The sequence below is a fragment of the Stenotrophomonas sp. YJH_SMC_82 genome (assembly GCF_059368875.1).
Genome location: NZ_JCAFSE010000001.1, coordinates 1,472,785 through 1,529,069 on the forward strand (window position 1 = coordinate 1,472,785; position 56,285 = coordinate 1,529,069).

A 56,285-nucleotide genomic window follows, 5' to 3' on the forward strand; every position below is an offset into this window, starting at 1 on the left:
GGCATGATGTCGCTGCATGCAGCGGTGCCGACGCTGGGTGCGGGCCTGTTCTGCCTGCTGCTGGCGCCGGAGTTCTATGCGCCGCTGCGACGGCTGGCTGCGCACTACCATGATCGCGCCAATGCACTGGCCGCCGCCGCCGAAGTGGAGCGCCTGCTGCAGTCGCTGCCGGACGAGCAGGGCCTGATCGAGAACGAGGTTGCGCCGCTGGCGGTGGAGCCGGCCGAGGCCGCCTTGCCGCCACTGCAGGCGCAAGGACTGGTACTGCGCCCGTTGGGGGCGCCGCAGGATGTGCTGCGGGATCTGGACCTGCTGCTGGAGCCGGGCCAGCGCCTGGCCTTGGTCGGTCCCAGCGGGTCCGGCAAAAGCACGCTGCTGGAGGCGCTGGCCGGTTGGTTGCCGCCGCGTGCCGGCAAGCTGCAGCTGCGCCCCGGCGTGCAGGTGGCCTATGCCAGCCAGCGACCGTACCTGTTCCATGGCAGCATTGCCGACAACCTGCGCCTGGCCGATCCCGGCGCCAGCGATGCGCGCCTGCGCGCGGTGGCCGAGGCCTCGCAGGTACTGCAGTTCGCACAGCGCCTGCCGCAGGGGCTGGATACGGTGATCGGCGAGCGTGGTTTCGGCCTGTCCGGTGGCGAAGCGCGCCGCATTGGCCTGGCCCGCCTGCTGCTGCGTGACCCGCAGGTGCTGCTGCTGGACGAACCCACCGCGTTCCTCGATGCCGATACCGAGGCGGCGCTGCTGCGCAGCCTGGCCGCGTATGCGCGCGGGCGCAGCGTAGTGGTCGCCACCCACAGCCCGGCGGTGATCGCCTGGGCCGATCGTTGCCTGCTGTTGCCGGAAGGCCGCCTGGTCGAGCCGGCACAGGCGGTGCGCGCATGAGCCGTTCGCCTGATTCGCTGCGCGCGATATTCCTGCGGCACCGGCCGCGCCTGTTGCTGACCCTGCTGCTGCTGTGGACCACGATGCTGGCCGGCACGGCGCTGCTGGGCCTGTCCGGTGGTTTCCTCACGGCGGCCGCGCTGGCCGGTGCGGCCGGCCTCGGCCAGGGCTTCAACTTCTTCTCACCCTCGGCCGGCATCCGTGGCCTGACCATGGCGCGCATCGTGTCGCGCTACTTCGAAAAGCTGGTCGGCCACGATGCCACGCTGCGCATCGCCCGCGACCTGCGCGTGTGGTTCTTCCGCCGTGCGCTGCCACTGGCGCCGGCACGATTGGGCGCCACGCGCACCGGCGAGCTGCTGGCGCGGCTGCTGGGGGACATCGGCGAAGTGGATGGGCTGCTGGTGCGTGCGATCGGGCCGCTGGTGGCGCTGGGCGCGCTGTCGCTGGTGGCGGTTGCCTCGGCAGCGCTGATCCTGCCCTCGGCGGCGGTACTGCTGGCGGTGCTGGCGCTGCTGATCGCCTTCGGCGTGCCGTGGCTGGGCGTGCGTGGCCATGACGACGAAGAGGCCGATCGTGCCGCGCACCGCGCGGCGTTGCGCACCGCTGCATTCGAAGGGCTGGAGGGGGCCGGTGACCTGGCTGCGCTGCATGCCGATGCGGCTTGGCAGCTGAAGGTACGCGTGGCCGCCAAGCAGCTGGCCTCGCGTGATCGTCGTCGGCGTTGGCGCCTGATCGCGGCCTCGACCCTGCACGGCCTGGTGGCGGGGCTGGGCCTGGTGGCGATGCTGGCGTTGGCCCTGCACGCCGCCGAACAGCAGCACATCGCGCCGGAAATGGCCGCGGGCCTCGTCTTCCTGACCGTGGCGCTGATCGAACTTTGGGCCGGCATGGGCCTGGCCTGGCAGTCGCTGCAGTCCGGGCGCATTGCTGCTGACCGCCTGCAGGCCATCGTCGAACAACCGCCGACGGTGGAGGATCCGCAGACGCCGCAGCCGGTACCCCAGGCGGCGCGCGTGCATTGGGATGACGTGCACTTCCAGTGGCCAGGTGCCGCGCGGCCGGTGTTGTCCGGCCTGCAGCTGACCCTGGCGCCGGGAGAACGCATCGCGATCCGTGGCGACAGCGGCAGTGGCAAGACCACGCTGTCCAGCCTGCTGCTGCGGTTGTGGGATCCGCAACAGGGGCGAATCACCTATGGCGGACGCGACCTGCGCAACGTCGCCCAGGCCGAGTGGCACCGCCAGCTGGCCTGGCTTCCGCAGAACGCACCGGTGTTTGCCGGTACCGTGGCCGAGAACCTGCGGCTGGGGGATCCCGACGCCCGTGATGCCGCGTTGTGGGCGGTCCTGCGTCGCGTGCGCCTGGGGGACTGGGCCGAGCGCAACGGTGGCCTGCAGGCCTGGGTGGGCGAGAACGGCGCGACGATGTCGGCCGGCCAGGCGCGGCGGTTGGCACTGGCGCGCGCGCTGCTGCGCAATGCGCCGATCCTGCTGCTGGACGAACCCACCGAAGGCCTGGACGTGGATACCGCACGTGCGCTGTTGCAGGACCTTTCCGGGTTGCTGGACGGGCGCAGCCTGCTGATGATCACCCACGACGACCTGCCCGAAGGCGTGGTCGACGCGCAGTACCGGTTGCGCGATGGGGTGTTGGAGCGCGAAGTGCTTCGGTAGATGCCGACCTTGGTCGGCACATCCACGCATGGCGTGGATCTACTGTAGAGCCGAGCCCATGCTCGGCTCCGGAAGCAAGCCAGCCGAGCATGGGCTCGGCTCTACAGGCCGGTCAATGGGAGAACTCGCGCAGCATCACCGCGATCGAGGCCACGTTGGCCAGCACGCACAGCCAGAACACCCACTGGAATGCGGCTTTGCGATGCTTGTGGCGGAACAGCGCCTGGCCCAGCAGCGCGCCGGGCCAGCCTCCGGCGAAGGCCAGCAGCTGCAGGGTGCGCTCGGGAATGCGCCATCGCTTTCGCTGCGCCGCGCGCTTGTCATGGCCATAGAGACCGAACGACACCGCACTGGCCAGCAGGCACCAGCCACCCAGCCACAACGGCAGCACACCGCTGATCATCAAGGCGGTCAGCGCGCCGAAGGCGGCCAGCGCGAGGTTACGCCGCCACGCCACTTACAGCGCGTCGAGGAAGCCGCGCACGGCCGGACCGAAACGCTCGAAATCGACGAGGAAGGCATCATGGCCCTGTGGCGATTCCAGGCCGATGAAGCGCGCATCGGCACCGCCGGCACGCAGGCCGTCGGCGACCTGTTGCTGCTGCTGCACCGGGAACAGGATGTCGGTGTTGGCACCGATGGCCAGTGCCTTCTCCACCCGGATCTTCGCCAGCCCGGCCAGCACGTCGCCGTCGGCGTACTCGGCCAGGTCGAACCAGTCCATCGAACGGCTCAGGTACAGATAGCAGTTGGGATCGAAGAAACGCACGAAGCGCCGTGCGTGGCCTTCCAGATAGCTTTCCACCTGGAATTCCAGCCCGAACGGATCGTCGTCGGCCTGGTCCGAATCCAGCCGCACGCGGCCGAAGCGGCCATCCCATTCCAGTGCCGAGCGGTAGGTAATCACGCCCAGCTTGCGCGCCATGCGCATGCCGGACTCGGGGTACTCGGCATCGTCGTAGTGGCCGCCATTCCAGCGCGGGTCGAGACGGATGGCCTCGCGCTGCAGCGAGCGGATCGCGATCGAGAACGGCAGCGCCTGCGCACTGCCGGAAATGTTGACGTGGCTGCGCGCGATGCCCGGGTGCAGCATCAGCACGGCCAGCGCGGTCATCCCGCCCATGGAATTGCCGACCACGCAGGCCAGCTGCGCGATGCCCAGCGCACGCACGACTTCGATCGCGGCGCGAGCGCCGTCTTCGATCGACAGCTCGGGGAAGTCCAGGCGGTAGGGCTCAGCGCTGGCCGGGTTGATCGAGGCGGGGCCGGTCGATCCCTTGCAGCTGCCCAGCGAATTCACGCAGACCACGAACCAGCGGCGGGTATCGATGGGTTTGCCGGGGCCAACCATCGCTTCCCACCAGCCCGGCGCAGGATTGGCCTCGTTGGCCGCCGCATGCGCATCCGGCGACAGGCCGGTCACGATCAGGATCGCATTGCCGGCGTCGGCGGCCAGCGTGCCCCAAGTTTCGTAGGCCACGCGTGCGCCGTGCAGGGTGCCACCGCGCTTGAACGGGAACGGCGAGGGCAGGGCGTGGAAGCGGGTGCCGGGCGGGATGAATTCGGTCATGCAGTCATTCTAGCGGGGCTGCATGTGGAGCTGGCGACACGCTGGTTTCCATGGATGGATGGACGCGGACCGGACCGTCGCATCCACGCATGGCGTGGATCTACTGTAGAGCCGAGCCCATGCTCGGCTGCGGTTGAGTTGCCGGCGCCGGGCAGCCGAGCATCGGCTCGGCTCTACAGGTCAAGGGAAGCGCAGCTCCACAACACCGTCGTGGGGCAGGCTTACCTTCACCGGAACGCTCTGCAGGTCGTCCTCGCTGCGGTTGGCGCTGCCGCTGCGCGAGATGCGTGCCACCACTTCCACTTCGCGATGGGCCGACAGCGGTGCGGTCGGCATCGGGCTGTCACCGTCGCCCAGCCCGACCGTGTCCGGGAATCCGCTCAGCGGCAGCTTGCGAGCGGCCACCGGCATCGGCGGGCCGCCGACGGCACGGGCCAGCACGAAAACCTGGGTGCTGGCTGGCCACTCGGCGTTCTTCAGTGCCGGCAGCTGCACGCGCACCTGCAGCAGCGCCGGTGGCGCCGCAGCGCCAGCATCGGGCGCCTGGCCAGCGGCCTCGCGCGCGATGGCGATCTGTGCCTGCAGCGCCTGCGCGGCGCCCGGCTCCAGTCGTGGCAGCAGGCCGCTCCACACATCCGCGGCCTCGGCGTTCCTTCCGCGCTGGCGCAGGGCGATGCCCAGCAGCCAGCTGGCGCGCTCGGCATCGGGAGCCTGTGCGCGCGCCTGCTGCAACCAGGCCATTGCGGTGTCATCGAACTGCTTGCCGGCATCAGCCTGCGCGCGCGCCTGCGCGGCTTCCACCAGCACGCCCGGATCTTCCGGTGCCAATGCGGCGGCCCTCGCGAAAGCATCCGCCGCGGCTGCGGCGTTGCCCAGTTCGGCCTGCGAACGGCCGAGCAATGCCCAGCCGTCGGCACGCTGCGGGTCGCGCTCCAGTGCGTCCTGCAGTGCCTGCACGCCATCGCGCAGGGTGGCTGCCGACGGGGTCGGTTGTACCTGTGCCGCCCTTGGGTCACCGACCAGCAGATACAGGCAGGCACCGGCCACGCCCAGCGCGAGCACGCCGACCACGAAACCGCGCCGACCGCGCTGGCGCAGTGGCCACAGCACCAGCGCTGCCATCAGCGCGGCGACCAGCCCGGCCAGCATCGGCAGCCAATGGTTCACCATTCGTCTCCTTCATCGGCCTTGCCGGCCGGCGCCGCGCCGACGGTGCGTCCACGTCGGCGGACGATGCCCAGCACTACCAGTGCACCGGCGCCGAGCACCAGCAGGGGGCCACCCCACAGCAGCCAGGTGCCCGGCTGCAACGGTGGTTGATAGAGCACGAACTCACCGTAGCGCGCGACCAGGAACTGCTTGATCTGTGCGTCGTCGTGGCCCTGCTGCATCAGCTGCAGCACCTCGCGGCGCAGGTCCTGGGCGATCTGCGCGTTCGAATCGGCCAGCGACTGGTTCTGGCACTGCACGCAGCGCAGCTGCGCGGCCAGGTCATGGAAGCGGCGTTCCTCGGCGTCATCGCGGAACTGCAGCGGCTGCGGATCGTGCAGCGGCTGCTGGGCCAGCGCGGCCAGCGGCAGCATCAGGAGCAGCAACGCCAGCAGCCAGCGCATGGGTTCAGGGCGCCGTATGCAGGGTGTTGCCGGCACTGCCCTGCGCTCTCTCGATCTTCTGCAGTGCCGGGATCAGCTTCTCGTCGACCACGCGCTGGGTCATCGCTCCACTGTACTTCCAGCGCACGATGCCACTGCCATCAACCAGGAAGGTTTCCGGTGCGGCGGTCACGCCCCAGTCGATCGCGGTGCGGCCCTCGACGTCGCTGAGCACGACCATGAACGGGTTGCCCAGCTGTTCCAGCCAGTGCAGCGCGTCGGTTGGGTCATCCTTCCAGTTGTAGCCGATCACGCGCACGCGCTTGCTTTCCGCGAAACGGGTCAGCACCGGGTGTTCTTCGCGGCAGGCCGCGCACCAGCTGCCCCACACGTTCAGCAGGTAGGGCGCGCCGCGCAGGTCGTCGCTGTGCACGATCATTTCCGGGTCGTGCAGCACCGGCAGCGCGAATGCCGGCGCCGGTTTGTCGATCAGTGCCGACGGCAGTACGTCGCGCTGCGGATCGCCTGATTTCATCACCCCGTAGATCATCAGCCCGAGCAGGCCGAAGAAGAACAGCACGCCGATCACGATGGCTACCGGCGGCAGCGGGCGGGAGGGACGCGGGGTGGGGGACTCGGACATGGGAACTCCTACGGACGACGGAAACGGCGATCGGCGGCGGAGATGAATCCGCCCAGGGCCATCAACAGCGCGCCCAGCCAGATCCAGCGCACGTACGGCTTGATGTGCACCCGGACCGCCCATGCATTGTTGCCCAGCGGCTCGCCCAATGCCACGTAGACGTCACCATTGAAGCGTGCATCGATGCCGGCCTCGGTCATCACCTGGCCGCCGCTGGCGTACTGGCGCTTCTCCGGGTGCAGCAGGGCCAGCTCGCGGCCGTCGCGGAACACGCGCAGGTGGCCGCGGTCGGCGATGAAGTTGGGGCCTTCGCGATGGTCCACGCCTTCGAAGCGCACTTCGTGGCGACCGACCACCAGCTGCTGGCCTGGTGCCAGCGCCACTTCGCGCTGCACGTTCAGCGCCTCCACCAGCAGCGCGCCGGCCAGGAACACGGCAATGCCGGCGTGGGCGACGATCATGCCGAGCATTTCGGCGGTGAAGCGGCCATTGCCGCGCAGGCGCTGCCAGACGAAGCGTGCGGTGCCGAGCGCGACCCAGGCCGCAGCGGCCACGCCGATGCCGGCCTTCCAGCCGTTCTGCGGCGCCTGCCACCAGGCCAGCGCGCCCAGCAGCAGCGCCAGGCCCAGCCACGGTGCCAGCAGCGCGAAGGCGCGCGAGGGCTGGTCACGCTGCCATTTCACCAGCGGGCCGAACGGCAGCAGCAGGATCATCGGCGCCATCAGCAGCAGGAACAGGCTGCCGAAGTAGGGCGGGCCGACCGAGATCTTGCCCAGCGACAGCGCATCGGCCAGCAGCGGGTACAGCGTGCCGAGCAGTACCATCGCGCAGGCGGTGGCCAGCAGCAGGTTGTTGGCCAGCAGCAGGGTCTCGCGCGAGGTGGCGGTGAAGCCACGGCGTGGGTCCTCGGCGTCCACGCTCAGCTGGCTGGCACGCAGCGCGTACAGCAGCAGGCTGCCACCGACCAGCACCGACAGGAACACCAGGATGAACAAGCCGCGCGAGGGATCGGCGGCGAACGAATGCACGCTGGTCAGCACGCCGGAGCGCACCAGGAACGTGCCCAGCAGCGACAGCGCGAAGGCGGCGATCGCCAGCAGCAGGGTCCAGCTGCCGAAGGTGCCGCGCTTTTCAGTGACGGCCTGCGAATGGATCAATGCCGCACCGACCAGCCACGGCATGAAGCTGGCGTTCTCCACCGGGTCCCAGAACCACCAGCCGCCCCAGCCCAGCTCGTAATAGGCCCACCAGCTGCCCAGCGCGATGCCCAGGGTCAAAAAGCCCCAGGCGACGTTGGTCCATGGCCGCGTCCAGCGCAGCCAGCGTGCGTCCACGCGGCCTTCCAGCAGTGCGGCAACCGCGAAGGCGAACGGCACCGCGAAGCCGACATAGCCCAGGTACAGCATGGGCGGATGGATGATCAGCCCCGGGTCCTGCAGCAGCGGATTGAGGTCGCGGCCTTCCAGCGGTGCCGGGTTCAGGCGCAGGAACGGGTTGGAGGTGAAGATCAGGAAGGCGAGGAAGCCGACGCTGACCACGCCCATCACCGCCAGCACGCGCGCCTGCACCGGTGCCGGCAAGTGCCGCGAGAACAGCGCCACCGCGCCGGTCCACAGCGCCAGCACCAGCGCCCACATCAGCAGCGAGCCCTCGTGCGCGCCCCAGACCGCCGAGTAGCGGTAGACCATCGGCAGCAGCGTATTGGAGTTCTCGGCCACGTAGCGCACCGAGAAGTCCTGCTGCACGAACGCGGCGGTCAGTACCGCGAACGCGCCGGCGACCAGCAGCAGCTGCGCGAACGCGGCAGGTCGTGCCACCGCCATCCACGCCGTATTGTTGCGCTGCGCACCGACCAGCGGCAGGCCGGCCTGCAGCAGCGAGGCCAGCAACGCGCACAGCAGCAGGATCTGACCCAGTTCGGGCAGCACTCAGCGCACCTCGGGTGCCGTCATCGGCACGTCGTGCTTGCGATGGGCGTCGCCCATCTTGTCGGCCACTTCCTTCGGCACGTACTTCTCATCGTGCTTGGCCAGCACCTCGTCGGCGACGAAGGTGCCGTCCTGCAGGCGGCCGCTGGCGACCACCGCCGTGCCTTCGGCGAACATGTCCGGCAGGATCCGCGACGTGGTCACCGCCAGCTGCGCGTCGCCGTCGGTCACCTCGAAGCGCGCCTCCAGCGAGCCGACCGGTCGGTTGAAGGAACCTTTCACCACCATGCCACCGAGGCGGAAGCGCGACTGTGCATCGACATCGCCGCGCAGCACTTCCGAGGGCGTGTACAGGTAGGCGATGTTGCGCTCCAGTGCCATCGCCACCAGTGCGGTGGCCAGGCCGGAGGCGAGCAGGGCCAGCAGCACCCACACCAGGCGGCGGCGCTGTACCGGGGTCATCGTTCCAGCTCCGTCGACAACGGCGCCGCTGCGTCTTGCCTGCCGGCGCGGGTCTGCTGGCGCTGCTGGCGGGCCAGTGCCAGCCGGCGCGCCACGCGCAGGCGCAGCCACGAACCGATGGCATCGGCGCCGAGCACCAGCACGAACACCGCGTAGGCACCGATCACATAGGGCAGGTGGGTCATGGCTGGGCCTCCCGGGCCGGGCGTCCGGCATCGACGCGGCCGCCGACCCAGGCCTTGCCGGCCTCGCGGTCGAGATTGTCGGCGCGGGCCTTGGCCAGCACCGAACCGGCGAACCAGAACTTGGTGCCGATCACCATCCACCACAGCGGCGCGATCATCGCGCTGCTGATCGCCGATTCACCGAATACGTTGATCGACTGGCGCTGGTGCAGGCCGCCCCACCAGTCCACCGAGTAGCGGATCACCGGCAGCAGGCTGACACCGACAATGGCCAGCAGGCCAGCGGCGCGCGCGGCGCTGCGGCGGTCCTCGATGGCGTGGTACAGGCCGATCACGCCCAGGTACAGGAACAGCAGTACCAGTTCGCTGGTCATGCGCGGGTCCCAGTCCCACCAGGTGCCCCAGGTGCCCTTGCCCCAGATGCTGCCGGTCAACAGGGTGATCAGGGTGAAGCCGGCGCCCATCGGCGCGCAGGCCATGGCCAGGATCTCGCAGACCTTGATCCGCCAGACCAGTGCGATGGCCGCATACAGCGCCATCAGCGCGAAGACGAACAGGCTCATCCAGGCACTGGGCACGTGGATGTAGAGGATGCGGAAGCTGTCCAGCTGCTTGGCTTCCGGTGGCACCACCAGCAGCGCCTGCCACATGCCGACCAGCAGCACCGGCACCGCCGCGAGGTAGAACACCCGCGACCAGCGGGCAGCGAAACGGTCGAACGTGGGGGGCGAACCGAGTTGGTGGAACCAGCGGACAATCGGATTCATGCGTGGCGGCTATCCAGCAGGGGTGGATTGGCTCTCAGCTCGGTCAACTCAGAGAAATACGTATTGCAGCGGCAGTGGCCAGCGGCGCCAGCACCAGCGCGACCAGCAGGCCGGCGCCCAGCATCAGCAGCGCACCGACCGGATCCTGTCCGCGTCCGGCTGCCGCCAGGCTGCCTGCGCCGAACACCAGCACCGGCACGTACAGCGGCAACGACAGCAGCGCCACGAGAATACCAGAGCGTCGGATGCCTACGGTCAGCGCGGCGACCACGCCACCGATCAGGCTCAGCAACGGCGTGCCCAGCAGCAACGATGCCAGCAACATCGGCAGCTGGTCATGCGGCAGATGCAGCATTTCGGCCAGCAGCGGGCTGACCACGATCAGCGGCAGCGCAGTGGTGGCCCAATGCAGCAGCACGCGCACCAGCACCAGCCAGGCCAGCGGCACCGGCGCCAGCAGCCATTGTTCCAGCGAGCCATCCTCGGCGTCGGAACGGAACAGCGAATCCAGCGACAGCTGTCCGGCCAGCAGCACGGCCAGCCACAGCACTGCACCGGCGGTGGCGGCCAACAGCTGTGGTTCGCGGCCCTGGGCCAGGGCGAACAGCACCACTACCAGCACCGCGAACAGCAGCGGTTGCAGCGCATCGCCGCGGCGGCGCCAGAGCAGGCGCAGGTCGCGCTTGAGCAGGGCGCCTGCGGTCTGCCACAGGCCCGGTTCGGTGCCCGGCGCGATCACGCGGCACCGCCGAGGTCGAGCTGGCGGGTGCGCACCGGCGGTGCGGCATAGGCACCGTGGGTGGTGACCAGCGCAGCGCCGCCGGCGCGCAGGTGCGCCGAGATCATCCGGTTGACCAGGGTGATGCCCTCCAGGTCGAGGTTGGCATAGGGTTCGTCCAGCAGCCACAACGGTGCCGGCGACAGCCAGATGCGCGCCAGTGCCAGCCGCCGCTTCTGTCCGGCCGACAGATGCCGTACCAGGGTGTCCTCATAACCGGCCAGGCCGACGATGGCCAGCGCGTTGCCAGGCATCTGCCGCGCACGCCGTCCGTGCAGGCCGCACAGGAAATGCAGGTTTTCCAGCGTGCCGAGGTCCGGTTTCAGCGCTGGCAGGTGGCTGAGGTAGGCGACATAGCGCGCGCGCTCGGCATTGCTGGCCGGCTTGCCGTCGATCCGCACCTGGCCGGCACCGGGCCGGGCCAGGCCGGCCAGCACGCGCAGCAGGGTGGTCTTGCCGGCGCCATTGCCGCCCTGCACCAGCAGGGCTTCGCCGGCGTCCACATGGAAGTCCAGCGGGCCGAACACCGGCTCGTCATTGCGGGAGAAGCTCAGGCCGCTGGCAGCCAGCAATGCAGGGGTGTTCAAGGGGCAAAGGTCTTCATGCCGGAGTGCGGCGGCAATTGTAGCGGTGAATGCCGATGGCAGTGCCGGCCGCTGGCCGGCAATTTCGCCATCTGCCAGCCGAGGTTGCCGGCCGGCGGCCGGCACTACCGACGCGCGGATTGCGTAAACTCGCAGGTCTGTTCCCCCACAGCCCAGGCCGATGCAACCCACCACCAAGCTGCCCAAGGTCGGTACCACGATCTTCACCGTGATGTCCCAGCTCGCCGCCGAACACGGCGCGGTCAACCTGGGCCAGGGTTTCCCGGACTTTTCGGCGCCGCAGCGCCTGATCGACGAGACCGCCAGGGCGATGGCCGCCGGGCTGAACCAGTACCCGCCGATGACCGGCGTGGCGCCGCTGCGCCAGGCCATCGCACAGAAGGTGCTGGACTGCTACGGCGCGCAGGTCGATGCGGACAGCGAGATCACCGTCACCAGCGGTGGCACCGAGGCCATCTTCAACGCCATCCACGCCGTGGTGCGTGCCGGCGAGGAAGTGATCGTGCTGGACCCGGCGTATGACTGCTACGAACCGGCGATCGACCTGGCCGGAGCCAGGGCCGTACATGTGTCGCTCGATCCGCAGACGTTCGCGGTCGATTGGGACCGCGTGCGCGCAGCGATCACCCCGCGCACCCGCATGCTGATCGTCAACACCCCGCACAATCCGTCCGGTGCGATGCTGTCGGCGCAGGACATGCAGGCGCTGGCCGAACTGCTGCGCGGCACGCAGATCTACCTGATCTCCGATGAGGTGTACGAACACATCATCTACGACGGCCGCCGCCATGAATCGGCGCTGCGCTACCCGGAACTGCGCGAGCGCGCGTTCGTCATCTCCAGCTTCGGCAAGACCTACCACTGCACCGGCTGGAAGATCGGCTATGCGATCGCCCCGCCGGCGCTGACCGCCGAGTTCCGCAAGGTGCACCAGTACAACACCTTCACCAGCTTCGGCCCGGCGCAGCATGGCTTCGCCGCGATGATCCGCGACGAACCCGAACACCACCTGGAACTGGGCGCGTTCTACCAGGCCAAGCGCGACCGCTTCCGTGAGCAGCTGGCCGGCACCCGCCTGAAAGCGCTGCCGGTCCCGGGTGGCTACTTCCAGCTGGTCGACTATTCGGCGATCAGCGACCTGCCGGACCATGAGTTCGTGAAGTGGCTGACCATCGAGAAGGGCGTCACCGCCATTCCGCTGTCGCCGTTCTATGAGACTCCGCCGGCCGGCCAGCGCCTGGTGCGCCTGTGCTTTGCCAAGAACGAAGCGACCATGGACGCGGCGATCGAACGCCTGCGCCTGCTGTGAGCGGAGACACGGACATGCAGGACCTGCGCATTTCCCTCGTCCAGGGCGACACCCGCTGGCATGACCCGGCCGGCAACCGCGCCTACTACGGCGCGCTGCTGGCACCGCTGGCCGGCACCACCGACCTGGTGATCCTGCCGGAGACCTTCACCAGTGGCTTCTCCAACGAGGCCATTGCCCAGGCCGAAGGCATGGACGGCCCGACCGTGGCCTGGGTGCGCGAACAGGCCCAGGCCCTGAACGCGGCGGTGATCGGCAGCGTGCAGCTGCGCGAGGGCAACGGCGTCTATAACCGCCTGCTGTTCGCAACGCCAGAGGGCGGCCTGCAGTACTACGACAAGCGCCACCTGTTCCGTTACGGCGGTGAGCACGAGCGCTATGCCGCCGGCCGTGAGCGCCTGAGCGTGGAATGGAAGGGCTGGCGGATCAATCCGCAGGTCTGCTACGACCTGCGCTTCCCGGTGTTCTGCCGCAACCGCTACAACGTCGAACGCCCGCAGCAGCTGGATTTCGACCTGCAGATCTTCGTCGCCAACTGGCCGTCGGCGCGCGCCTATGCATGGAAGACCCTGCTGCGTGCGCGGGCGATCGAGAACCTGTGCTTCGTGGCGGCGGTGAACCGCGTCGGCGTGGACGGCAACCAGCTGCACTACGCCGGCGACAGCGCGGTGATCGACTTCCTCGGCCAGCCGCAGGTGGAGATCCGCGAACGCGAACAGGTGGTGACCACCACCATTTCGGCCGAAGCACTGGCTGCACATCGCGCGCGTTTCCCGGCGATGCTCGATGCTGATGCCTTCCATCTGGACGAGCAGGCCTGAAACAGCACGACGGCGGCTGAATGCCTGCCACGCAGCGCGCGCGCCTGCATCCAACGTGCACGCGCGCGCTGCTAGATTCGCCGGCAGTCCGACCGAACTGGAAGTCCTGCCATGAACAAGCCCTTCGCCCTGCTGCTGGCCCTGTCCGCTGCCACGCTGGCCCCGGCCGCGCACGCCGCCGGCAACCTCGATTGCCAGCTGCGCTACAACCTGTCCGGCTGGTCACTGATCTACAAGACCGCTTCCGGCAACGGCACGGTCAGCTGCAGCAACGGCACCAGCCTGCCGGTGCGTATCGAAGTGAAGGGCGGCGGCCTGACCGTGGGCAAGTCGAAGATCACCAATGGCCGTGGCAGCTTCACCGGCGCCGTCAGCGTCGACGAGCTGCTGGGCACCTACGCCTCGGTTGGCGCGCATGCGGGTGCCGTGAAGTCCAGCAACGCGCAGGTGATGACCAAGGGCGACATCTCGCTGGCCCTGTCCGGCACCGGCAAGGGCTGGGATCTGGGCGTGGACGGCGCCGCCTTTACCATCAGCCGGCGCTGAGCCGTGCCGGCCGCTGCAGCCACAGGGCAAGCAGGCCGCACACGATGAGTGTCGGTGCCAGCAGTTGCAGTGCACCGACCACGGCCATCGCCACGCCGATCAACAGGTAGTAGAGCAGGCCGAACAGGGCGCCCGCGCTGCCCAGGCAGTGCGGGTATCCGCGCAGGGCCTGGCCCAGCACATTGGGAATGGCCAGGCCGAACCCGGCCACCACCGGTACCATCGCCGCGACCAGTGCCGGCTGATTGTGCAGCAAGGCAGCCAACAGCCCACCGGCCAGCACCAGCCCTGCGGCGAGCCGGATGCGCGTGGCGGAGGTAACGCCTGCGCGCAGCAGGCGAGCATTGCCCCATGCACCCAGCGCCGAGCCGAGCGCCAGCAGCGCGCCGCTGGCACCGAACCAGGCCAGCGGCCAGTGCAGGCGTTCGAATACGAACGGGCCCAGCGCGTACCAGCTGTACATCGCCACGTTGAACGCCATCACCAGCAGCGCCTGTGACCAGATCCAGCGATCACGCAGCAGTTGCCACAACAGTGGAAGCATGGGGGTGTGCGCGACTTTCGCAGGGCGGCTCTCGCGCAGGCCCGTTGCGCATCCGAGCATCAGCAGGCTGACCATCAGCAGCAGGCCGGCCTGCACGCCGGCATAGCCATGGCTGTCCACCAGCAGCACACCCAGTGCCAGCCCGATCGCCGGGCTCAAGGCCAGCGCCACGCCGATCCACGAGAACGCCTGCGCCAACGCCGGACCCTTCAGGTGGTCGCGCAGTACGGTCTGGGTTACCACCGAGGCCGCCGCCGCACCCAGTGCGGCCAGTGCCTGCGCCAGCAGGACCTGGCCGAACGTGCTGGCCAGCAGGCCGCCGCAGGCGGCCAGTACGAACACGGCCAGGCCGCAGAGCAGGGCAGGGCGACGACCGACATGGTCGGCCAGCCGTCCCCATAGCAGGACACCGGCAGCAAAACCGAACAGGTACAGGCTCATGGCCTGGCTGGCGGCGCCGGGGGGCAGTGCGAAGCGCCCGGCGAGGTCGGCCAGGGCCGGGCTGTACAGGGTCTGCGCCAACTGGGGGAACATCAGCAGCGCGATGGTGAGCAACAACAGGCGACGCGACATGCGGGTGCTCCGCAAACAGGGCCGCGTATTGTGGTGGCCGGCGTAGTGGCGCACTCTGTCGGTCCGGCCAGCAAATAGATGAAATCGGACATGGCGTGGCTGCAACCGGATGCGCACTTCGATGCGGATGCCTGGAGCGCACCGGTGCTGGGCATCGCGTCGTCGCTGGCCGATCATGATTCGGGTTGGCACCAGCACGCGCGCGCGCAGTTGCTGTACACCCGGCAGGGCTGCACGCGGCTGACCTTCGGCGACCGCATCAGCCTGCTGCCGCCCTCGCGCGCGGCATGGATTCCCGGCGGCCTGCGCCATCGCGCACAGATGCGCCAGGCCGTGGACTACCGCTCGCTGTATTTCGATGCCACGTTGTCGGCACGGCTGCCGCAGCAGCCGGCGATCATCGGCGTCGGTCCCCTGCTGCAGGCATTGCTGGAACCGATCGCGCAGGCGCCGTTCGACCGTGACTGGCGGGCGCCGCGCGCGCACCATCAATTGGCGTTGTGCGTGCTGGAGATCGCCGCCGCACCGGTGGCGCCGATGGACCTGCCGCTGCCACGCGATCCACGCATCGCGCGCTGCCTGCCGCTGGCCGAGCAGTTGCCGCCTGAACTGGGTGAGCTCGCTGCGCGTGCGGGCCTGAGCGTGCGCACGGTCGGCCGGTTGATGCAACGCGACACCGGCATGGGCTACCAGGCCTGGCGCCAGCAATGGCGCCTGATGCGCGCCATGGAGCTGCTGCTGCTTGGCCATCGCATCGGGCACGTTGCGCAGGACACTGGTTTTTCCGCCGAGAGTCCGTTCATCGCCTTTTTCCGCAGCATGACCGGGACCACGCCCGCCGCTTTCCAGCGCCACGCAAAAGGGGACGGAGGGGATTAAGTCGCTTTCGCCCTTCGACGCACAGCGTGGCGAAAACGACTTAATCCCCTCCGTCCCCTTTTCAAAGAAAAACCCCGGCCGGAGCCGGGGTTCTGCATTTCAACGTGGCTGCCGATCAGCCGCCGCGCGGGCCGCTGCGGCGCGGGCCGCCGGGACCGCGGTTGCCACCGGGGCCGCCCGGGCCTCGGTTGCCACCCGGACCACCGGGGCCACGGTTACCACCCGGGCCACGGTGGTTGCCACCGCCCGGACCGCGACCGCCCGGACGGGCGCCCTGTGCAGGCTTCGGGCTGCCATACGGGTTGAAGCCCGGCGTGGCGTGGTCGGACGGGAAGCTCGGCGCGTTGCCCGGATGACCGTACGGGTGCTTGTTGCCCTGGCCCTGCGAGCGGTTGCCCGCACCGGCCGGACGACCCTGGCCGCCTGCGCCGCCACGGCCTTCACCACCAAAGCCGCCACGGCCCTGGCCGCCACCGGCGCCTGCGCCCGGGCCCTTCGGCTTGCCGTACGGACGGCCCTGGCCGCCTGCACCCGGACCACGGGCACCGGGGCCGCGTGCGCCCGGGCCGGCGTTGCGATGGCCGCTCGGGCCGGTGCTCACGCCATCCGGCACGTACCAGGTGCGGAACGCGGCCGGATTGCCTTCCGGCAGCGAACGATCATTCTTCTGGGCGCGCTGCTTGAACGGCTTCTGCGACTGCTTGGCTGCCGCTTCACCGCTGACCGTCAGGCCGCCCTTGAAGCCGCCACCCTTGCCGCCGCGACCACGGCCGCGGTCTTCGCGGACGTTGTCGAAACGACGCAGCTCGCGGCCTTCGTCGGCGGTGTTGTGGCCGTTGACGTAGGCGTTGCCACGGCCACCTTCGCGCACGCGCACGGTGGTCTTGGCCGCGCGGCGCTGGCCGATCACCGGCTGCAGCGTCAGTGCCGACGGTGCGCCTTCTTCCAGCTTCAGCTGGGCGCGCAGGGCTTCAACCTGCGTGGTGCCCAGTTCCACCGAATGGCCACGGGCCAGTTCGCGCGGCAGGCTCACCTTGCCATAGCGGGTGCGCTTCAGGCGGCTGACCTGGCAGCCCTGCGACTCCCACAGCCGGCGCACTTCGCGGTTGCGGCCTTCCTTCACCACGACGCGGAACCAGTCGTGCGAATCGGTGCCGCCGATGCGTTCGATCTCATCGAACTTGGCCGGGCCGTCTTCCAGCGCGACGCCACGGGTGAGGCGGTCGACGATGGCGTCAGAGACCTTTTCCTCGCCTTCCGGCGCACGCACGCGCACCACGTACTCGCGCTCGACCTCGAACGACGGGTGCATCATGGCGTTGGCCAGCTCACCGTCGGTGGTGGCCAGCAGCAGGCCGGTGGTGTTGATGTCCAGGCGGCCGATGGCGATCCAGCGCGCGCCCTTCAGCGGCGGCAGCGACTCGAACACGGTCGGGCGGCCTTCCGGATCATCGCGGGTGGTCACTTCGCCTTCCGGCTTGTTGTAGACCAGCACGCGCGACGGCTCGGCCAGGGCGGTGGCGACGAAGCCGCGGCCATCCAGTTCGATCTTGTCGCCGCTCTTGACCGACATGCCGGTCTGCGCGACTTCACCGTTGACCTTGACCAGGCCTTCGGCGATGCGCTGTTCCAGCGCGCGGCGCGAGCCGAGGCCGGCCTGGGCGAGCACCTTGTGCAGGCGTTCTTCCAGCTTGAACTGTTCGGAGGTGGCTTCGCGCTTCAGCGAGAGCTTGTTACGGGGGGTGTCACTCATCAGTTTTGCTCCGGCCGACGGTTTCGAGGTCGGCCTCTGGTTCGGAATCGGCTTGGTCAACAGCCACGGTCGTCATCGCGACGGCGTTGTCTTCGCGTTCGTTCAGGGGCACCGCGCGCTCGCCCGGCGCGGAATCGGGGTGCCCATCATCGAGGGGCGAAGGTGCTTGCTCATCGGTGGCCGACGCAGGGGCTGCATCGGCGGAATCGGGGGTGTCACTGCCGGCCAGGCTGGCATCATCGTTCGCGGCAGCGCCATCGGCGCCGGCCGAGATGTCCGGACCCTCGGCACCGGCGACGGCCGGCGCATCGCGGTCCAGGGCAAGCTGCGGTTCCAGCTCGCCCAGGTCCTTCAGCTCCGACAGCGGCGGCAGTTCGTCCAGCCGCTTCAGCCCGAAGTAGTCCAGGAAGCCCTTGGTGGTGCCGAACAGCGCCGGTTTGCCGGGCACGTCGCGGTGGCCGACCACGCGGATCCACTCGCGTTCTTCCAGCGCCTGGATGATGTTGCTGCTGACCGCCACGCCGCGCACCTGTTCGATTTCGCCGCGGGTGATCGGTTGCCGGTAGGCGATCAGCGCCAGGGTTTCCAGGGTGGCACGGGTGTAGCGGGTCTTGCGTTCGGTCCACAGCCGGCTGATCCAGCCATGCACTTCGCCGGTGACCTGGTAGCGGAAGCCGGAGGCGACCTCGACCAGTTCCACGCCGCGGCCTTCGCAGGCCTCGCGCAGGCGTTCCAGCGCACGTTCGATGCTGCCCGGCGGTGCCGGTTCCTCTTCCGGGAACAGGTCCTTCAGCTGGGCCAGGGTGAGCGGCTGGCTGGAAGCCAGCAGGGCACCCTCGACAATGCGGTTGATCAGCGATTGATCCATCGGCAGTCAGCGCTCACTCGTCTGCATTGGCGTCGTCGTCGTTGTCGTCGAACTCGCTGCTGAACTGCAGCGGGGCATTGGTGTTGCCGGCCGCCAGCGACTTCACGTAGATCGGCGCCAGCGGTTCTTCTTGGACGATGTCCAGCAGCTGTTCCTTGGCCAGCTCCAGCACCGCCAGGAACGTGACCAGCACGCCCAGCTTGCCTTCTTCGGCGGTGAACAGCCCTTCAAAACGATAGAACTTGCCATCTTCCAGGCGTCCCAGCACTTCGCCCATGCGTTGCCGCACGCTCAGTGCCTCACGCTTGATGGCGTGGCCGCTGAACAGCTCGGCACGCTTGAGCACGTCGTGCAGGGCCAGCAGCATTTCCTTCAGGTCCACCGGCGGCGGCAGCTTCACCGTGGCACGTTCGGGCATGAAGGCATGTGCCACGGTGGTATCGCGGTCCTGGCGGGGCAGGGCGTCGATGTTCTCGGCGGCCTGCTTGAAGCGTTCGTACTCCTGCAGCCGGCGCACCAGTTCGGCGCGCGGGTCGGCTTCATCGCCTTCCTCGCTGACCGGGCGCGGCAGCAGCATCCGCGACTTCACCTCGGCCAGGATCGCGGCCATCACCAGGTATTCGGCCGCCAGCTCGAAGCGCAGCTCGCGCATCACGGTGATGTACTCCACGTACTGCCGGGTGATCTCGGCAACGGGAATGTCCAGTACATCCAGGTTCTGGCGGCGGATCAGGTACAGCAGCAGGTCCAGCGGGCCTTCAAAGGCATCCAGGATGACTTCCAGCGCGTCCGGCGGGATGTACAGGTCCTGCGGAATCTGCAGGACCGGTTGCCCATGCACCACGGCCAGCGGCATTTCCTGCTGCTGGGGGGCGGGCGGCCGGGTTGGCGGGTTCGCGTCGAGCGCGAGTTCGGAAGTCATCTAATGGAGATCAGGATTGCAACGGACCAGTCGCGGCACCGGGTTCGCCGGGCCAACGCCACGGAGCCCCAAGGCGCCAGACACGCCGGGATCGGCGCGATTCCACACATATCAAACAGCGGGACGCGCCGCGGTAAACGGCAGCGACAGAACTACGGGGAGGTCGTCTACGTGGCCCGGCCGGGTGGTCCGGTTTGAAGCAGCGGGACGGTCGTCGGGGGCTGCGTTGGCCGCAAAAACCGACGGGCCGCTGCATCCAGCCACGTGCAATGGAGTCTAGGGTAAGCCTTTGCCGCGCCAGTGTCCAGCCGGACCGGGGCGGGGGCTGCATTGGCTAGAATCTGCGGACCCGACAACGCAAGCGAGGAAATGCCGGTGTGGTATGTGATCGAAGGGTATGACGGCCAGGATGTGCTGGCGCAGCGGCTGCAGGCGCGGCCGGAACACCTGGCGCGGCTGCACGCGCTGCGCGACGAGGGACGCCTGCTGCTGGCCGGCCCGTGCCCGGCGGTGGACAGTGAAGACCCGGGCCCGGCCGGTTTCAGCGGCTCGGTGGTGATCGCGCAGTTCGAGTCGTTGCCGCAGGCCCAGGCCTGGGCCGATGCCGACCCGTACGTGGCTGCCGGCGTCTACACCCGCGTGCAGGTACGCCCGTTCCGCAAGGTCCTGCCGTGAACGCGGAACGGATCGAGCGGATCCGTGATGCGCTGCAGCAGGCGCTGGCACCCAGCGTGCTCGAGATCGAGGATGACAGCCATCGCCATGCTGGCCATGCCGGCGCGCGCGACGGGCGCGGCCATTTCAACGTCCATGTGGTGAGTGAACGCTTCGCCGGACTGGCTCCGTTGGCCCGGCATCGCGCGGTCTATGCCGCGCTGGGGTCGATGATGGACACCGATATCCACGCGCTGTCCATCCGCGCACATACCCCGTCAGAACAGGGCTGAGCCCTTGTCCCGCACTGTCCTGGCGGGTCCGCAAGGGCCTGGCCACGGACAGGTTTTCATGTCCATTTCGGGACATTCGCCTAACGGACTGTTTACAAGCCCAGATGGAAACGCTTACATTCCGCGCCAATGCTGGTAGGTCCAAGCCGTGGAGGGCGGCTTCGTGAACAAGGCAGCTATCACAATCAAAGACGTCGCACGCGAAGCCCGGGTCTCCGTGGCCACGGTTTCCCGCGCGCTCAACGGGCATGAAAATGTCGCCGAACCGGTCCGCCAGCTTGTGCTGGAGGTGGCCGCACGGCTGCGTTACACCCCGCATGCCGCCGCTCGCAGCCTGAGCAGCCGCCGCACCAATACGGTGGGCGTGGTGCTGCCTGACCTGTACGGCGAATTCTTCTCCGAACTGATGCGCGGCATCGACGGCGTGGCCCGCAACCGCCGCCAGCACCTGCTGGTGTCCAGCTACCACGGCGACCAGGAACAGCAGGGCGCCGCCCTGCGTGCCATGCGCGGCCGCGTCGACGGCCTGCTGGTGCTCTCGCCCTATGCCGAGAGCCCGGGCTTCCTGACCGACAACCTGCCGCAGTCGCTGCCGACGGTGTTGATCAACACCTATCTGCCCGGGCAGGACCATCCGGTGCTCAGCATCGACGACCACGCCGGTGCGATGGCGATGACCCGCCACCTGCTGGACGCCGGCCACCGCCGCATTGCCTTCATTTCTGGCCCGGACCTCAACTTCGACGCGCGCGAGCGCCTGCGCGGCTTCCGTGACGCGCTGGTAGCGTTTGGCAGTGACGCCGAGGGCATCGAGCTGCCCGGTGATTTCGACGAAGCTTCCGGCCATCGCGCCGGTCAGGAGTTGCTGGCAGCCGGAGCGCTGCCCGATGCCGTGTTCGCCGCCAACGACATGATGGCCCTGGGCTGCCTGTATGCGTTCACGCAGGCTGGTGTCCGTGTGCCGGCCGATGTTGCCCTGGCAGGTTTCGATGACATTCCACTGGCGCGTTTCGTCCACCCGTCGCTGACCACCATGCAGGTCAGCATCGCCGAGCTCGGCGACCGGGCCATGACGCGTCTGATGCAGTTGATGGACGGCACCTCCACGGATGGGACAGGGGACAAGCAGACCCTGGTTCCCCGCTTGATAGTTCGCGATTCCACCACTCCGCCATCCGGCCATTGAAGCCAGAGGCGTTCCTTCTTTTTTTTGACTGATCGCAGGGACCGCGCAAGCGGTTACCGCCACCCGGAGATTGAGTTGATGATGCATACCACCTTCCGCATGCCGGCGCGCCGGCTGCTGAGCACCGCACTGGTCAGCTGCCTGATGCTGGCTGCCGCCCCCAACGTCATGGCGCAGTCGGCCAACGCCAGCCTGCGCGGCCAAGTTGCCGGCGCCCAGGCAGGTACCGAAGTGACCGCCACCAACGTGGCCACCGGTACCGTCCGCCGTGGCACCATCCGCGCCGACGGCAGCTACTCGCTGATGGGCCTGGACCCGGGTACCTATGACGTGGTTGCCAACGGCCAGACCCAGAAGGTCACCGTCACCGTGGCCTCGACCGCGACGCTGAACTTTGCCGGTGCCGCCAGCAGCACCCCCGGTTCGACCGCGGCCACCAACCTGGACACCGTCAACGTCGTCGCGCCGACCCTGCTGCAGGAAGTGCGCACCTCCGAAGTCGGCAAGACCGTCAGCCTGCAGCAGATCCAGACCACCCCGCAGGTGTCGCGCAACTTCCTGGAGTTCGCCGACGCGGTGCCAGGCCTGATCTTCACCCGCGATGCCAAGGGCAACACCTCGCTGCGCGGCGGCGCCACCAATGCCGACGGCACCAACGTGTACATCGACGGCGTAGGCCAGAAGAGCTACGTCAAGGGCGGCGGCGTGGCCGGCCAGTCCGGCAGCGCCGGCAACCCGTTCCCGCAGCTGGCCATCGGCGAATACAAGGTCATCAGCGGCAACTACAAGGCCGAGTACGGCCAGGTGTCGAGCGCCGCCGTGACGGCTGCGACCAAGTCCGGCACCAATGAGTTCAAGGGCGAGGCGTTCTACCGCTACACCGATGAAGACATGCGTGCCAAGACCCCGGCAGAGCGCCAGGGTGGCAAGGAAAAGATGGTCTCGGCCGAGAAGGAATACGGCTTCGCCCTGGGCGGCCCGATCATCCAGGACAAGGCGCACTTCTTCGTGACCTACGAAGCCAAGCGCTTCGACCTGCCGGTCACCATCGCGCCGGATGGCGCGGTCACCGGCGCTGCCGGCCTGCTGCCGCCCGCCGGTGCCGCCGGCCTCGGCCCGGCCAGCCAGCCGTTCCAGCAGGATCTGATCTTCGGCAAGATCGACTTCGAGCCGACCGACAACGACCGCATCGAGCTGACCTTCCAGGACCGCGACGAAACCCAGTCGCAGTTCAGCGGCCAGACCTCGCCGGAAGCCGGCCGTGAAGTGGTCAACACCGACCGTCGTTATGCCCTGCGCTGGAACCACAGCGGTGAGCGCTACTACAACGAGTTGATGGTCACCCACGAAGATTCGTTCAACAATCCGACCCCGCTGACGCTGGCCAACGGCATCACCTACACCGCACCGGACGGCCCGGAAGACCGCACCATCGTGAAGATCGGTGGCGCCTCGGCACTGGATTCGCAGGTGAAGGGCCAGAAGGGCTGGTCGATCGAAGACAACCTGACCCTGGATGGCATCCAGTGGGCGGGCGACCACACCATCAAGATGGGCGTGAAGTACAAGCAGATCGACCTGTACGCGTCCGATGCGGCGCAGATCAACCCGACCTTCACCTACTCGCTGGGTGATCCGGACTTCCCCGATTCCATTCCGTACAAGGCGCAGTTCGTCAAGCCGGTGACCGGCGTGACCGGCGTGTCCGGCGAAGTGCGTTCGAAGTCCAAGCAGTACGGCGTGTTCATCCAGGACGACTGGCAGGTCAATGACCACCTGCAGCTGAACATCGGCCTGCGCTGGGACTACGAAAAGACCCCGTCCTACCTGGACTTCGTGACCCCGCAGCAGGTGGTCGACGCCATCTATTCGCAGGATCCGCGCGCTCCGGCCGGCCAGACCTATGCCGATTCGCTGGCACTGGGCGGCCTGGACATCAGCGACTACATCAGCAACGGTCACAACCGCAAGGCATTCAAGGATGCCTGGCAGCCGCGCCTGGGCTTCTCGTATGACATCAATGCCGACGAGCAGCACGTGATCCATGGTGGTGCCGGCCGTTCCTACGACCGTGACCTGTTCGACAACCTGCAGCTGGAAACCACCAAGCTGGCCCTGCCGCAGCCGACCATCTACTTCCGCAACCCGGCCACCGGCGCCTGCATCAACGGCCAGGCCGCCTGCTATGACTGGAACCCGAACCTGCTCAACGGCATCGGCAACCTGCAGGCACTGGTCGGCGCGACCAGCAATGCCGGCCTGGAAGTGGACCTGCTGAACAACAAGCTGAAGGCGCCGTACTCGGATCAGTTCAGCCTGGGCATGAGCAACCAGATCGGCGACTGGCTGACCGACGCCACCATCGCTCGAACCCTGAGCTACGACGGCTTCGCCTTCACCCTGGGCAACCGCTACCCGACCGGCCAGTTCTTCGATGATCCGCGCCTGTGTGGTGGCACCTCCCCGGGCCTGAGCCAGGCTTGGAGCTGCAACGTGCCGGGCTTCGGCAGCCTGATCATCGGCCAGCAGGGCATCAAGACCCGTGCCACCCAGGTCCTGCTGTCGGCACAGAAGCCGTTCACCAAGGAAAGCGGTTGGGGCACCTCGATCGCCTATACCTGGACCACCGCGCGCCACAACCGTGACATCAACGAGAAGTACGCCTTTGATCGCGGTCTGATCGGTGATTACCCGACCATCCGTTCCAACGGCGCGCCGCGCCACCGCCTGGTGGTGACCGGTTCGTACGCGGGCTTCTGGGGCATCACCTTCGGCGGCAAGATCACCCTGGCCACCCCGACCGCCGTCAACGACTGGTACCCGGTGATGCAGGCCAGCGGCTACACGCTGCCGACTCCGCAGGCGGCCGTGCCCAACGCAACCGGCAAGTTCCTGGTGGGCGGCAAGATCTTCGGCTACCGTTCGGTCGACCTGCAGGCGACGAAGACGTTCAAGATGCCGGGCAACACTGAGCTGTACGCCCGCCTGGACATCATCAACGTGTTCAACTTCGACAACTTCTCCACCTACAACTACGTCAAGACCAACGGCAAGCTGCAGGCCAGCTACAACGAGACCGGCGACATCATCGGTACTCCGCGCCAGGTCAAGGCCGAAGTGGGCTTCCGCTTCTAAGCCCGGGCGGTGATGCATGACCCGATGCCGCCGGCTCGCTGGCGGCATCGGTGAAAACGGCAATGGCCGGCCCCGTGCCGGTCCATTGCCCACGCCGCTGCCGGCCAGGGGGCAGCGGCGTGGGCAATGATCGCGGTGTCAGGCCACGTTTTTCGTGGTTTTTTAAGCACACACCTTGTAAACGATTTCAGATCATTGGACGGTATGCTTTCCCATCGATCAGACCACCGGAGGAACCGCGCCATGCAGGCACGCCATCTGTTGTCCGCCGCAGCGCTGAGCCTGGCCGTGGCCGCCTGCCAGCCGGCCCAGCAGGAACCTGCCAAACCGCGCCCGCCGGTGATCCTGATCGAGGCCGATGCACCGCCTCGGCCCATGAAGCCTGAGCTGCCGCCGCTGTTCGATGACATCGAGCGCCGCACCTTCCAGTTCTTCTGGGATACCACCAACGAGGTCAACGGGCTGACCCCGGACCGCTACCCGTCGCGGCCGTTCGCCAGCATCGCCTCGGTCGGCTTCGCGCTGACCGCCTATCCGATCGGCATCGAGAACGGCTGGGTCAGCCGCAACCAGGCGATCGACCGCACGCTGACCACGCTGAAGTTCTTCCGCGACGTGCCGATGGGCCCGCAGCGCACCGGCAAGGCCGGTTACAAGGGCTTCTACTACCACTTCCTGGACATGCAGGAAGGCCGTCGCTACGACAGCTGGGTCGAGCTGTCATCGGTGGATACCGCGCTGCTGATGATGGGCGTGCTGTTCGCGCAGTCGTACTACGACGGTGATGATCCGCGCGAGAAGGAAATCCGCCAGATCGCCGATACGTTGTACAAGAAGGTCGACTGGCCGTGGCTGCAGCAGCGTGCACCGCTGATCTCGATGGGCTGGTTCCCAGAGAGCGGTTTCATCGACCACGACTGGATGGGCTACAACGAGGCGATGATGGTGTACATCCTCGCCCTGGGCTCGCCGACGCACCCGGTCAGCCCGGACGCGTGGACGGTGTGGACGCGTACCTACGACAACGACTGGGGCGTCTACCAGGGCCAGGAATACCTGTCCTTCGGCCCGCTGTTCGGCCACCAGTACAGCCACGTCTGGATCGACTTCCGCGACATCCAGGACGCTTACATGCGCGAGCGCGGCAGCACCTATTTCCTCAACAGCCGGTCGGCCGCGCTGGCCCAGCGCGAATATGCCATCGCCAACCCGATGCAGTGGAAGGAGTATGGCGAGAACGTGTGGGGCCTGACCGCCAGCGATGGTCCGCAGAACACCACGCAGGAGTACCGCGGCGAGCAGCGCCAGTTCCGCCACTACTCCTCGCGCGGCGCCGGCCTGCGCGAGAACTTTGATGACGGCACCATCGCCCCGACCGCTGCGATCGCCTCGGTGGTGTTCGCCCCCGAGCAGGTGATCCCGGCCACGCTGGAGATGCACAAGCGCTTTGGCGACTACATCTATTCCAGCTACGGCTTCCTGGATTCGTTCAACCCCAGCTTCAACTACGACATCCCGATCAAGACCGGTCGTCTGGTTCCCGATCGCGGCTGGGTCGCCAGCGACTACATCGCCATCGACCAGGGCCCGATCCTGACCATGATCGCCAACTACCGCGATGACTTCGTCTGGGAAGTGATGAAGAAGAACCCGTACATCCGCAAGGGCCTGGAGCGGGCCGGGTTCAGTGGCGGCTGGCTGGCGCCGGAAGGGTCGTTCCAGCCGCTGGAACTGCAGAAAGACGAAAAGGCCGCGGCAGCACGCGCGGTGGGTATCGCCGAATCACGCGCGGCTGCCGCGCAGGAACAGAAGAACAATGCCAACCGCACCACAGGCCAGGGCAAGTAGCCCGATGCCGAACTGGATCGACCGCCTGCGCCGCTGGGCGCTGCCTGCCCTGGCCGCGTTGGCCGTGGCCGGCTGCGCCCGTACCGAACCGGGCACCACCACCGTGCGCTTCTGGGCGATGGGCCGCGAAGCCGAGGTGGTCAGCGAGCTGATCCACGAATTCGAGGCCGAAAACCCCGGCATCAAGGTGGATGTGCAGAACATCCCGTGGACCGCCGCGCATGAGAAGCTGCTGACCGCGTTCGCCGCCGACGGCCTGCCGGACGTGTGCCAGCTTGGCAACACCTGGGTGCCGGAGTTCGCCGAACTCGACGCGCTGACCCCGCTGCAGCCGTTCGTGCAGCGCTCCACCGTGGTCGACCCGAAGGACTACTTCCAGGGCATCTGGGATACCAACGTGATCCACGGCGGGCTGGTCGGCGTGCCGTGGTACGTCGATACGCGCCTGATCTACTACCGCAAGGACCTGCTGGCCAAGGCCGGCTACGACCACCCGCCGCGTACGTGGCAGGAATGGGAAGAGCAGATGGCGGCGATCAAGCGCATGCAGGGCCCGAGCCGCTACGCGGTGCTGATGCCGATCAACGAGTTCGAGCAGCAGCTGTCGCTGGCCTTGCAGCAGCCCGACCCGCTGCTGCGTGACGACGACACCCGGGGCAATTTCTCCAGCCCGGGGTTCCGCCGCACGCTGGGCTTCTACGCCAACATGTTCGAGCAGGGCTGGGCGCCGAAGATGTCCGAGACGCAGATCTCCAATGTCTGGGACGAATTCTTCCGCGGCTTCAACGTGTTCTACATCTCCGGCCCCTGGAACATCCGCGAGTTCAAGAAGCTGCAGCCGAAGGAACTGGAAGGGCAGTGGGGCACCGCCGCGCTGCCGGGGCCGGACGGTCCGGGCGCGGGCATCGCCGGTGGTACCAGCCTGGTGATCTTCCGCAAGTCGCAGCAGAAGGAGGCGTCCTGGAAGCTGATCGAATTCCTGTCGCGGCCGGAAATCCAGGCACGCTTCCATTCGATCATTGGCGACCTGCCGCCGCGCCGCAGTGCGTGGAACACGCCGTCGCTGGCCAATGACCCGCTGGCGGCCGCGTTCCGCGATCAGCTGGAGCGGGTCAGGCCGACGCCGAAGGTGCTCGAATGGGAGCGCATCGTGCAGGAAATGCGCATCGTCACCGAGAAGGTGGTGCGCGGTGGCCTGCCGCAGGACAAGGCCGTGGAAGAGCTGGACCAGCGCGTGGACAAGGTGCTGGCCAAGCGCCGCTGGATGCATGAACAACAACGCCTGCAGGAGCGCGCGCCGTCGCCGCAATCGAGCAGCGCCGTGGCCGCCGGGAGCGCGCAATGAAACGTACTTCGCTGGCCGGCTGGATCTTCGCCGGCCCCTCGCTGATCGTGCTGGGCGTGTTCTTCGGCCTGCCGGTCGCCTCGGCGCTTGCACTGAGCGTGACCGACTTCGACCTCTATGCACTGGCCGATAGCAGCAACCTGCGCTTCGTCGGCCTGGGCAACTACATCGACCTGCTGCAGACGCCGATGTTCTGGAAGTCGCTGTGGAACACCACCTACTTCGTGCTGATCGGCGTGCCGTTGTCGATCGGCGTGTCGTTGGGCGCGGCGATGCTGCTCAATGCACCGGCCGCGCGCTTCAAGGCCCTGTTCCGCACGGCACTGTTCGCGCCGGTGGTGACCACGCTGGTGGCGGTGGCGGTGATCTGGCGCTACCTGTTCCATACCAGCTATGGCCTGGTGAACTACGGCCTGGGCCATCTGGGCATCAGCCCGATCGACTGGCTGGGTGATCCCAACTGGGCGATGCCGACCATCATGCTGTTCGCGGTGTGGAAGAACTTCGGCTACAACATGGTGATCTTCCTGGCCGGCCTGCAGGCGATCCCGCATGACCTGTACGAAGCGGCGCGCATCGATGGTGCCTCGCGCTGGAAGCAGTTCCTGCACATCACCCTGCCGATGCTCGGCCCGGTGCTGCTGGTGGTCGGGGTGATTACCGTGTCCGGCTACTTCCAGCTGTTCGCCGAACCCTACGTGATGACCCGCGGCGACCCACTGCAGAGCACCGTCAGCGTGCTGTATTTCATGTTCGAGGAAGGCTTCAAGTGGTGGAACCTGGGACGCGCCTCCGCCGTGGCGTTCCTGCTGTTCCTGATCATCCTGGCGGTGACCACCGTGATGCTGCGTTTCGGCCGCAAGAGGCAGTTGGTATGAGTCGTGAAATCGGCCAGTCGCGCTGGTACCCGTGGATGATCAATGGTGCGTTGCTGGTGCTGGCCCTGGTCAGCCTGGCACCGCTGCTGTGGATGGTCTCGGTCTCGTTCATGCCGCAGGGCGAGGCCAGCCATTTCCCGCCGCCGCTGCTGCCTTCGAGCATCACCACGCACAACTACCATGAACTGTTCGCGCGCACCGGCATGGGCGGCAACTTTGCCAACAGCCTGCTGGTGTCGCTGGGCATCACGATCGGCTCGCTGCTGCTCAACACCATGGCCGGTTACGCTTTCGCCAAGCTCAACTTCGTCGGCCGCGAGCGCCTGTTCCAGGTACTGATGGCGGCGCTGGTGATTCCAGCGCAGGTGGCGATGCTGCCACTGTTCCTGCTGATGAAGCAGCTGGGGCTGGTCAACAGCTTCGGCGGCGTGATCGTGCCGGCGCTGGCCAGCGTGTTCGGCATCTTCCTGGTACGCCAGTACGCACGTTCGATCCCGGACGAACTGCTGGAAGCGGCGCGCATCGACGGGGCAGGGGAGCTGCGCATCTTCTTCCAGATCGTGCTGCCGATGCTCAAGCCGGTGCTGGTGACCCTGGCGATCTTCACCTTCATGGGCGCATGGAACGATTTCATGTGGCCGCTGATCGTGTTGACCGACCAGGAGCACTACACTCTGCCGGTGGCGCTGGCCACCCTCTCGCGCGAACACATCATGGATGTGGAAATGATGATGGCTGGCGCGGTGGTCACCGTGGTTCCGGTGCTGGCGCTGTTCCTGGTGCTGCAGCGGTACTACATCCAAGGTCTGTTGCTGGGGAGCGTCAAGGGATGAAGCGAGCGATCGCCGTTGGACTGGGACTGTTGTGGACCTCCCTGGCGATCGCCGCACCACCGGCACTGCCGGCGCCGAAGGTGCTGGACGACTTCGACGATATCGGCGCCTGGAAACTGGTGCTGTCCGACCAGGTCAGTGGTTCGCTGCGGCCGGTCAGCGGCGCCGGCGGCGGCCGTGCCCTGTGCCTGGACTATGATTTCCACAAGGTCTCCGGCTACGTCGGCATCCGCCGCGCGCTGAACATCGACTACCCGGTCAACTACCGTTTCGGCTTCCAGCTGCGTGGTGATTCGCCGGCCAACGACCTGCAGTTCAAGCTGATCGATGCCAGCGGCGACAACGTCTGGTGGGTCAACCGCCCGGGCTACAGCTTCCCCAAGGCGTGGACACCGGTCGAATACCGGCGTCGCCAGATCGACAAGGCGTGGGGGCCGTCGCCCGAGAAGGAGATGGCGCGCAGCGCCGCGGTCGAGTTCACGATCTACAGCAAGGTCGGCGGCCGCGGCACGGTGTGCTTCGACAAGCTGACCCTGCAGGGCCTGCCACCGCAGGATGATTCGGCACTGGTGCCATCGGTCATCGCCGATACCGCCACCGCGCTGCAGGACCGCATGATCGATGGCAAAGGCGATACGTTCTGGATCAGCGGCGGGGTCAAGCAGCAGACCATCAGCCTGGACCTGCACAAGAGCCGCGAGATCGGCGGTGCGGTGATCGACTGGCTGCCGAACCTGGAAGCCAATCGTTACACCGTGCGGACGTCCGAAGATGGCCGGGACTGGCGCACTGTGCGCGAGGTGACCGGCGGTGCGGGTGGCCGCGACTGGCTGGCGCTGCCGGACACCGACGCACGCTACGTGCGTTTCGATCTGCTCGATGGCCCGAACTGGCGCTATGGCATCCGTGACATCACGCTCAAGCCGCTGGCGTTCGCCGCCACGCCGAACGCCTTCCTGTCCTCGGTGGCGGCCGACCTGCCGCGCGGTTCGCTGCCGCGTGCGTATGTGGGCGAACAGCCGTACTGGACCCTGCTCGGCCTCGATGGCGGCCAGGAACAGGCGCTGATCAGCGAGGACGGTGCGCTGGAGCCGGCCAAGGGCAGCTTCAGCATCGAGCCGTTCATCCGCCTCGACGGCAAGCTGCTGGACTGGTCGAAGGTGGCCACTACCCAGTCGCTGCAGGACCACTATCTTCCGATCGCCAACGTCGACTGGGTGCACGAGAAGGCCGGCCTGGCGGTGACCAGCTTCGTGCAGGGCACGCCGGAGCGCGCGCAGTTGATCGGCCGCTACCGGCTGAGCAATCCGGACAAGGTGGCGCACGAGTACACCCTGGCGCTGGCGATCCGCCCCTGGCAGGTCAACCCGCCGACCCAGTTCCTCAACACCGTCGGCGGCTTCAGCCGCATCGATGCGCTGGACGTGGGCGAACAGCTGGTACGCATCAACGGCGAGCCGCGCATCTATCCACTGCAGGTGCCCGATGCCCGTTTCGCCAGCACGTTCGATGGCAAGCTCGATGCGATGCATCTTGCGTCCGGAAAGTATCCGGCCACTACGGCAGTGAAGGACAGTACCGGCATGGCGTCCGGTGCGCTGCTGTATACGATCAAGCTGGAACCCGGGCAGAGCCGCGAAGTGGCAGTGGTGCTGCCGCAGACCGGGAGCTGGGCGCCGCAGGCGCTGGACGTGGCCAAGGCGCAGGCGCAGGTGGCCGAACAGTGGCGGCACGCGCTGGGCGTGGTCTCGCTGCAGGTGCCGGCGGCAGGCCAGGCCCTGGTCGACACCCTGCGCACCGCCGTGGCGCACATGCTGATCTCGCGGGTCGGCCCGCGCCTGCAGCCGGGCACGCGCTCGTACGCGCGCAGCTGGATCCGCGACGGCGCGATGATTTCCCAAGGCCTGCTGCGCATGGGGCGCAGCGATGCCGTGCGTGACTACATCAACTGGTATGCGCCTTACCAGTTCGAGAACGGCAAGGTGCCGTGCTGTGTCGATGCGCGCGGCAGCGACCCGGTGCCGGAGAATGACAGCCACGGTGAGCTGATCTACAGCATCGCCGAATATGGGCGCTATACCGGCGACAGCACCTTCGCCGAGCTGATGTGGCCGCACGTGCAGGGCGCCTACAGCTACATGGAGCAGCTGCGTGCCAGCGAGCGTACCGAAGAGAACCGTGCGCGCAATCCGGCGTTCTACGGGATGATGCCGGCCTCGATCAGCCACGAAGGCTATTCGGCCAAGCCGATGCATTCGTACTGGGATAATTTCTGGGCGTTGCGCGGCTACAAGGACGCAGCATCGCTGGCGGCCCAGCTGGGCAAGGTCGAAGCGATGCAGATCGCCGAGTCGCGTGACCAGTTCCGTGATGACCTGCAGGCGTCACTGCTGTCGGCGATGCAGCAGCACAACATCGACTACCTGCCGGGCTCGGCCGAGCTGGGCGATTTCGACGCGACCTCGACCACCATCGCGCTGGCGCCGGGCGGCGAGCAGGGCCGGCTGTCGCAGCAGGCGTTGGAGGCGACCTTCGAGCGCTACTGGAAGGAATTCGTGGCCCGCCGCGATGGCAAGCGCGAGTGGAAGGACTACACGCCGTACGAATGGCGCAACGTGGCCGCCTTCGTTCGCCTGGGCTGGCGCGATCGCGCCTGGCAGGCGACCGAGTTCTTCTTCAAGGACCGTGCGCCGCAGGCCTGGAACCAGTGGGCCGAAGTGGTCTCGCGCACGCCGCGCAAGCCGTTCTTCGTCGGTGACCTGCCGCATGCCTGGGTCGCCTCGGACTTCGTGCGCTCGGCCCTGGACATGTTCGCCTACAGTCGTGACATGGACGATGCGCTGGTGTTGGCCGCCGGCATCCCGACGGCCTGGCTGCAGGGCGAGGGCATCGCCGTGCAGGGCCTTCGCACGCCGCAGGGCCAGCTCAATTACCGCCTGCAGCGCAGCGACAAGCAGCTGGTGCTGGAGGTGCAGCCGGGCCTGGTGCCACCGGTCGGTGGCGTGGTGTTGCCGTGGCCGTACGCCGGTGATCCGGGCGAGGCGACCATCAACGGCGAAGCGGCCGAATGGATCAACAAGGAACTGCACGTGCACCAGCTGCCGGCACGGGTCGAGATCGATGTACCGGGCGCGGTGCGCCGCGCCGAGCGCAAGGGGCAGTAACGATGAAGCAACAAGGGGAGGGAGCGCGTGCGACGGTGCGCGCCCTGGGGCTGGCCATTGCATTGGTATTGCCAGGGCTGACGCTGGCGGCGGTGCCGCAGTTCGCATCGCCAGCGGTGGACATCGCCAGCGCGCCAGGCATGAGCATGGTCACCTTCAACCTCCATCATGACCGCGAAGACTGGCCAAGCCGCCGCCGTACCATCCTGGCCGAACTCAAGCGCCTGCAGCCCGATGCCATCGCGCTGCAGGAGGTGATCCAGCGCCGCAACGTGCGCAACCAGGCGCAGTGGCTGGCCAGCCAACTCGGCTACAAGTACGTATTCGTGTCCACCGATCCGGTGGGTGCGCCGAAGCGTTACGGCAATGCGTTGCTGACCCGGCGGCCGATCCTCGCCCAGGGGGACCATCTGCTGCTGCCATTGGACGACTACCGCACGGTGGCCCACCTGCGCATCGACGTCGACGGCACGCCGGTGAACGTCTACGCCACGCATCTCAACGAGCGCAACGACGAGAGTGGTCAGCGCATCCGCCGTACCCAGGTCGAGGACCTGCTGCGCTTCATCACCGCTACCTCGGCCGGCGCGCCGGTGGTGATCGCGGGCGACTTCAATGCGCTGGTGGACGCAGGTGACCTGAGCGAGCTGCGCAGCCATTACGGCGACAGCTATGGCAGCGTGCACGTCAACACCGACCTGGCCGGGGTCAGCACCTTGAACCGGCACTATTACCAGGCACCTTCGCGTATCGACCACATCTTCTTCCAGCAGGACCGGATGGTCGCGCGCGAAGCGAAGCTCCTGTTCGACCAGCCCGATGACAGCGGTCGCTGGGCCTCGGACCACTACGGCGTGTGGACCCGGTTGCAGTTCGCGCCGACGCGCTGATGTCCTGGTAGGTGCCAACCTTGGTTGGCACGGACGTGTCCGCGTTCGCTCGAACAACGGCGTCAACCAAGGTTGGCCTCTACCAGAGCGCTGCGCGCGCCCGGCGCACAAACAGAAACGGCGGGGATCATCGATCCCCGCCGTTCCTTTTCACGCGACCAGATCGCGATCAGTTCGCCGGCGGCGTGCGCTTGGCGGCGTCTTCGTCTTCTTCGTCGGCCTTGGCTTCGGCCGCCTGGGCGGCGGCATCGGCGTGACCATCGGCGACCGGATCGATCGACGGCGTCACCACCGCATCGGCGACCGGGGCCGCAGCTTCCACCGGTGCGGCTTCAACTGCCACCGGAGCGACTGGCTGTTCGGCGACCGGTGCGGTCTCGACAACCGGCTTGGCTTCAACCGCGGGAGCGGCCTCCACCACCGGGGCGGCCTCAACGGCCAGCGGCTCGGCTTCAGCCACCGGGGACGCTGCAACAACCTCCGGCTTCGATTCCACGACCGGAGCAGCCTCGACCACGACCGGCTTCACTTCGACCACCGGAGTGGCTTCAACGGCCGGGGCAGCCTCAACCACGACCGGCTTGGCTTCGACCGCCGGTGCTGCAGCCACCACCGGCTGGGCCGGGGTCGCCGCGTCGATGGCATCGAGCATGCTGGTCTGCACCGGCGAAGATGCCGGTTCGGCCTTGGCCACGGTATTGATCGGGGCCTGTACCTCGGCCACCACCGGTGCAGCGGCATCGACCACGGCGCTGCTCACCACCGCGACCGGCGCGGCGACAACAGCGGCGGCGGCACGGACCGGCTTTCCGGATTCGGCAGCGGTCGGTTCGACTTCGTCATCGAAATCGAATTCCGGTTGCGAACGGGCCGGCTGCGCAGCGGCGACCGGAGTGGTCCCGGCGACGCTGTCGTTGCTCTGCTCGGCGACATCAGCGGCATCGGTGTCATCACTGTCGTCCGCGTCGTCCTGATCATCGCCCAGGCCATCGCCGCCGGCAGCGTTCTCGGCGCCACCACGACGGCGGCGACGGCCACCACGACGGCCACGGCGGCGGCGGGTCGCGCCTTCACCGGCCTGCTCGCCGTTGGCGTCGACAGCAGCCTCTTCACCGGTCACGGCAATCGCCTCGGCCCCGTTGCCGGCGTTGGCAGTGGTGTCGGCCGGTGCAGTGGCTTCCGCCGGAGCGGAGGCGGCCGGCGCAACCGGCGCCACCGGCGCAGTGGCTTCCTGAGCGGTCACCCCATTGGCGGCGACCGCCGTGGCGGCCACGGCGGCAGCCGCGGTCACGGCCTCGGCCGGTGCCTCGGCGGTGCTGCGCTGCGGCTTCTCGGCCGGCTTGTCACCGTCCTGCGGCTGGCGCGGCTGCTTGGGCTGCTTCAGCTTCGGCTGCTGCTGGTTCTGGTTCTGGCCCTGCTGCTCGTTGCGCGGCTTGTTCTGCTGATGCGGCTGCTGGCCGTCCTTCTGCTGAGGCTCCTTCTGCCTGCCCTGCTGCGGCTGCTGCTGGGCATTGCCGTTGTTGCCGTTGCGGCCGTCCTTGCGCTGCTCACCGCGCTCCTTGCGGTTGCCGCCATCCTTCTGCTGCTGAGCGTTGCCGTTGCCACGGTTGTCGTCGCGGCGATCCTTGCGGTCCTTGTTGCGATCCTTGTTGCGGTCCTTGCGGCCGCCGTCCTGCTGCTGGCGGGCAACAGGAGCCGCCGGTGCCGGTGCCGGCGCCGGTTCGCCACCGAACACGCGCTTGAGCCAACCGATCACGCCGCCGCTCGGGGCCGCTGCAACCGGCGCTGCCACGACCGGGGCCGGTGCCGCTGCGGCCGGCTCCACTTCCTCGCGCACCGGGGCGGGGGAGGTGTGCTTGACCTGGGTCACCGCCGGCGGCGGGATGTTCAGCTGGCCCTTGGTCAGGGCATGCACCGGCAGCTTGCGCGGGGTGCCGCGCTGGTAACTGGGCTTGTTGCTCTCTTCACCCAGCTCGTTCTCGCGCAGGCGGGTGACGGTGTAGTGCGGGGTGTGCAGCTGCTCGTCGGCGACGATCACGATCGGCGCCTCGTGGCGCTGCTCGATCTCGCGCAGGGCACTGCGCTTTTCGTTCAGCAGGTAATTGGCGATCTCCACCGGCGCCTGGACCAGCACCTGCCCGGTGTTTTCCTTCATCGCATGCTCTTCGGCAACGCGGATGATCGACAGCGACAGCGACTCGACGCTGCGCATGCGGCCGTGGCCGTCGCAACGCGGGCAGACGATCTGGCTGGATTCACCCAGGCTCGGGCGCAGGCGCTGGCGGCTCATTTCCAGCAGGCCGAAGCGCGAGATGCGGCCGACCTGGACGCGCGCACGGTCGTACTTCAGCGCGTTGGCCAGGCGGTTCTCGACCTCGCGCTGGTGCTTGTTGGAGGCCATGTCGATGAAGTCGATCACCACCAGGCCGCCCAGGTCGCGCAGGCGCAGCTGGCGGGCCACTTCCTCGGCCGCTTCCAGGTTGGTCTGGAACGCGGTGTCCTCGATGTCGCTGCCCTTGGTGGCGCGCGAGGAATTGACGTCGACCGCGGTCAGCGCTTCGGTCTGGTCGACCACGATCGAGCCGCCCGACGGCAGGCGCACGTTGCGCTCGTAGGCGCCCTCGATCTGCGACTCGATCTGGAAGCGGTTGAACAGCGGGATGTCGTCCTTGTAATGCTTGAGCTTGCGCAGGGTCTGCGGCATCACCTGCTGCATGAACTCGCGGGCGTGCTCGTACATCTCCTCGGTGTCCACCAGGATCTCGCCGATGTCGGCGCGCAGGTAGTCACGCAGGGCGCGCACGATCAGGCGCGATTCCTGGTAGATCAGGAACGGAGCCGGCTTGCTCAGTGCGGCTTCGGCGATGGCGCGCCAGACATTGAGCAGGTAGTCCAGGTCCCACTGCAGCTCTTCCGCATCGCGGCCGACGCCGGCGGTACGGATGATCACGCCCATGTCGTCGGGAATGTTCAGCTTGTCCAGGGCGTCCTTCAGCGCGGCCCGGTCTTCGCCCTCGATGCGACGGGAAACGCCGCCGGCGCTGGGCGAGTTCGGCATCAGCACCATGTAGCGGCCGGCCAGCGAGATGAACGTGGTCAGGGCGGCGCCCTTGTTGCCACGCTCTTCCTTGTCGACCTGGACGACGATCTCCTGGCCTTCCTTCAGCAGCTCGCGGATGCCGGCCTTGTTGTGGTCGACACCGGCCTGGAAGTAGTCGCGGGAGATTTCCTTCAGCGGCAGGAAGCCATGGCGGCCACCGCCGTACTCGACGAAGGCGGCTTCCAGCGAGGGCTCGATGCGGAAGATCCGGCCCTTGTAGATGTTGGACTTCTTCTGTTCCTTCGACGGCTGTTCGATGTCGATGTCATACAACGACTGGCCATCCACGATGGCAACACGCAGCTCTTCAGCCTGCGTGGCGTTGATCAGCATTCGCTTCATTGTTGCGTTCCTCGCAAGCGGCTACCGCGCGGAACGCCATGGGGTTTCGCCTCTGGACACGGTTCGCCGCCCATTCGCGCAAGCGCGGGGAGGGCGGCTTGGGTTTCCAGCGCTACGACACCACGGCAGGCCGCGGGAGCGCTTCACTCTTATGGGTTTTGGGGTGTTACAGGCCGCAGGCAGCTGTCAGCCAGGCTGGAGCGCCACGCGGGACATGTTCAGCACGGTTGCGTGTCAGGCATCCGGCGATGGCCGGGAAGGCCGGTGAGCCGCTAACATGGCCGCCCCGCGGGCGGTGGTCGCGCACTGTGCCGGATTCGTCGGAAGCTGGGCTTCTGGCCCTGAGTAACTTCCAACGAAATCAATCCCTTATCTCGCCCCCCGAGTGTAACAGAATAAACAGCCTGATGACCGTCCAAGACCCCACCAAACCCGCTGGCGACAAGCCTTCCGTGCGCATGATCACCGTTCCCGCCGACCGCGCCGGCCAGCGCCTGGACAACTTCCTGCTCGGCCAGCTGAAGGGCGCCCCGCGCAGCCTGGTCTACAAGCTGGTGCGCAGTGGCCAGGTACGGGTGAACGGTGGCCGCGCCAAGGCCGAACGCAAGCTCGAGGCCGGTGACGAGGTGCGCGTGCCGCCGGTCCGTCTCACTGAGGAAGGAGACAAGGCCGGTCCGCCGGAGGCGTTCATGCGCCGCCTGGAGCAGGCCATCGTCTTCGAGGACGCCCGCCTGCTGGCCCTGAACAAGCCGACCGGCGTGGCCAGCCACGGCGGCAGCGGCATCAGCTTCGGCGCCATCGAGACGCTGCGCGCGCTGCGCCCGGGGCAGACCCTGGAGCTGGTCCACCGGTTGGATCGCGACACCTCGGGCCTGCTGGTCGTGGCCAAGAAGCGCTCGGCGCTGAGCGAACTGCAGGCCTTGCTGCGTGAAGACCACGGCGCCGGCATCCGCAAGCGCTACCTGACCCTGCTGGCCGGGCGCATGCCCGACGGCGTGATGACGGTCGACGCCCCGCTGCACGTGGGCCTGCGCCAGGGCGGCGAGCGCCATGTGCAGGTCAATGCGATCGGCAAGGAATCGATCAGCCACTTCCGGGTGCTGGAACGCCGCGGTGGCCATTCGTACTGCGAAGTCCGCATCGAGACCGGCCGTACCCACCAGATCCGCGTGCACGCCCAGCATCTGGGGCATCCGGTGGCCGGTGACGACAAATACGGCGATCCAGCGGTCAACAAGCGGCTTCGTGAGCAGATCGGGCTGAAGCGCTTGTTCCTGCATGCGGCCTCGCTGGAGTTCGCCCTGGATGACGGCAAGAGCCCATACGTATTGAACGCGCCGCTGGCGGATGAGCTGGTCGAGGCGCTGGACCGGCTGAAGTAAGGATCTCCTGTAGCGTCGAGTCACGCTCGACTGCGCCTCGGTCGGGCCGCGCGGAAAGCCAGTCGAGCATGGCTGGACTCTACAGGGCGAGCCGGGAACCCCTCACCACTTGAACAGCACCAGGCTGATCGCCAGCGTGCCCATGCCGGCCACCAGTCCATAAACCGTCTCGTGGCCCTTGGCATAGCGCTTGGCCGCCGGCAGCAGCTCATCCAGCGCCAGGAACACCATCACGCCGGCGATCAGGCCGAACACCCAGCCGAACGTGGCGTGCGACAGCGATCCTGACAGCAGCCAGTAGCCAAGCGCTGCGCCCACGGGCTCGGCCAGGCCGGACAGCAGGCTGGCACTGAACGCGTAGAACTTGTTCTGGGTGGCGAAGTACACCGGCACCGCGATCGCGATGCCCTCGGGAATGTTGTGGATGGCGATGGCGAAGGCCAGTGGCATGCCCACCGATGGGCTTTCCAGCGTGGCAAAGAAGGTCGCCAGCCCTTCCGGGAAATTGTGTGCGGTGATCGCAACCGAGGTCAGCAGCGCGACCCGCTTCAGGTACTCGCGGCTGTTCTCGCGGAACGCAGGGTCCTGTTTGTCCAGGCTGTCATGCGGATTGGGAATGAAGTGGTCGATCAGTACGATCACGATCACGCCCAGCAGGAAGGCCAGGGTGCCGTAGGTGAAGCCGGTGCGCTCGCCATACGCCAGTGCAAACGACGCAATGGACTTGTTGAGGATCTCCGACAGCGACACATAGACCATCGCGCCACCGGCAAAGGCCAGGCCGAACGCCAGCAGGCGCGGGCTGGGGCGGCGCGAGAACAGCACCAGCAGGCTGCCGATCGCGGTGGCCAGGCCTGCGGCAAGCGTGACCGCCAGTGCGATCCAGATGTTTTCAGGGGGAATCTGCAGCATCAACCCACGCGATCCTGGTCAACAGACAGCCGCCCCGGGCAGGGCCGGGGCGGCGAGGGCGAGGCGGGCGTCGGCAGGCCCCGTCGGGGTGTGTGCGATCAGCCGCCGCGGCGCAGGCGTTCTTCGATGGCGAAGCACTGGTCCGGCTTCGGCTGTGGCGGGTTGAAGCTGACAGGAACCTGGATGGTGGCCGGCACCGGTTGGCCGTTACGGGTGGCGGCCTTGAACTGCCAGCCCTGCACGGCGGTCTTGGCCAGTTCGTCCAGCTGCGGGTTGCCGGCCCCGGTCAACAGCGCAACCTCGCTCGGCTTGCCGTCGGTGCCGATGGTCACCTTGAAGGTGCTGGTGCCGCCCACGCCCATGCAGGCCAGTTCCAGCGGGTACTGCGGCGGCGGCGTCTTCACCGCGGCCACTTCGGTCGGCGGCGGTGGTGGCGGTGACGGCGGTTCGGACGCGCCACAGCCGGCCAGGCCGGTCGCAGCGATCAGGGACAGGCTCAGCAAACGTACGTTCATGGCAGTTGCTCCGTCAGGGCCGAAGTCTTGGCCGCGCAGATGAAGTCGTTCTCGCTCAGCCCGCCCACATCGTGGGTGGAGAAGCGCACGACCGCGCGGTCGTAGTGCACGCCCAGGTCCGGGTGGTGGTCCTCGCGGTGGGCGATCCAGGCCAGCGCGTTCACGAAGGCCATGGTGGCGTAGTAATCCTTGAAGCGGAAGGTACGCGACAGGGCCTGGTCACCCTCGCTCAGCTCCCAGCCGGGAACCTGCGGCAGCAGTTCGGCCAGGCGGGCCTCGCCGAGCTTGTGGTCGCTGCCTTTGCGCGGCACGCAACGGGCGTGGGCCAGTGGAATCAGGTCGGCCATGGGAATCTCCACCTCGTGTTGACTGAACAATGCGCCGGACGGTGTATAAACCGAATGAGCGGCTGACGCTTACTTGGCTAGAATAGCCTGATGATCCAGATCTCCGACACTGCCCAGACCCATTTCCGCAAGTTGATCGAACGCGAGGGCGTGCCCGGCATGGGCGTGCGCCTGAGCGCGGTCGACCCCGGTACGCCGCGCGCCGATGCCCGGCTGGAATTCGCCGAACCTACCGACCTGCTCGGTGACGAGTGGGCGGTGGACTGCGATGGTTTCACCCTCTATGTCGACGCCGGCAGCGTTGGCTGGCTCGATGGCGCCGAGATCGACATCGTCGCCGGCACCGCCGGTGCCCAGCAGCTGACCATCAAGGCGCCGCGCATCAAGGGCGAAGCGCCGGGTGATGCGGCCTCGCTGGTCGAACGCGTGCACTGGGTGGTGGAGAACGAAGTCAATCCGCAGCTGGCCTCGCATGGCGGCAAGGTGGCCGTGCAGGAAGTCTCGTCCGACGGCGTGGTGCTGCTGCGCTTCGGTGGTGGCTGCCAGGGCTGCGGCATGGCCGATGTGACGCTCAAGCAGGGCATCGAAAAAACCCTGATGGGCCGCGTGCCGGGCGTGACCGCCGTGCGTGACGCGACCGATCATGACAGCGGCCACGCGCCTTACATTCCGCGCGGCAACGTCGCCTGATCGCTGACGCGTGCCTCTGACCCGGGCCGAGCAACTCATTGATCTGCTGCTGGCGCGCCAGCAGCCCCGCGCCGTCCTCGAGAAGTCCACGCGCCTGCCCTATGGCTGGGCGCTGTGGCTGCGCTCGCTGGGGCCACTGCCGCGGCCGTTCCATGCCCGCGAGGTGATCGCAGTTTTCCTGCCGCGCCCGCTGCCGGGCCCGCCAGGCCAGTCGCCGCGGCTGTCGCCGTGGCAGGCGCTGCGCCGATTGTTCTGGCAGGACTGGGACGCCGCGCCGCGCGACCAGCGCTGGATGCGCTGGACCTCGGCACTGGTCAGTGCACTGCTGCACCTGCTGTTCTTCGTGCTGTTGCTGTGGGTGGCGGTGATCCGTACCAGCGCGCCGGACGAAGAGGGCACCGAGGGCGAGCGCGTGCAGGTGGAGTTCGTCGGCCGCGCGTCGCAGGAAGGCGGTGGCGATCAGCCGGGCGCCGAAGCGGCTGCGGCTGCGGCGGCAGGTCGGGTTGCGCCGGGCCAGGAGGCGGGCGCTGCCTCGGCCCCTGCGCCACGTCCGGTGGCTGCCGAAACCACCGCCTCATCCCCGGCATCCGCGCCGACCGCCAGCGTTCCACCACCGCCGGCCGACGCCGAGCCGGCGCCGGTGGCCGCGCCGCCGCCTTCGCCCGTCCAGGCCACCGAAGTGGCGCAGGCCAGCACGGATTTCGTGGTGCCGCCGGTCAGTGTGCCGCGCACCGAAGTCAGCGTCGTACCGCGTGACAGCACACTCGCCGTGCGCGAGCGCAGCGTGCAGCCGGTGCAGGCGCCGCCGACACCAAGCCCGGTGCGTACCCCGGAACTGGCCGTGCGCACGCCGCAGGTGCGTGACATCCAGGTGCGCGAACGCGAAGTCAGTACGGTCGACGCGCCGGTGGCTCCCCAACCGCTGCGCAACGCGGAAGTGCAGGTGCGCGTGCCGCAGCAGGACGTGCAGGTGCGCGAACGTGAAGTGCAGGCCGTGGCCGATCCGCAGGTGCGGATGGCGGCGGTGGCCGGGCGTGAGCCCGCCGTACGCGCGCCCACTGGCCGCGACGTGCAGGTGCGGGAACGTGAAGTGGCCTCGGCACCGGTGGCAGCGCCGGCATCCTCCAGTGGCAGTGCCACGGCGACGCCTGCGACTGCGGCCCAGGGCAGCGCGACGCAGGCGAGCAGCAGCGCGCGTCCGTCAGCATCCAGCAGCACACCCGCAAACGCGGGAGCGCGCCCGGCGCCTGATCCAGGCAACTGGGCGACGCCTGCCAAGGGCGATGACTGGGGGTCTTCCAGCCGCAACCGCGACGGCAGCAGCAACGGTACCCGCCAGGCCAGTACCGCCGGCAAGGGCAGCGGCCTGTTCAATGCCGATGGCAGCGTGCGCGTGCCTGGCCAGGAGGGCGATGGCCATGCCGCGCGCGGTGCGCCCGGCGGTGCCAACGACGGCTGGAGCAAGGAGCGCATTGCGCAGTCCGGCACCTGGCTGAAGCGCCCGCCGTACGACTACACGCCGACCTCGTTCGACAAATACTGGGTGCCGCAGGAATCGCTGCTGGCCGAATGGGTGCGCAAGGGCGTCAAGGCGATGGAGATTCCATTGCCGGGCACCAACACAAGGATCTCCTGCGTCATTTCGATCCTGCAGGCCGGTGGCGGCTGTGGCCTGACCAACCCCAACATGCAGGACCAGCCGGCCGTGGCACGACCGCCGCCGGACATCCCGTTCAAGAAGGAACTGCAGGAAGACAACGGGAGCCGCTAGACAGGGGCCGTGCCCACGTGCTGGCCGGCCCGCGCTTTGGTAGATGCCAACCTTGGTTGGCACAGAAGCGCCGACCAAGGTCGGCCTCTGCCAAGGCGTCAGTGCATGCCGGCCAAGGCAGTGACCTTACGCGCTCTGCGACAGGAACACCCAGAACGGTACGTCGCGGCCGACCCAGTCACGGCTGGTCTCGTCCATCACGTCCAGCAGGGTGTCGAAGTCCTTCTGCGGACCGGCGCGCAGCGCGTCCACGTCGGCCAGGAACAGCGCGTAGCCATTGGCCGGCAGCCATTGCAGGTCGCGCAGGTTGTCCGACAGCGCATCCCAGTTGCCGCCGAAACCGGCCGGGAAATCCAGCTGTGCGGCCAAACGGGCGAGCAGGGTGCGCTTGTCCGCGACGCCCTCCAGATCGATGCGGATCACTTTCAGGCCGGCATCGCGCATCGCCGCGGCCAGTGCGCCGATGTCGTCGCTGTCGATGGCGTAGACGCCGGCGTTGTTGATGTCATGCAGGCCAAGGCCGAAATCATCGTGGCTCATCACTGCGCTCCCTGGGCCGGTACGGTGAAGCTGCGGAATGACGCGTAATGGTCGTCGGTGTAGTACCACGCTTCCGGCGGATCGCCGCCGGTGACGATGCGACGCGTGCCACGCGTACGCGCGCCAGGGGTGTCGACGGTGTATTCGCGGTAGTAGCCGCGCGCGCGCTGCGGCAGCTGCTGCTCGCGGTTGCCGAAGGTACTGCCGTCCTGGCGGTGCGGGAATGGACCGCCACGCTGGATCAGGGCGATGGTCGCGCGCGCTTCGGCGGGCAGGAACGCGGGAAGTCCGCTGTCCTTGCCGGGCGAGGCGGTGGCCGGCGCGCGCGCGACAGGCGTGCCCTGCAGGTCGGGTGCGAACTGCGGCGCTGGCGGCCTTTGCAGGAAATGGTTGGCGACCAGGCCGAGCAGCAGCAGGGCGATGGCGGTGATCAGCAGCCGGGGGTTGCGCATGGGCAGGGGCGGGCGAGGGTAGTACACGCACTGTAGCGCCCTGTAGCGCCTGTGCGCTGCACGGTGCATGAGGAGCGCGCTGCGTCACTGCTGCGTAACAATTGCCGTCGTGCTCACTGGCAGGACGCAATTTCCTTTACATCCCCCTTGGTAATCTGGCGGTCTGTCCCCATCATTCACCGCGCACCGCCCGACATCGTCGGGTGCCCTCGCAATCAGGAGATGCATCATGGCCTACACCCTGCCCAAGCTGTCCTACGCCTACGACGCGCTGGAACCGCATATCGATGCGGCGACGATGGAAATCCATCACACCAAGCATCACCAGACCTACATCAACAACGTCAACGCGGCGCTGGAAGGCACCGAGTACGCTGACCTGCCGGTCGAAGAGCTGGTGAAGAAGCTCAAGTCGCTGCCGGAGAACCTGCAGGGCCCGGTGCGCAACAACGGTGGTGGCCATGCCAACCACTCGCTGTTCTGGACCGTGATGGCCCCCAATGCCGGCGGCAACCCGGTGGGCGACGTGGCCAAGGCCATCGACAAGGACCTGGGCGGTTTCGACAAGTTCAAGGATGCCTTCACCAAGGCCGCGCTGACCCGTTTCGGCAGTGGCTGGGCGTGGCTGAGCGTGACCCCGGACAAGAAGGTCGTGGTCGAGAGCACCGGCAACCAGGACAGCCCGCTGATGGAAGGCAACACCCCCATCCTCGGCCTGGACGTGTGGGAACACGCGTACTACCTGAAGTACCAGAACCGCCGCCCGGAATACATCGGCGCGTTCTTCAACGTCATCGACTGGAACGAAGTCGAGCGCCGTTACCAGGAAGCGATCGCCTGATCGCGTGACGGGATGACATGAGAAGGCCGGGGGAGACCCCGGCCTTTTCTGTTGCAGCAGTCGTTCGATAGTGCCGGCCGCAGGCCGGCAACCGTGCAGTACCGGGGGAGCCGGCCAGCGGCCGGCACTACCTATTCCGCAGTGGCCGTATCGCCCTGCAGGCGCAGGGTCGCCATCACACCCAGACGCAGGCCGGGCAGGTCGCCGTCGGCCGGCAGCAGGATCGGCTGCTGGCGGATGCCGCCGAAATGCTTGACCTGGAACAGCACATCCAGGCCGTGGCCGCTGCTGCCGCCCCCACTGGCCGCCGGCGCCTCGGCACGGCCGCCGGGATTGCGCCGGGCCGGCTGGAACCCCGGCGTGCTGCGCACCAGTTCCACCGTGCTGGCCGAGAAATCGCCGGCAATCAGGCTCGGCATGCCTTCGGCGGTGGCGCCGATCCAGGTCATCAGGTCGCTGGTCTGGTGCTGGCGGGCGCTGGCCTCGTCCGGGTCCGGGCGCAGCCGCGCCACATAGATGTTGACCAGCGCCTCGCCCAGCCTCAGCCGCATCATGCCGGCCGCGCTGAAGGTGCCGGGAGGATGCAGCAGGGTCACGCCGTCCTCGCTGACCGGCAGCCGGGTCAGCATGGCGTTGCCATGCCGCAGCGGCTGGCTGGGCGGATCGGCGGTAACGAAGTCGCAGCTGTAGCGCAGCCGGCTGGCCAGCCAGCAGGCCGGGTTGCGGCCCTGCTGCTGCAGCACCTGCTGCACCGAGATCACGTCCGGCTGCAGCTCGGTCAGCAGCTGTGCGACCTGCTCGCGGCGCTGCTTCCATTGCGCGTCATCGCGGCTGGGCAGCTCCAGCGCGGCGACCGTCAGCTGCCTGGGGTCGCTCTCGCTGGCAACGGCGGCCGGCGCCTGTGGTCGTGCCTGCGCCTGCAACGCCAGCAACAGCGCAAGGCAGCTGAGCAGGAGGCGGGCGTGGGCGAGGGGGCGCATAACGATAAGTTTACGCTTTTGTCGTGCAGGTGCCGTGACTTCCGGCAGGGCCTGCACTGCCTGCCATGGATTGGCACCGTTGTCATGCAGCCCTGCAGCGTGCTTCGCAAGCCCCGGTTCCGGTAACCTTGCGCCTTTCGCTTTGCAGGAATGCCTTACAGGATGAGCCACGACGCAGTCGCCCCCATCGCCGGCCAGGGAAAGATGCCGCGCCAGATTCCGTACATCATCGGCAATGAGGCCTGCGAGCGGTTCAGTTTCTACGGGATGCGCAACATCCTGGTGCAGTTCCTGATCACCTCGCTGCTGCTGCAGGAAATCACGGCCGAAGGCCGTGCCGGTGAAGCCAAGGACATCATGCACAGCTTCATGATCGGCGTGTATTTCTTCCCGCTGCTCGGTGGCTGGCTGGCCGACCGGTTCTTCGGCAAGTACCACACCATCCTCTGGTTCAGCCTGGTCTACTGCGCCGGCCACCTGTGCCTGGCGCTGTTCGAGAACAGCCGCGAGGGCTTCTTCCTCGGCCTGGGCCTGATCGCGCTCGGTGCCGGCGGCATCAAGCCGCTGGTGGCCTCGTTCATGGGCGACCAGTTCGACCAGAGCAACAAGCACCTGGCCAAGATCGTCTTCGACGCCTTCTACTGGATCATCAACTTCGGCTCGCTGTTCGCCTCGCTGCTGATCCCGCTGGTGCTGAAGAACTGGGGCCCGCAGTGGGCGTTCGGCATCCCCGGCATCCTGATGTTCATCGCTACCTTCGTGTTCTGGCTGGGCCGCAGGCGCTACGTGCTGGTGCCGCTGCCGCCGAAGGACCCGCATTCGTTCGCCAACGTGGTGCGTACCGCGCTGACCACGCGCGTGGCTGGCCAGGGCCGTCCGGGCCTGGTGATCGCCGTGCTTGGCCTGGCGCTGGCGGTGGCCTCGTTCGGCCTGGTCGGTTCGCTGGGCATCGTGATCTGCCTGTGCCTGGCGCTGGTGGCCATCCTTGCCGGCATCGGTGGCGGCACCTGGCTGCAGCTGGACCGCGCCCGTGGCCAGCATCCGGCCGAAGCCGTGGAAGGCGTGCGCTCGGTACTGCGCGTGCTGGTGATCTTCGCGCTGACCACGCCGTTCTTCTCGCTGTTCGACCAGAAGGCCTCGACCTGGGTCCTGCAGGGCCAGCAGATGCAGATGCCAAGCTGGTTCACCGCCTCGCAGATGCAGGCGCTGAACCCGCTGCTGGTGATGATCCTGATTCCGTTCAACAACCTGGTGCTGTATCCGGCCCTGCGCCGCTTCGGCTTCGAACCGACCGCGCTGCGCCGCATGACCGCCGGCATCGCCTTCAGTGGCCTGGCCTGGATCGTGGTGGGTGGCATCCAGGTGGTGATGGACGGCGGCAACGCCATGTCGATCTTCTGGCAGATGCTGCCGTACGCGCTGCTGACCTTCGGTGAGGTGCTGGTCTCGGCCACCGGCCTGGAGTTCGCCTACAGCCAGGCACCGCAGGCGATGAAGGGCGTGGTGATGAGCTTCTGGAACCTGACCACCACCATCGGCAACCTGTGGGTGCTGCTGTCCAACGCAGCGGTGCGCAACGACACGGTCACCCACCAGATCGCGGGCACGGGCCTGAGCGAGGCGGCGTTCCTGATGTTCTTCTTCGCCGGCTTCGCCTTCGTCGCGGCGTTGGCCTTCGGTTGGTACGCGAAACGCTATCGTATGGTCGACAACTACCGTAGCGCCTGAGCCTGACATGACCCCCGTCAATCTGCTGTTGATCGCCATCACCGCCATCCTGTCGTGGATGGCGTTCAACAACCGCAAGCTGGCCGACCGCCTGATCCTGTGGCCGCCGGCCATCGACCGTCACCGCCAGTACGACCGGCTGGTGACCTATGGCTTCATCCACGCCGACTGGTCGCACCTGATCTTCAACATGATCACCCTGTTCTTCTTCGGGGGATTCATCGAGAGCGTGATGGTGCAGCTGACCGGCAGCTACCTGACCTACCCGGCGTTCTACATCGGCGCGCTGCTGGTCTCGATCCTGCCCAGCTACCTGAAGAACCAGAAGAACCCGAACTACCTCAGCCTCGGGGCGTCCGGGGCGGTATCGGCGGTGCTGTTCGCCTTCATCCTGATCAAGCCGTGGTCGATCATCCTGGTGTTCTTCATCCCGGCACCGGCGATCATCTATGCCGCGTTCTACGTCGGCTACAGCATCTGGATGGACAGGCGCGGTGGCGACCGCATCAACCACAGCGCGCACCTGGCAGGTGCGGCGTTTGGCGTGATCTTCATGCTGGCCATGCAGCCGAGCATCTTCACCCACTTCCTGCGCGAACTCTCCAACCCGACCTTCCGCCTCGGCGGCGGTTGATGCGGGTAGCGGGGCGGATCGGGTCCGATCCGCCCCGGCCGGGTCAGGCTGCGGTCTGCTGGCCGTAGGTATCCAGCAGGCGGGCGAACACTTCCTCGCCGATGCGCTGGAAATCCTGATCCTCGGTCTGCCCTTCCACCGCCAGTTGCAGCAGGCCCTCCAGCAGGGCGCGGTCGGTATCGGAATGGGAATTGCTGGCGTGCATGGGAGCCTCCACGGTGGTGCGCATGGTCAACGGTCGCAAGGGTCGTGCCAGCCTGGCCGTACCCCTCCATAGGCGATAGCGGCCGGCCCGCCTCCAGCTTGAGGGCGAAAACTGACGTGAATGGACTGGACTTGCCCCTGTTCAGGCTTCACGCGATCATGGCGCCCGGCTGCGCACCATCCACGCAGTCGCCGCAGGAGACAGTTCCATGGCTTCGGTCACGCCCCCCGGTCTGGCCTATGAGGTCGAGCACGACCTGGCCAACCACCGCTTCACCGCACGTGTGCGCGGACAGCTGGCGGTGCTCGATTACCAGATCAAGCGCAGGCGCATGGTCATCACCCATACCGAGGTGCCCGAGCCGATCGCCGGCCGTGGCATCGCCGGTGAGCTGACCCGCGTGGCACTGCGTTTCGCGCGCGAGCAGAAATACAAGGTGGTGCCGGCATGTTCCTACGCCGAGGCCTTCCTGCAGCGCCACGAGGAGTACCACGACCTGCTCGTTGGCTGAACGCCAGCGGGTCACGCTTCAGCCATGGCAGGCGATGATGTACAAACATGAACAGGGGATCCCGATGAAGATTGGAAACAACCGGCCATTGCACGGCAGCGTGTTGGCCGGCGTGGTGGGCGTGCTGTTGCTGGCCGGTTGCCAGCGTGAAAGCGAGCCGGCACCGGCGACCGACGCGGCGCCCGCCGCCGAGGCGACGGCCGCGGGCGAAACGCCGGCCACGGAAGCGCCGCTGGATCTGCGCGACGTGATCGAGAACAACGAGCGCGAAGTGGTGGGCATCAGCTACCCGGCCGGTATCGACCGTTATCCGGGCCTGGCCCGCGCGCTGCAGAGCTATGCCACGAGTGCGCGCAGCGACCTGCAGCAGGCGCTGGACGGGCTGGGCAACGACAAGCCGACCATGCCCTACGAGCTGTCGCTGAGCTTCGAGAAGCTGCTTGAAACCCCGCAGCTGGTGGTGGTCAGTGCCGACGGCAGCCGCTACACGGGTGGCGCCCACGGCGAACCGCTGGTGGCGCGCTTCGTGTGGCTGCCGCAGCAGCAGCAGATGCTCAGCGCCGAAAAGCTTGTGGCCGATGCCAAGGGCTGGAAGGCGATCAGCGATTTCGTCGCCGACCAGTTGCGCGAACGCGTGGCCACCCGCCTCAGTGGCGAGGACATGGACCCGGCCCAGCTGCAGGAATCGCTGCGCAACGCATCGCGCATGATCGCCGACGGAACCGGCCCGCAGGCCGACAATTTCAGCCAGTTCCAGCCACTGACCGACGACAAGGGGCAGATCACCGCGCTGCGCTTTGTTTTCCCGCCGTACCAGGTGGGTCCATACTCGGACGGCACCCAGACCGCCGATGTACCGGCAGCGGTGCTGTTGCCGCACGTGGCCAAGGACTACGTGGAGCTGTTCGCACGCGGTTGACCGCAGTCGAGGAGGTGGCGTGGATACAGGGTTGCAGGAGCGGGTCGCCGGCCTGCTCCACGAAGCCGGGGTCCGCATCGGCGGCACCCAGCCACAGGACATCCAGGTGCATGACCCGCGCTTTTTCGCGCGGGTCATGGGCCACGGCTCGCTCGGCCTGGGCGAGAGCTACATGGAGGGGTGGTGGGATGCCAATGTCCTGGATGAATTCCTCGTCCACCTGATGCAGGCGCACCTGGATGAACGGGTGCACGGCTGGCGCGAAGTGGCAGACGCGCTGAAGGCGCGCCTGTTCAACCTGCAGGCGGGGCAGGGCAGTTACGAAGTCGGTCGCCGCCATTACGACCTCGGCAATGATCTCTACCAGGCCATGCTCGGCCAGCGCCTGGTCTACAGCTGTGGCTATTGGCGCAACGCCGACGACCTCGACGCCGCACAGGAGGCCAAGCTCGACCTGGTCTGCCGCAAGCTGGGCCTGCGCCCGGGCCAGCGCGTGCTGGACATTGGCTGCGGTTGGGGCGAAGCCCTGAAGTTCGCCGCCGAGCGCTACGGTGTCAGCGGCGTCGGCGTGACCATATCGCAGGAGCAGGCCGAGTTCGCGCGGCAGTTGTGCGCTGGCCTGCCGATCGAGATCCGCCTGCAGGATTACCGTGAACTGGACGAACCGTTCGATGCGATCTTCTCGATCGGCATGTTCGAGCACGTCGGTGACAAGAACTACGCCGGTTTCTTCGAAGTGGCCAAGCGCTGCCTGTCGCCACGTGGCCTGCTGCTGTTGCATACCATCGGCACCAACGTCTCACGGCATCGCACCGATCCATGGATTGCACGCTACATCTTCCCCAACTCGATGCTGCCGTCGGCGGTGCAGATCACCAAGGCGTTCGAAGGCCGTTTCGTGCTGGAGGACTGGCACAACTTCGGCACCGACTACGACCTGACCCTGCAGGCATGGCGGCGCAACGTGGAAGCAGCGTGGCCGCGGCTGGATGCGCACTACGACGAGCACTTCCGGCGCATGTGGCGCTTCTACCTGGCCGGGTCGATGGCCACCTTCCGCTGCCGGCACGCGCAGCTGTGGCAGCTGGTGCTGTCGCCGGAAGGCGTGCCGGGTGGGTACGTGGCGCCGCGTTGATGGCGTGGCTGGGGTCGGAGCCCTTTCCGTCGGAAAGGGATCCGACCCCGGGGTCAGATCCCTTTTCGCAGAAGAGGGCTCTGACCCCGACCACAACAAAAAACCGCCCGGTCTCCCGGGCGGTTTTCGATTCAGGCGACTGCGCTGGCGATCAGTTGCCGGCGCCGGTCAGGCCACGCTTTTCCAGCAGCGGTTCGATCTGCGGCTCGTGGCCGGCGAAATCGCGGAACAGCTGCATCGCGTCGACGCTGCCGCCCTTGGACAGCAGGGTGGCGCGGAAGTGGTCGCCGTTCTTGCGGCTCAGGCCGCCGTTGTCCTTGAACCACTTCTGGGTGTTGGCATCGAGCACTTCCGACCAGATGTAGGCGTAGTAGCCGGCCGAGTAGCCGCCCATGATGTGGCTGAAGTACGGGGTCTTGTAGCGCGGCGGAACCGGCGCGTAGTAGATGCCGTCCTTCTCCAGCGCGGCGCGCTCGAAGGCCATCACGTCCTTGGCCGCCGGCACCTGGTCCGGGCCGATCTGGTGCCAGTTCTGGTCCAGCATCGCCGCCCCCAGGTATTCGGTGGTGGCAAAGCCCTGGTTGAACTTCGATGCGGCAATCACCTTGTCCAGCAGGGCCTGCGGCATCGCCGAACCATTCTGGTAGTGCTTGGCGTAGTTCTTCAGGATGACCGGGTTGTCGGCCCACATCTCGTTCACCTGCGAGGGGAACTCGACGAAGTCGCGCGGCACCGAGGTGCCCGAGAAGTACGGATACTTCACGTTGGAGAACATGCCGTGCAGGGCGTGGCCGAACTCGTGGAAGGTGGTGTTCACCTCATCCCAGGTCAGCAGGGTCGGCTGGCCGGCCGGCGGCTTCGGGATGTTCAGGTGATTGGCTACCACCGGCTTGAAGCCGGTCAGCTTGGACTGCGAGACGTAGGAGTTCATCCACGCACCGCCACGCTTGGAGGCGCGTGCATACGGATCGAAGATGAAGATCGCCAGCTGGCTGCCATCGGCGTCGAACACGTCGTAGACGGTGACGTCATCGTGGTAGACCGGCAGGTCGGTGCGCTGCTTGAAGGTCAGGCCGAATTCCTGGCCGGCGGCGTAGAAGACGCCGTTCTCCAGCACGTTCTTCAGTTCGAAGTATGGCTTCAGCTGCGACTCGTCGAAGTTGTACTTGGCCTGGCGCACCTTCTCGCTGTAGAAGGCCCAGTCCCACGGTTCCAGCTGGAAGGTCGGCTTGCGCGCGGCCTTCTGCTCCTTGTCGATCATCGCCTGCAGGTCGGCGGCTTCGCGCTTGGCATTGGCCACCGCGGCCGGAGCCAGCTTGCCGAGCATCGCGTTGACCGCTTCGGGGGTCTTGGCGGTCTGGTTGGTCAGGTTGTAGGCGGCGAAGTTCGGGAAGCCCATCAGCTTGGCCTTGTCGGCACGCAGCTGCATGATGCGCGAGACCAGCGCGGTGTTGTCGAACTCACCGCCGCGGCTGCCGCGGGTGGTCGAGGCTTCGTAGATCTTCTGGCGCAGGGCGCGGTTGGCCAGGTTGGTCAGCGGCGGCTGGCCGGTGGTGTTGAGCAGGGTGATCACGTACTTGCCTTCCAGGCCACGGGCCTTGGCGGCTTCGGCGGCGGCGGCGATCTGCTCCTTGGACAGGCCAGCCAGCTCCTTGACGTCGTCGACGGTGATTGCCGAAGCGTTCACTTCCGACTGCACGTTCTGGCTGAACTTGGTGCCCAGATTGGCCAGTTCGGCATTCATGTCCTTCAGCGTGGCCTTGTCGGCCTCGGACAGCTTGGCGCCGGCGCGCACGTAATTGTCGTAGTACTTCTCGACCAGGCGCACGCCTTCGGCGTCCAGGCCCAGCTGGCTGCGGGTGTCGTACAGCGCCTGGATGCGGGCGAACAGCTTGCCGTTCAGCGCGATCGCATCGCTGTGCGCGGCAAACTTCGCCGAGTAGTCGGCCTGCAGCTTCTTGCGGGTGTCGTTGGTATCGGCGCCGACCAGGCTGAAGAACACGGTGGTCGCACGGTCGAGGATGTCACCGCTCTTTTCCAGCGCGATGATGGTGTTGTCGAAGGTCGGCTTGGCCTTGTTGTTGGCGATCGCCTCCACTTCCTTCAGCTGCTGCGCCATGCCGGCGTCGAAGGCCGGGGCGAAGTCGCTGTCCTTGATCTTGTCGAACTGCGGGAAGTGCAGCGGCAGCGGGCTTTCGGCGAAGAACGGGTTGGCCTGCTGGGCATTGGTGCTGGCAGCCGGGGTGGCGGCGCCGGCCGAGAAGGCGGGCAGGGCAAGGCCGAGGGACATGGCCACGGCAAGGGCAAGTCGAGTGGTCAAGGTAGAAGCTCCGGTAAGGCAAACAAGGGCCCGAGGGTAACCCGGCCGGCGGCGACTGCACTTGTGTCAAAAGGCATGTTGCCGGGGCCGGGCGCGGGTACCATGCGTTCACCGCCCACGGCCCGCTGCCATGACCACTGCCTACGATTTCAGCTTCCGCGACCTCGACGGCCAGCCGCAGGCGCTGGCCCGGTACCAGGGCCACCCGTTGCTGCTGGTGAACGTCGCCAGCCGCTGTGGCTTCACCCCGCAGTACACCGGGCTGGAGCAGCTGTGGCAGGACTACCGCGAGCGCGGCCTGGTGGTGATCGGCTTCCCGTGCAACCAGTTTGGCGCGCAGGAGCCCGGTGATGCCGCACAGATCCGCCAGTTCTGTTCGCTGGACTATCCGGTCAGCTTCCCGCTGTCGGAAAAGATCGAGGTCAACGGCGATGGGGCCGACCCGCTCTGGAGGTGGCTCGCGCGGGAGAAGCGCGGCGTGCTCGGCAGTGCCCGCATCAAGTGGAATTTCAGCAAGTTCCTGGTCGATCGCCAGGGGCGGGTGGTGTCGCGGCATGCGCCCACCACCCGGCCGGAGCAGCTGCGCGGCGAGATTGAAGCGCTGCTGTGAGGTCGTGCCGGCCGCTGGCCGGCAACCCCGTGGGCCAGGAAGAGCCGGCCAGCGGCCGGCACTACCGTTGCAGGATCATTTCTCGACGAACGCGCGCTCGAACACGTAGTGGCCCGGCTGGCCGATGCGCGGCGAAACCTGGAAACCGCGGGCATCGAGCACAGCACGCAGGTCGGCCAGCATCTGCGGGCTGCCGCAGATCATCGCGCGGTCGTTTTCCGGGCTCAGCTCCGGCAGGCCGAGGGTGCGCTGCATCTGGCCGCTTTCCATCAGCGAGGTCAGGCGGCCCTGGTTGGCGAACGGCTCGCGGGTGACGGCCGGGTAGTACAGCAGCTTGTCGCCGATCATCTCGCCCAGGAACTCGTGCTCACGCAGCTCCCTCTCGAAGTAATCGCGGTAGGCCAGATCCTTTTCGTAGCGCACGCCGTGGCAGAGGATCACCTTCTCGAAGCGCTCGTAGGTCTCCGGGTCCTTGATGACCGACAGCCACGGCGCCATGCCGGTACCCGTGCCCAGCAGGTACAGGTTCTTGCCCGGGTGCAGGTCGCTGATCAGCAGGGTGCCGGTGGGCTTCTTGCCGACCAGCACCTTGTCGCCCGGCTTGATGTGCTGCAGGCGCGAGGTCAGCGGGCCGTCCTGCACCTTGATGCTGAAGAACTCCAGATGCTCTTCCCAGTTGGCGCTGGCGATGGAGTACGCACGCAGCAGCGGCCGTGCCTCGGTTTCCAGGCCGATCATCACGAACTGGCCGTTCTCGAAGCGGAAGCCGCTGTCGCGGGTGGTGGTGAAACTGAAGTAGGCGTCGGTCCAGTGACGGACCTCAAGCACCGTTTCGGCGCCAAAAGCGGAGGACATGGGCGTATCTGTCAAAAGTCGTCGGGGGAATTCTATCTCAAATGAGACGGGTTCTCATTGGGCGGAACGAGAGGCGTTCTCAGCGGTAACCCGCCGCCTGCAGCTCGAACAGCTCGGCATAGCGGCCGCCCTGTGCCATCAGCTGGGCGTGGGTGCCACTGGCCTCGATCCGGCCATCGGCCAGCACCAGGATGCGATCGGCCATGCGGACCGAGGAAAAACGGTGGGAAATCAATACGGCGGTGCGATTATCCGCCAGTTCCCTGAACCGCTGGAACACCTCGAATTCACTGCGCGCATCCAGTGCTGCCGTTGGCTCATCCAGGATCATCACCTGCGCATTGCGCATCCACGCGCGGGCAATGGCGATCTTCTGCCACTGGCCACCGGACAGGTCCACGCCCTGCTTGAAACGGCGGCCGATCAGCTGGTCGTAGCCACCGGGCAGCTCCTCGATCACTTCCTCGGCCATGCCGCGGCGCGCGGCGTCGGCGATGCGCGCCCGGTCGTCCATGGCCTCGACCTGGCCGACGCCGATGTTCTCGCCGGCGCTGAGGTTGTAGCGCACGAAGTCCTGGAAGATCACCCCGAGGTTGGCGCGCAGGTCGTCCAGGTCGTAGTCGCGCAGGTCGCGGCCATCGAGCAGGATGCGGCCCTCGTCCGGTTCGTACAGGCGTGCCAGCAGCTTCACCAGGGTGGTCTTGCCGGCGCCGTTCTCGCCGACCAGGGCCAGCACTTCGCCGGCCTGCAGCTGGAAATCAAGGTGGCGCACCGCCCACTGTTCGGCATCGGGATAGCGGAAGCCGACGTTCTCGAACACGAAGCCCTGGCGGATCGGCTGCGGCACGCGTATGGCGCCTTCGCGCGAGTGGATTTCCGGCTCGATCTGGAAGAACGAGAACAGGTCGTCCAGGTACAGCGCCTGGCTGGCCACCTGCGAGAAGCCGATCAGCAGGCCTTCCAGCAGCTGGCGCAGGCGCAGGAAGCTGCCGGCAAGGAAGGTCAGGTCGCCGATCGAGAAATCGCCGCGCACCGTGCGCCAGGCGATGTAGGCGTAGGCGGTGTAATAGCCCAGCGTACCCAGCGCAGCCAGCAGCGTGCCCCAGAACGCGCGGCGCCGTGCCAGGGCACGGTTGGCCTGGAACAGCGCCACCGACAGGCGCCGATAGCGCTCGACCAGGAAGCGGTGCAGGTTGTAGATCTTCACTTCCTTGGCCGTTTCCACGCTGGCACCGAGCTGGCGCAGGTAGTCGAGCTGGCGGCGCTCGGGCGTCCATTGGAAGTTGAGGCTGTAACCGGCCGCGTTGAAGTGCGATTCGCCGATGAAGGCCGGCACCAGTGCCAGCGCAAGCAGCAGGATCAGCCACGGCGCGTAGACCAGCAGGCCGACGGCGAGGCTGGCCACGGTGATCGCGTCCTGCACCTGGCCGAACAGCTGGCTCATCAGGTTCATCCGGCCCATGGTCTGGCGCCTCGCGCGGTCCAGCTTGTCCTGCAGGTCCGGGTCCTCGAAGTCCTCCAGATCCAGCGTCGCCGCGTGTTCCATCAGCCGGATGCTGGTGACGTTGGCGAACAGTTCCGACAGCAGCGCGTCGGCATAGCTGACCAGCCGGCCGAGCAGGTCCGAGGCGATGGCCAGGCCGAATTCCAGCGCCAGCAGGCCCAGCAGCGGATTGAGCATGCCGCTGGACAGCGCCTCGCCGAGCGGCGGGAAACCGGCGTCGTGCTGGCTCAGGTGCAGGGCGCTGTCGATGATCAGCTTGCCGACGTACAGCATCGCCACCGGCAGCAGCGCACGGATCAGGCGCAGCCCCAGGCTGGCCAGGGTGAGCGCGGGGCTGGTCTGCCAGACCATGCGCAGGAACGGCGGCAGGTTGCGCATCGCCTTGAAGCGCTGGCGCAGGCTGGGTTTCTTCGCGGCGGCAGCGCCAACGGGGGGGATGGCAGGCATGCGCGTATTGTGCGCG

At 67.3% G+C, this 56,285-nt stretch carries 52 protein-coding genes (1 of these 52 running past the window's edge); 26 read left to right on the forward strand and 26 right to left on the reverse strand.

The window, feature by feature from the left end:
* Positions 1–882, forward strand: the 3' portion of a protein-coding gene (gene cydD / locus AC5P53_RS06600; RefSeq protein WP_111187912.1) for a thiol reductant ABC exporter subunit CydD. The gene continues 864 nt to the left of window position 1, outside the view; the window shows 882 of its 1,746 coding nt (coding positions 865–1,746); the start codon falls outside the window, past its left edge; its stop codon occupies positions 880–882.
* Positions 879–2,558 carry a thiol reductant ABC exporter subunit CydC gene (gene cydC / locus AC5P53_RS06605; protein WP_241887521.1) on the forward strand — a complete coding sequence of 560 codons (1,680 nt, stop codon included), beginning with the start codon at positions 879–881 and terminating at the stop codon, positions 2,556–2,558. The genes cydD and cydC overlap by 4 nt, the downstream gene beginning before the upstream one ends.
* Before the next feature lie 112 nt (positions 2,559–2,670).
* Here the strand turns inward: cydC and AC5P53_RS06610 are convergent, their stop codons facing one another.
* The 11 genes from AC5P53_RS06610 to ccmA all read right to left on the reverse strand — a co-directional run bounded on the left by AC5P53_RS06610 (position 2,671) and on the right by ccmA (position 11,295).
* The gene (locus tag AC5P53_RS06610; protein WP_014647770.1) at positions 2,671–3,015 is read right to left on the reverse strand and encodes a DUF1294 domain-containing protein; all 345 of its coding nucleotides are present in this window, start codon (positions 3,013–3,015) and stop codon (positions 2,671–2,673) included.
* On the reverse strand, positions 3,016–4,128 hold the full coding sequence (metX, locus tag AC5P53_RS06615) for a homoserine O-acetyltransferase MetX (protein ID WP_241887523.1): 1,113 nt from the start codon (positions 4,126–4,128) through the stop codon (positions 3,016–3,018).
* A gap of 180 nt (positions 4,129–4,308) precedes the next feature.
* Complete coding sequence (locus tag AC5P53_RS06620; protein ID WP_134809102.1) at positions 4,309–5,298, reverse strand: tetratricopeptide repeat protein; 990 nt, start codon at positions 5,296–5,298, stop codon at positions 4,309–4,311.
* Entirely contained in the window at positions 5,292–5,741 is a 450-nt protein-coding gene (locus tag AC5P53_RS06625; RefSeq protein WP_005417657.1) for a cytochrome c-type biogenesis protein, read from the reverse strand. The genes AC5P53_RS06620 and AC5P53_RS06625 overlap by 7 nt, the downstream gene beginning before the upstream one ends.
* 4 nt (positions 5,742–5,745) lie before the next feature.
* Positions 5,746–6,363, reverse strand: coding sequence for a DsbE family thiol:disulfide interchange protein (locus AC5P53_RS06630; RefSeq protein WP_134809103.1), 618 nt, complete (start codon positions 6,361–6,363; stop codon positions 5,746–5,748).
* An 8-nt stretch (positions 6,364–6,371) separates the two neighbouring features.
* Positions 6,372–8,291, reverse strand: coding sequence for a heme lyase CcmF/NrfE family subunit (locus AC5P53_RS06635; protein ID WP_241887525.1), 1,920 nt, complete (start codon positions 8,289–8,291; stop codon positions 6,372–6,374).
* On the reverse strand, positions 8,292–8,753 hold the full coding sequence (gene ccmE, locus AC5P53_RS06640; RefSeq protein ID WP_075076334.1) for a cytochrome c maturation protein CcmE: 462 nt from the start codon (positions 8,751–8,753) through the stop codon (positions 8,292–8,294).
* Positions 8,750–8,938 (reverse strand): heme exporter protein CcmD, encoded by a 189-nt coding sequence (ccmD, locus tag AC5P53_RS06645; protein ID WP_005410342.1) that lies wholly within the window; start codon positions 8,936–8,938, stop codon positions 8,750–8,752. The genes ccmE and ccmD overlap by 4 nt, the downstream gene beginning before the upstream one ends.
* Entirely contained in the window at positions 8,935–9,705 is a 771-nt protein-coding gene (gene ccmC, locus AC5P53_RS06650; RefSeq protein WP_032960090.1) for a heme ABC transporter permease CcmC, read from the reverse strand. The genes ccmD and ccmC overlap by 4 nt, the downstream gene beginning before the upstream one ends.
* 43 nt (positions 9,706–9,748) lie before the next feature.
* Complete coding sequence (gene ccmB, locus AC5P53_RS06655) at positions 9,749–10,444, reverse strand: heme exporter protein CcmB (protein WP_006456616.1); 696 nt, start codon at positions 10,442–10,444, stop codon at positions 9,749–9,751.
* Positions 10,441–11,295: a heme ABC exporter ATP-binding protein CcmA gene (gene ccmA / locus AC5P53_RS06660; protein ID WP_495202394.1), complete on the reverse strand. Its 855-nt coding sequence runs from the start codon at positions 11,293–11,295 to the stop codon at positions 10,441–10,443. Before ccmA ends, ccmB begins: the two co-directional genes overlap by 4 nt.
* Between ccmA and AC5P53_RS06665 the strand changes: the two genes are divergently transcribed.
* From AC5P53_RS06665 to AC5P53_RS06675, 3 genes are all read left to right on the forward strand, one after another.
* The gene (locus tag AC5P53_RS06665) at positions 11,249–12,397 is read left to right on the forward strand and encodes a pyridoxal phosphate-dependent aminotransferase (RefSeq protein ID WP_032960092.1); all 1,149 of its coding nucleotides are present in this window, start codon (positions 11,249–11,251) and stop codon (positions 12,395–12,397) included. The genes ccmA and AC5P53_RS06665 overlap by 47 nt on opposite strands.
* A gap of 14 nt (positions 12,398–12,411) precedes the next feature.
* Complete coding sequence (locus AC5P53_RS06670; RefSeq protein WP_241887527.1) at positions 12,412–13,218, forward strand: amidohydrolase; 807 nt, start codon at positions 12,412–12,414, stop codon at positions 13,216–13,218.
* A gap of 111 nt (positions 13,219–13,329) precedes the next feature.
* Positions 13,330–13,764: a hypothetical protein gene (locus AC5P53_RS06675; protein ID WP_241887528.1), complete on the forward strand. Its 435-nt coding sequence runs from the start codon at positions 13,330–13,332 to the stop codon at positions 13,762–13,764.
* On the opposite strand, the gene AC5P53_RS06680 is transcribed toward AC5P53_RS06675, so the two are convergent.
* Positions 13,751–14,881, reverse strand: coding sequence for an MFS transporter (locus AC5P53_RS06680; RefSeq protein ID WP_241887530.1), 1,131 nt, complete (start codon positions 14,879–14,881; stop codon positions 13,751–13,753). The two genes, AC5P53_RS06675 and AC5P53_RS06680, sit on opposite strands and share 14 nt — an antisense overlap.
* A 90-nt stretch (positions 14,882–14,971) precedes the next feature.
* On the opposite strand from AC5P53_RS06680, the gene AC5P53_RS06685 reads away from it, so the two are divergent.
* Positions 14,972–15,760, forward strand: coding sequence for an AraC family transcriptional regulator (locus AC5P53_RS06685; protein WP_241887532.1), 789 nt, complete (start codon positions 14,972–14,974; stop codon positions 15,758–15,760).
* A 115-nt stretch (positions 15,761–15,875) separates the two neighbouring features.
* Here the strand turns inward: AC5P53_RS06685 and AC5P53_RS06690 are convergent, their stop codons facing one another.
* The 3 genes from AC5P53_RS06690 to AC5P53_RS06700 are packed head-to-tail and all read right to left on the reverse strand — an operon-like array spanning position 15,876 to position 19,303.
* A complete protein-coding gene (locus AC5P53_RS06690) occupies positions 15,876–17,513 on the reverse strand; it encodes a pseudouridine synthase (RefSeq protein WP_126411172.1) in 1,638 nt (545 codons plus the stop codon).
* Positions 17,506–18,381 carry an SMC-Scp complex subunit ScpB gene (gene scpB, locus AC5P53_RS06695; protein ID WP_014647755.1) on the reverse strand — a complete coding sequence of 292 codons (876 nt, stop codon included), beginning with the start codon at positions 18,379–18,381 and terminating at the stop codon, positions 17,506–17,508. Before scpB ends, AC5P53_RS06690 begins: the two co-directional genes overlap by 8 nt.
* A gap of 13 nt (positions 18,382–18,394) precedes the next feature.
* Entirely contained in the window at positions 18,395–19,303 is a 909-nt protein-coding gene (locus tag AC5P53_RS06700) for a segregation and condensation protein A (protein WP_014647754.1), read from the reverse strand.
* Positions 19,304–19,678: 375 nt separating this feature from the next.
* On the opposite strand from AC5P53_RS06700, the gene AC5P53_RS06705 reads away from it, so the two are divergent.
* The 10 genes from AC5P53_RS06705 to AC5P53_RS06750 all read left to right on the forward strand — a co-directional run bounded on the left by AC5P53_RS06705 (position 19,679) and on the right by AC5P53_RS06750 (position 33,529).
* Complete coding sequence (locus AC5P53_RS06705; protein WP_014037825.1) at positions 19,679–19,978, forward strand: YciI family protein; 300 nt, start codon at positions 19,679–19,681, stop codon at positions 19,976–19,978.
* Positions 19,975–20,250: a BolA family protein gene (locus AC5P53_RS06710; RefSeq protein WP_014647753.1), complete on the forward strand. Its 276-nt coding sequence runs from the start codon at positions 19,975–19,977 to the stop codon at positions 20,248–20,250. Before AC5P53_RS06705 ends, AC5P53_RS06710 begins: the two co-directional genes overlap by 4 nt.
* Before the next feature lie 148 nt (positions 20,251–20,398).
* The gene (locus tag AC5P53_RS06715; RefSeq protein ID WP_049442422.1) at positions 20,399–21,436 is read left to right on the forward strand and encodes a LacI family DNA-binding transcriptional regulator; all 1,038 of its coding nucleotides are present in this window, start codon (positions 20,399–20,401) and stop codon (positions 21,434–21,436) included.
* A 78-nt stretch (positions 21,437–21,514) separates the two neighbouring features.
* Positions 21,515–24,571, forward strand: a complete 3,057-nt coding sequence (locus tag AC5P53_RS06720) for a TonB-dependent receptor (RefSeq protein WP_032960107.1) — start codon at positions 21,515–21,517, stop codon at positions 24,569–24,571.
* 243 nt (positions 24,572–24,814) lie between these two features.
* Entirely contained in the window at positions 24,815–26,419 is a 1,605-nt protein-coding gene (locus AC5P53_RS06725) for a glucoamylase family protein (protein WP_014647750.1), read from the forward strand.
* A gap of 4 nt (positions 26,420–26,423) precedes the next feature.
* Positions 26,424–27,764: a sugar ABC transporter substrate-binding protein gene (locus AC5P53_RS06730; protein ID WP_014647749.1), complete on the forward strand. Its 1,341-nt coding sequence runs from the start codon at positions 26,424–26,426 to the stop codon at positions 27,762–27,764.
* Positions 27,761–28,642 (forward strand): carbohydrate ABC transporter permease, encoded by an 882-nt coding sequence (locus AC5P53_RS06735; protein ID WP_005410323.1) that lies wholly within the window; start codon positions 27,761–27,763, stop codon positions 28,640–28,642. Before AC5P53_RS06730 ends, AC5P53_RS06735 begins: the two co-directional genes overlap by 4 nt.
* Positions 28,639–29,475 (forward strand): carbohydrate ABC transporter permease, encoded by an 837-nt coding sequence (locus AC5P53_RS06740; RefSeq protein ID WP_006456347.1) that lies wholly within the window; start codon positions 28,639–28,641, stop codon positions 29,473–29,475. The genes AC5P53_RS06735 and AC5P53_RS06740 overlap by 4 nt, the downstream gene beginning before the upstream one ends.
* On the forward strand, positions 29,472–32,639 hold the full coding sequence (locus tag AC5P53_RS06745) for a discoidin domain-containing protein (RefSeq protein WP_241887533.1): 3,168 nt from the start codon (positions 29,472–29,474) through the stop codon (positions 32,637–32,639). Before AC5P53_RS06740 ends, AC5P53_RS06745 begins: the two co-directional genes overlap by 4 nt.
* Before the next feature lie 2 nt (positions 32,640–32,641).
* Positions 32,642–33,529 carry an endonuclease/exonuclease/phosphatase family protein gene (locus AC5P53_RS06750; protein WP_049442425.1) on the forward strand — a complete coding sequence of 296 codons (888 nt, stop codon included), beginning with the start codon at positions 32,642–32,644 and terminating at the stop codon, positions 33,527–33,529.
* Between the two features lie 169 nt (positions 33,530–33,698).
* Here the strand turns inward: AC5P53_RS06750 and rne are convergent, their stop codons facing one another.
* The gene (gene rne, locus AC5P53_RS06755) at positions 33,699–36,971 is read right to left on the reverse strand and encodes a ribonuclease E (protein WP_241887534.1); all 3,273 of its coding nucleotides are present in this window, start codon (positions 36,969–36,971) and stop codon (positions 33,699–33,701) included.
* A gap of 407 nt (positions 36,972–37,378) precedes the next feature.
* Between rne and AC5P53_RS06760 the strand changes: the two genes are divergently transcribed.
* Positions 37,379–38,353, forward strand: a complete 975-nt coding sequence (locus AC5P53_RS06760) for an RluA family pseudouridine synthase (protein WP_134809092.1) — start codon at positions 37,379–37,381, stop codon at positions 38,351–38,353.
* 102 nt (positions 38,354–38,455) lie between these two features.
* Here AC5P53_RS06760 and zupT read toward each other — a convergent pair whose 3' ends face one another.
* The 3 genes from zupT to AC5P53_RS06775 all read right to left on the reverse strand — a co-directional run bounded on the left by zupT (position 38,456) and on the right by AC5P53_RS06775 (position 40,127).
* Positions 38,456–39,265, reverse strand: a complete 810-nt coding sequence (zupT, locus tag AC5P53_RS06765) for a zinc transporter ZupT (protein WP_014647743.1) — start codon at positions 39,263–39,265, stop codon at positions 38,456–38,458.
* A gap of 98 nt (positions 39,266–39,363) precedes the next feature.
* On the reverse strand, positions 39,364–39,780 hold the full coding sequence (locus AC5P53_RS06770; protein WP_014647742.1) for an energy transducer TonB: 417 nt from the start codon (positions 39,778–39,780) through the stop codon (positions 39,364–39,366).
* Entirely contained in the window at positions 39,777–40,127 is a 351-nt protein-coding gene (locus tag AC5P53_RS06775; protein WP_197621052.1) for a 4a-hydroxytetrahydrobiopterin dehydratase, read from the reverse strand. Before AC5P53_RS06775 ends, AC5P53_RS06770 begins: the two co-directional genes overlap by 4 nt.
* Positions 40,128–40,217: 90 nt before the next feature.
* Between AC5P53_RS06775 and AC5P53_RS06780 the strand changes: the two genes are divergently transcribed.
* Together AC5P53_RS06780 and AC5P53_RS06785 are read left to right on the forward strand one after the other, a co-directional pair.
* On the forward strand, positions 40,218–40,817 hold the full coding sequence (locus AC5P53_RS06780; protein WP_014037813.1) for an NfuA family Fe-S biogenesis protein: 600 nt from the start codon (positions 40,218–40,220) through the stop codon (positions 40,815–40,817).
* Positions 40,818–40,827: 10 nt separating this feature from the next.
* Positions 40,828–42,588, forward strand: a complete 1,761-nt coding sequence (locus AC5P53_RS06785; protein WP_241887538.1) for a hypothetical protein — start codon at positions 40,828–40,830, stop codon at positions 42,586–42,588.
* 126 nt (positions 42,589–42,714) lie between these two features.
* On the opposite strand, the gene AC5P53_RS06790 is transcribed toward AC5P53_RS06785, so the two are convergent.
* Positions 42,715–43,128 carry a barstar family protein gene (locus tag AC5P53_RS06790; protein ID WP_014647739.1) on the reverse strand — a complete coding sequence of 138 codons (414 nt, stop codon included), beginning with the start codon at positions 43,126–43,128 and terminating at the stop codon, positions 42,715–42,717.
* Positions 43,128–43,580, reverse strand: coding sequence for a guanyl-specific ribonuclease (locus AC5P53_RS06795; RefSeq protein WP_041863621.1), 453 nt, complete (start codon positions 43,578–43,580; stop codon positions 43,128–43,130). The genes AC5P53_RS06790 and AC5P53_RS06795 overlap by 1 nt, the downstream gene beginning before the upstream one ends.
* Before the next feature lie 229 nt (positions 43,581–43,809).
* On the opposite strand from AC5P53_RS06795, the gene AC5P53_RS06800 reads away from it, so the two are divergent.
* Positions 43,810–44,421, forward strand: coding sequence for a superoxide dismutase (locus AC5P53_RS06800; RefSeq protein ID WP_005410310.1), 612 nt, complete (start codon positions 43,810–43,812; stop codon positions 44,419–44,421).
* A gap of 131 nt (positions 44,422–44,552) precedes the next feature.
* Here the strand turns inward: AC5P53_RS06800 and AC5P53_RS06805 are convergent, their stop codons facing one another.
* The gene (locus tag AC5P53_RS06805) at positions 44,553–45,401 is read right to left on the reverse strand and encodes an endonuclease/exonuclease/phosphatase family protein (protein ID WP_049405898.1); all 849 of its coding nucleotides are present in this window, start codon (positions 45,399–45,401) and stop codon (positions 44,553–44,555) included.
* A 162-nt stretch (positions 45,402–45,563) separates the two neighbouring features.
* Here AC5P53_RS06805 and AC5P53_RS06810 point away from each other — a divergent pair, with 162 nt between their 5' ends.
* Positions 45,564–47,129: a POT-type proton-dependent oligopeptide transporter gene (locus tag AC5P53_RS06810; RefSeq protein WP_014647736.1), complete on the forward strand. Its 1,566-nt coding sequence runs from the start codon at positions 45,564–45,566 to the stop codon at positions 47,127–47,129.
* A gap of 7 nt (positions 47,130–47,136) precedes the next feature.
* Positions 47,137–47,763, forward strand: coding sequence for a rhomboid family intramembrane serine protease (locus tag AC5P53_RS06815; RefSeq protein ID WP_014647735.1), 627 nt, complete (start codon positions 47,137–47,139; stop codon positions 47,761–47,763).
* Between the two features lie 43 nt (positions 47,764–47,806).
* Here AC5P53_RS06815 and AC5P53_RS06820 read toward each other — a convergent pair whose 3' ends face one another.
* Positions 47,807–47,968 carry a hypothetical protein gene (locus tag AC5P53_RS06820; RefSeq protein WP_014037806.1) on the reverse strand — a complete coding sequence of 54 codons (162 nt, stop codon included), beginning with the start codon at positions 47,966–47,968 and terminating at the stop codon, positions 47,807–47,809.
* Positions 47,969–48,176: 208 nt separating this feature from the next.
* On the opposite strand from AC5P53_RS06820, the gene AC5P53_RS06825 reads away from it, so the two are divergent.
* Genes AC5P53_RS06825 through cfa form a run of 3 tightly spaced genes read left to right on the forward strand, consistent with a single transcriptional unit; the run spans position 48,177 to position 50,533 of the window.
* Positions 48,177–48,479: a GNAT family N-acetyltransferase gene (locus AC5P53_RS06825; protein WP_006455911.1), complete on the forward strand. Its 303-nt coding sequence runs from the start codon at positions 48,177–48,179 to the stop codon at positions 48,477–48,479.
* A 37-nt stretch (positions 48,480–48,516) separates the two neighbouring features.
* Complete coding sequence (locus AC5P53_RS06830) at positions 48,517–49,398, forward strand: DUF3298 and DUF4163 domain-containing protein (RefSeq protein WP_134809088.1); 882 nt, start codon at positions 48,517–48,519, stop codon at positions 49,396–49,398.
* Between the two features lie 19 nt (positions 49,399–49,417).
* Positions 49,418–50,533 (forward strand): cyclopropane fatty acyl phospholipid synthase, encoded by a 1,116-nt coding sequence (cfa, locus tag AC5P53_RS06835; RefSeq protein WP_126411165.1) that lies wholly within the window; start codon positions 49,418–49,420, stop codon positions 50,531–50,533.
* A gap of 151 nt (positions 50,534–50,684) precedes the next feature.
* Here cfa and AC5P53_RS06840 read toward each other — a convergent pair whose 3' ends face one another.
* A complete protein-coding gene (locus AC5P53_RS06840; protein WP_014647732.1) occupies positions 50,685–52,853 on the reverse strand; it encodes a M3 family metallopeptidase in 2,169 nt (722 codons plus the stop codon).
* A 130-nt stretch (positions 52,854–52,983) separates the two neighbouring features.
* Here AC5P53_RS06840 and AC5P53_RS06845 point away from each other — a divergent pair, with 130 nt between their 5' ends.
* Positions 52,984–53,463, forward strand: a complete 480-nt coding sequence (locus AC5P53_RS06845) for a glutathione peroxidase (protein ID WP_169411723.1) — start codon at positions 52,984–52,986, stop codon at positions 53,461–53,463.
* Positions 53,464–53,538: 75 nt separating this feature from the next.
* Here the strand turns inward: AC5P53_RS06845 and AC5P53_RS06850 are convergent, their stop codons facing one another.
* A complete protein-coding gene (locus AC5P53_RS06850) occupies positions 53,539–54,318 on the reverse strand; it encodes a ferredoxin--NADP reductase (protein ID WP_014647730.1) in 780 nt (259 codons plus the stop codon).
* Positions 54,319–54,397: 79 nt separating this feature from the next.
* Positions 54,398–56,269, reverse strand: a complete 1,872-nt coding sequence (locus AC5P53_RS06855) for an ABC transporter ATP-binding protein (protein WP_075076679.1) — start codon at positions 56,267–56,269, stop codon at positions 54,398–54,400.
* Positions 56,270–56,285 lie beyond the last annotated feature (16 nt).

Excerpts from the sequence above, each read along its gene's own strand:
- cydC (WP_241887521.1), top strand. The coding sequence starts at position 879 with ATGAGCCGTTCGCCTGATTCGCTGCGCGCGATATTCCTGCGGCACCGG.
- metX (WP_241887523.1), bottom strand. The coding sequence starts at position 4,128 with ATGACCGAATTCATCCCGCCCGGCACCCGCTTCCACGCCCTGCCCTCG.
- AC5P53_RS06620 (WP_134809102.1), bottom strand. The coding sequence starts at position 5,298 with ATGGTGAACCATTGGCTGCCGATGCTGGCCGGGCTGGTCGCCGCGCTG.
- AC5P53_RS06625 (WP_005417657.1), bottom strand. The coding sequence starts at position 5,741 with ATGCGCTGGCTGCTGGCGTTGCTGCTCCTGATGCTGCCGCTGGCCGCG.
- AC5P53_RS06630 (WP_134809103.1), bottom strand. The coding sequence starts at position 6,363 with ATGTCCGAGTCCCCCACCCCGCGTCCCTCCCGCCCGCTGCCGCCGGTA.
- ccmE (WP_075076334.1), bottom strand. The coding sequence starts at position 8,753 with ATGACCCCGGTACAGCGCCGCCGCCTGGTGTGGGTGCTGCTGGCCCTG.
- ccmD (WP_005410342.1), bottom strand. The coding sequence starts at position 8,938 with ATGACCCACCTGCCCTATGTGATCGGTGCCTACGCGGTGTTCGTGCTG.
- ccmC (WP_032960090.1), bottom strand. The coding sequence starts at position 9,705 with ATGAATCCGATTGTCCGCTGGTTCCACCAACTCGGTTCGCCCCCCACG.
- AC5P53_RS06665 (WP_032960092.1), top strand. The coding sequence starts at position 11,249 with ATGCAACCCACCACCAAGCTGCCCAAGGTCGGTACCACGATCTTCACC.
- AC5P53_RS06670 (WP_241887527.1), top strand. The coding sequence starts at position 12,412 with ATGCAGGACCTGCGCATTTCCCTCGTCCAGGGCGACACCCGCTGGCAT.
- AC5P53_RS06675 (WP_241887528.1), top strand. The coding sequence starts at position 13,330 with ATGAACAAGCCCTTCGCCCTGCTGCTGGCCCTGTCCGCTGCCACGCTG.
- AC5P53_RS06680 (WP_241887530.1), bottom strand. The coding sequence starts at position 14,881 with ATGTCGCGTCGCCTGTTGTTGCTCACCATCGCGCTGCTGATGTTCCCC.
- AC5P53_RS06685 (WP_241887532.1), top strand. The coding sequence starts at position 14,972 with ATGGCGTGGCTGCAACCGGATGCGCACTTCGATGCGGATGCCTGGAGC.
- AC5P53_RS06690 (WP_126411172.1), bottom strand. The coding sequence starts at position 17,513 with ATGAGTGACACCCCCCGTAACAAGCTCTCGCTGAAGCGCGAAGCCACC.
- scpB (WP_014647755.1), bottom strand. The coding sequence starts at position 18,381 with ATGGATCAATCGCTGATCAACCGCATTGTCGAGGGTGCCCTGCTGGCT.
- AC5P53_RS06700 (WP_014647754.1), bottom strand. The coding sequence starts at position 19,303 with ATGACTTCCGAACTCGCGCTCGACGCGAACCCGCCAACCCGGCCGCCC.
- AC5P53_RS06720 (WP_032960107.1), top strand. The coding sequence starts at position 21,515 with ATGATGCATACCACCTTCCGCATGCCGGCGCGCCGGCTGCTGAGCACC.
- AC5P53_RS06725 (WP_014647750.1), top strand. The coding sequence starts at position 24,815 with ATGCAGGCACGCCATCTGTTGTCCGCCGCAGCGCTGAGCCTGGCCGTG.
- AC5P53_RS06730 (WP_014647749.1), top strand. The coding sequence starts at position 26,424 with ATGCCGAACTGGATCGACCGCCTGCGCCGCTGGGCGCTGCCTGCCCTG.
- AC5P53_RS06735 (WP_005410323.1), top strand. The coding sequence starts at position 27,761 with ATGAAACGTACTTCGCTGGCCGGCTGGATCTTCGCCGGCCCCTCGCTG.
- AC5P53_RS06740 (WP_006456347.1), top strand. The coding sequence starts at position 28,639 with ATGAGTCGTGAAATCGGCCAGTCGCGCTGGTACCCGTGGATGATCAAT.
- AC5P53_RS06745 (WP_241887533.1), top strand. The coding sequence starts at position 29,472 with ATGAAGCGAGCGATCGCCGTTGGACTGGGACTGTTGTGGACCTCCCTG.
- AC5P53_RS06750 (WP_049442425.1), top strand. The coding sequence starts at position 32,642 with ATGAAGCAACAAGGGGAGGGAGCGCGTGCGACGGTGCGCGCCCTGGGG.
- rne (WP_241887534.1), bottom strand. The coding sequence starts at position 36,971 with ATGAAGCGAATGCTGATCAACGCCACGCAGGCTGAAGAGCTGCGTGTT.
- AC5P53_RS06760 (WP_134809092.1), top strand. The coding sequence starts at position 37,379 with ATGACCGTCCAAGACCCCACCAAACCCGCTGGCGACAAGCCTTCCGTG.
- zupT (WP_014647743.1), bottom strand. The coding sequence starts at position 39,265 with ATGCTGCAGATTCCCCCTGAAAACATCTGGATCGCACTGGCGGTCACG.
- AC5P53_RS06770 (WP_014647742.1), bottom strand. The coding sequence starts at position 39,780 with ATGAACGTACGTTTGCTGAGCCTGTCCCTGATCGCTGCGACCGGCCTG.
- AC5P53_RS06775 (WP_197621052.1), bottom strand. The coding sequence starts at position 40,127 with ATGGCCGACCTGATTCCACTGGCCCACGCCCGTTGCGTGCCGCGCAAA.
- AC5P53_RS06780 (WP_014037813.1), top strand. The coding sequence starts at position 40,218 with ATGATCCAGATCTCCGACACTGCCCAGACCCATTTCCGCAAGTTGATC.
- AC5P53_RS06790 (WP_014647739.1), bottom strand. The coding sequence starts at position 43,128 with ATGAGCCACGATGATTTCGGCCTTGGCCTGCATGACATCAACAACGCC.
- AC5P53_RS06795 (WP_041863621.1), bottom strand. The coding sequence starts at position 43,580 with ATGCGCAACCCCCGGCTGCTGATCACCGCCATCGCCCTGCTGCTGCTC.
- AC5P53_RS06800 (WP_005410310.1), top strand. The coding sequence starts at position 43,810 with ATGGCCTACACCCTGCCCAAGCTGTCCTACGCCTACGACGCGCTGGAA.
- AC5P53_RS06805 (WP_049405898.1), bottom strand. The coding sequence starts at position 45,401 with ATGCGCCCCCTCGCCCACGCCCGCCTCCTGCTCAGCTGCCTTGCGCTG.
- AC5P53_RS06810 (WP_014647736.1), top strand. The coding sequence starts at position 45,564 with ATGAGCCACGACGCAGTCGCCCCCATCGCCGGCCAGGGAAAGATGCCG.
- AC5P53_RS06815 (WP_014647735.1), top strand. The coding sequence starts at position 47,137 with ATGACCCCCGTCAATCTGCTGTTGATCGCCATCACCGCCATCCTGTCG.
- AC5P53_RS06820 (WP_014037806.1), bottom strand. The coding sequence starts at position 47,968 with ATGCACGCCAGCAATTCCCATTCCGATACCGACCGCGCCCTGCTGGAG.
- AC5P53_RS06825 (WP_006455911.1), top strand. The coding sequence starts at position 48,177 with ATGGCTTCGGTCACGCCCCCCGGTCTGGCCTATGAGGTCGAGCACGAC.
- AC5P53_RS06830 (WP_134809088.1), top strand. The coding sequence starts at position 48,517 with ATGTACAAACATGAACAGGGGATCCCGATGAAGATTGGAAACAACCGG.
- AC5P53_RS06845 (WP_169411723.1), top strand. The coding sequence starts at position 52,984 with ATGACCACTGCCTACGATTTCAGCTTCCGCGACCTCGACGGCCAGCCG.
- AC5P53_RS06850 (WP_014647730.1), bottom strand. The coding sequence starts at position 54,318 with ATGTCCTCCGCTTTTGGCGCCGAAACGGTGCTTGAGGTCCGTCACTGG.
- AC5P53_RS06855 (WP_075076679.1), bottom strand. The coding sequence starts at position 56,269 with ATGCCTGCCATCCCCCCCGTTGGCGCTGCCGCCGCGAAGAAACCCAGC.